This window comes from Kribbella sp. NPDC002412 (assembly GCF_053592935.1).
In genome coordinates, this window is record NZ_JBSFBL010000032.1 from 1 (window position 1) to 54689 (window position 54689).

The following is a 54689-nucleotide window of genomic DNA, read 5'->3' on the forward strand; positions in this document are numbered from 1 at the left end:
CGCCGGGTCCCTGCTGACCAGTGCACTGGCGGCGTACGCCTTCTCCCGGCCGCGCCGCCGCCAAGGCAGCCGCCGCGAAGAAGGCCGCCGCCCAGGCTCGGGCGCTGGCGGCCGCGAAGGCCGCCGCGATCGCCAAGGCCAAGGCCGCCGCGAAGGCGAACGTCAGCAAGGTCGTCCTGCCGACCACCGGCTACCGCCTGACCGCGCACTTCGGCCAGGCCGGCGGCCGCTGGGCCCGGAACCACACCGGCCTCGACTTCGCCGCCCCCATCGGCACGCCGGTCCGCTCGGTGATGGCCGGCGAGGTCATCCAGGCCTCGTACGCCGGCGCCTACGGCCGCCAGGTGAAGGTCCGGCACTCCGACGGCACGGTCACGTCGTACGGCCACATGTCCGAGTTCGACGTCTCGGTCGGCGACATGGTCTCCGCCGGCGAGCAGGTCGGCGCCATCGGCATGAGCGGCAACACCACCGGCCCGCACGTCCACTTCGAGGTCCTCCGCGGCGGCGACGTCCAGATCGACCCGGAGCCCTGGCTCCGCGACCACGGCGTCAACCCGTAAGGAACTGGGCAACCGCCGTAACGAAGGCCTCGGCGTCATCCAGCCACGGATGATGCGCGACGCCCCGCAGCACGACGTACTGCGCCTTGAGGAACGCCCTGGCGAACTCCTCTGCCGCGACCGTGTCAGTACTCCAGTCGAGCGCCCCGGCCACCACCAAGGCCGGGGCTTCGACCTTGCCCAGCGCGGCGCGAGTCGCGGCAGGATCAAACGCCTCCGGCGAGTTGAAGATCCCGAGCGCCTCGTAGTTGGCCAGCCCGTCCTCCAGCACCTGCTGGGCCTGCGCCTCGGCGTCCCACCGCGCGTACGCCATCGGATTCAACGCGGCCCAGTCGCTGCCCGCCCCGGTCTGAATCGCCTCGAACGCGGCCGACACCCGCGGATACCAGGCCTCACCCTTCCGCCGCTCGAGCACAGCCCGCCGCCGCTCCGCCGTCACCTCGATCCCCACCGACCGCGTCCCCGGCGTAGCCAGCACCAACTTCTCCACCCGCTCCGGGTAGGCCGCCGCATACAACGTCACCAAGCTCGCCCCGGCCGAATGCCCCAACAGCGTCACCTTCTCCACCCCGAGGTGCCCCCGCAACGCCTCCAAATCCCCCACCAACCGATCACACCGCCAGTACGCCCCACCCGACTCCCCAGTCCCCCGAAGATCCACCATCACCAACTGCCGGTGCTCCGACAGCCCACCCAACTCCCGCAGATAAGCGCTCCCCAACATCCCCCCAGGCACACAAACCAAGGGCTCCCCCTCCCCCACCCGGCGATAAGCCAACTCGATCCCGTCAGGCGCAGTAAACCTAGGCATAGGTGGATCCTCGCACCGGCTAGGGTTCCGAACCGGGTGGGTGGGAGCGTGCGTAGCGGGCGCGACGGGGGATCGGCTGCGTAGTACGCGTGGGAAGTTAGAGCAGTTTGGCCATGGTGAGTGCGTCTATGTAGGCGCCTTCGATGAGGAATTCGCGTGTGTGGGTGCCCTCCACCACGTAGCCGTGTCGTTCGTACAGGCGGCGTGCGACGGTGTTGGTGGCGTGGACGTGGAGGCTGATCTTGCGGGCGCCGCGGCGGCGGGCTTCGGCGGTGGCGGCTTCGAGGAGGGCGGTGGCTACGCCTTGGCCGCGGGCTTCCACGGCGACAGCGATGCCGTTGATCGCGAGCACGCCTTCGCCTTCCGGGAAGTTGTACTTGTCCTGCATCCGCACATACCCGACCACCTTGCCGTCGTACTCGGCCACCAGATGAGCCTCCGGACCACCGCGGGCGAAGAAGGTGTCCCGGATGATCTCCTGGTACGACGGGAAGCCCGACGAGGAACCAGGTCACCCATTAGCTCACCCCACCAGGTCAGCCTCCGGCAGGGTGACCGTGGCAGTGAGCCCGCCGTCCGGGTTCGCCAGCAACTCGAGCTTCCCGTGATGCGCCTCGACGATCCGCGCGACCAACGCCAGCCCCAGCCCGTGCCCAACGCCGTACCGATCCTTCGCGAACGGCTCCACAAACGTCGCCACCTGCGCCGCGTCCAGCACCACCCCGGTGTTGCGTACGACGAGCCGCCCAGCACCCACCGTGACCGCGACAACTCCCCCACGATCCACGTTGTGCCGAATCCCGTTCTGCACCAGATTCGTCACCACCTGGTGCAGCAGCACGTCGTTGCCCTCAACAACGGTCTCCTCAAGCGAAGACCGCAGTACGACGCCAGCCGCAGCAGCCTCCGTCTCGAGCACCGGCAGCGCCTGCCGAGCGACCGCGGCGAGATCGACCGGATCCAACTCCACCGTCCGGTTGCTCAACGCGGACAAACTGAGCAACGCCTCGACAATGTCGATCCCCCGCTGATTGGTCTCGGCAAGACGTTTCACCAGTTCAGGCACGTCCTGGTTGTCCGGATCGGCCTGCGCCACGTCGAGCATCGTCTTCATCACCGCATGCGGCGTCCGCAACTCATGAGACGCGTTCGCCGCAAACCGCCGATACTGGTCGAACGACGCCTGCAACCGGTCCAGCATCGCGTCGAACGTGTCGGACAGATCGGTGAACTCGTCCCGGATCCCGGTCAGCCCGATCCGATGATCCAGCGAACCCCGAGCAGCCTTCTGCGCCGCCGCCGTGATCTCCTGCAGCGGCCGAAGCATTCGCCCGGCCAGGAACCACCCGCCGGCCAGCCCGACGATCGCCAGGAAGAGCAACGCCCACCCCGACAGCTTCACGATCAGGTCGAGGATCTCGCCCCGGGTCGGCACCGCTCCTTGGTCGCGAGGGTTCGCCGCGGTCAGCGGATAGTTCGGCACGATCCGCATCACGGCCCACAGGATGCACGAGAGCACAGCACCGGAGACGACCAGCAGCCCCGCGTAGCTGAGCGTCAGCCGCAACCGCACCGTCAGGCGGGGTCGCCACGTGATCAGCGGCTCGCTCACGGTTCGCCGATCCGGTAACCGACCCCGGACACGGTGTGGATCACCCACGGATCACCCAGCCGCTTGCGCAGCGCGGAGATCGTGATCCGGACCGCGTTGCTGAACGGGTCCGCGTTCTCGTCCCATGCCTTCTCCAGCAGCGTTTCCGCGCTGATCACCCCGCCACGCGCGGCCATCAGCACCTCCAGCACGGCGAACTGCTTCCGGGTGAGCTTCACGTAGTGCCCGAACCGGTAGACCTCCCGCCGATACGGATCCAGCCGGACCCCGGCGTACTCGACGACCGTGGGGGTTGCCGCGGCAGGTCGCCGTACCAGGGCCCGCAGGCGTACGACGAGCTCGCGCAGCTCGAACGGTTTGGTCAGGTAGTCGTCGGCGCCGAGCTCGAACCCGGTCACCTTGTCGTCCAGGTCGCCGGCCGCGGTCAGCATCAGCACCCGGCTTCCGATGCCCTGCGCAACGATCTGCCGGCACACCTCGTCGCCGCTGGGCCCGGGGATGTCGCGGTCGAGCACCACCACGTCGTACGCGTTGACGGCGACCGCCTCCAGCGCGGCGTGACCGTCGAAGGCCAGGTCGGCCGCGATCGCCTCCAGGCGTAGCCCGGCCCGGATCGCCTCGGCGAGATACACCTCGTCCTCGACGACCAGCACCCGCATACACCCATTGAACCAGGCCGGACGTATCGAAAACGTATCCGCAAACGCAGACGCTCCGGCAACCTGCGCCCGGATGAACTGTTGCCATGCTCACCGATCACCTGGTCAAACGCGAACGCCGAATGACGGCACTGAGCGCCCTGGCGATCGTCGCCGCGGCAACCAGTTTCGCCGTCGCGGCCTGTACGTCGGTCAACGCAGAGAGCGAGCCGCCCCCGTCGGAGTACGCGTCGTCCTCGGGGCCGGCCGGCCCGGCGGACGGCGTACTCCCGGAGAAGACGTCGGCCTTCGACACCGAGCTGCCCGGCATCGCCAAGCTCGACCCGGATCTGCTGACGGCCGTCCAGCAGGCCGAGACGGCGATGCGGAAGGACGGCATCACGATGAACGTGAACACCGGCTGGCGGAGCAAGAAGTACCAGCAGGAGCTGCTCGACCGCGCGATCGTCAAGTACGGCAGCAAGAAGAAGGCGCTGGAATACGTCTCCACGCCTGAGGAGTCGCACCACGTGACCGGCGACGCGGTCGACATCGGCCCGACGGACGCCGACGACTGGCTGATCCGCAAGGGGGCCCGGTTCGGCCTGTGCCAGACCCTGGCCAACGAGATGTGGCACTTCGAGCTGGTCACCGAGCCGGGCGGCAAGTGCCCTCCGATGAGCTAGCGCGTCTCCTCCGGCGGGTCCGGCAGTACGGCGAGTGGACGCTGCCGCCAGTGCACGTCGTGCCAGGCGTCGAGCTTCCACCCGATCCGGCGGTACGTGCCGATCTCCTCGAAGCCGAGTGCGGTGTGCAGGCCCACGCTGGCGTCGTTCGGGAGCGTCATACCGGCGATCGCCGTACGGAAGCCGCGCTCGGCCAGCCGCTCGAACAACGCCTCGTAGAGGGCCCGCCCGCCACCGGTCCGGCGCCGGCCGGGCTCGAGGTAGACGCTCACCTCGCAGGACCAGCGGTACGCCGCCCGTGGCTTCATCTGACCCGCGTACGCGTAGCCGACCACTCGGCCGTCGTCGTCCTCGAGCACCAGCCAGGCGTGCGTGGCCTGGGCGTCGGCGATCCGCTGAGCCATCTCGGCAGCGGACGGCGGCTCGATCTCGAAGGTGATCGCGGTGTCGGTGACGTACGGCGCGTAGATCGCCGCGCAGGCCTCGCCGTCCAGCGGAGAGGCGTCTCTGACTTTTGCCATGCCACGATAGTAGCCACACTTGCCGCTATAGTGGCAACCATGTTGGATCAACTGTCCGCCTCGCTCGCGGCAACGGTGCAGGCTGCCCGGGTCGCGCAGGACCTGTCCGTGAACGCGCTCGCCGAGCGTTCCGGGGTGTCCCGGGCGATGATCGGCAAGATCGAGCGCGGTGAGGCGCAGCCGACCGCGGTCCTGCTCGGCCGGCTGTCCGGTGCGCTCGGGATGACCCTGTCCGAACTGGTCGCCCGCGCCGAGACGACCGGCGACCTCCTCCGCCGCCACGCCGACCAGCCGGTGTGGACCGACCCGGCCACGGGCTACCTGCGGCGCGCGGTCTCGCCGGTCACCGACGGCCCGCTGGAACTCGTCGAGGTCGAGCTCCCACCGGGCGCCTCGGTCTCGTACCCGGCCGACGCCTACATCTTCAAGTACCAGCAACTGTGGATCCTCGATGGTCACCTCCGCTTCCACGAAGGCCCCGTCGTCCACGACCTCCACACCGGCGACTGCCTCCAGCTCGGCCCACCGTCGCCCACCACGTTCCACAACCCTGCCGACACGCCCTGCCGCTACCTGGTCGCCCTGGTCAAGGGCCGTTCGTAGTTGCTGAGGGACAGCGGCGGGTCCGGCGTGATTGGGTGACTCCAATGCCCCGCGCCGTACGGAGGAACGATGACGGTGTCACCGCTGGTGTGGGTCCTGACGCTGGCCGGGATCCTCGCTCTGCTCGCGTTCGACTACTTCTTCCACGTCCGCTCCGCGCACGTGCCGACGCTGCGTGAGGCGGCGATCTGGTCCGCGGTGTACGTCGGGATCGCGCTGCTGTTCGGCCTCGGCTGCCTCGTCCTCGGCGGTACGGCGATGGGCTCGGAGTACTTCGCCGGGTACATCACCGAGAAGGCGTTGTCGGTCGACAACCTGTTCGTGTTCCTGATCATCATGACCAGCTTCCGGGTGCCGCGGGAGAACCAGCAGAAGGTGCTGCTGTTCGGCATCGTGTTCTCGCTGATCGCCCGGGCCGGGTTCATCTTCCTCGGCTCGGCGCTGCTGAACACGTTCTCGTGGGTGTTCTACCTGTTCGGCATCGCCCTGCTCCTGACCGCGGGCAACATGCTGAAACCCGAGACCGAGGAGTCGCACTCGGCGCAGAACATCGTCGTCCGGCTGGCCCGGCGGTTCTTCCGCACCAGCGAGGACTTCGACGGCGACCGGCTCGTCACCACGATCGACGGGCGCCGGCTGATGACGCCGATGGTGCTGGTGATGGCCGCGATCGGCGGCACCGACCTGATGTTCGCGCTGGACTCGATCCCGGCGATCTTCGGCCTGACCCAGAACGTGTTCATCGTGTTCACCGCGACCGCGTTCAGCCTGCTCGGCCTCCGTCAGCTGTACTTCCTCCTCGACGGCCTGCTGGACCGGCTGATCTACCTGTCCTTCGGCCTGGCCGCGATTCTCGCCTTCATCGGCGCCAAGCTGATCCTGCACGCCCTGCACGAGAACAACCTGCCGTTCGTCAACGGCGGCGAGCACGTCGACGTGGCCGAGATCAGCACCGGTCTCTCCCTCGTGGTGATCATGGCCGTCCTGGTGATCACCGTCCTGGCCTCGCTGCTCAGCACCCGCGGCCGAACCCAGACCGCCATGGCCCACATCCGCCGCGACGCCGCCGCCTACCTGGACGCCGAGTACACCCTGGACGCCGGCGAACGCGAACGAATCTTCCTCCGCCTCCTGGCCGCCCGCGACCACATCATCGCCCTGGGCCCCGAAGCCCGCCAGCAGGTCAAGAACGAGTCCGACCTCATGGACCTCTGCCGCCGAGCCGCCGAATCCCACGCCGCCGCCCACTCCGAACACGAAATCCGCCCCAGCCTGTAACAACAACTGCGGTCACCTGGGGCCAGCTGTCACTTGCCCGGCTCTCGGGAATCGCGCCCCCTGAGATTCATCCGTGGAGGTAGGCCACCTCCTGACGGAGCTACTAACCCAGGGCGTGCCGACAGAGCCCATCGACATCACCGACCCAAGCGCCCTGGTCACATGCTGAGGCGGGATCACCTGTCTGGCGATGTGCGGGAGTTCGACGACACCTTGGAGACGACATGCTCGTGCGGCTACCGAGCGCCGCGGAGTACGCGCTGGCCGTCGAGAAGGAGCAGTGCTGGCTTCCCGAGCTGGCCCAACAGCTGCCCGCCCCGTAGCCGAGCCCGTTTGGTCAAACGCGCCCTGCGCACTGAGGATCTCTGCATGAACGAGACGCCTGCCACGCTCAGGCTTAGACGTGCCGTCCGGGCGGTCATCCTGGCCGATGATGACCGTGTCCTGCTGTGCCGCTTCAGCTCTCCGCATCCAGCCGTACCGACGGGCGCAACGGGCGTCTGGGCGGCCCCCGGCGGCGGCATCGAACCCGGTGAACTGCCACTGGCGGCACTTCGCCGGGAGCTGCATGAGGAGACGGGGCTTGTCATTGACGCCGACCCGCCCCACGTCTGGCACCAGGAGGTCGTCGCTCCCAGCCGTGCGGACGGGTACGACGGGCTGGTCAACGACTACTTCCTCGTCCGCACCACGCGCTTTGACCCCCGCGGTGCGCTGTCCGATGACGACCTCGCCGCCGAGCACATCAGCGAGATGCGATGGTGGCGGCACGGAGACATCGCCGAGTACGGCGGAACCGACCTGTTCTCACCTCGTGACATCGCCACACCGCTGGCGGCTCTGATCGCCGGTGACATCCCAGGCACGCCAGTGCCGCTCGGCCTGTGATCTCTCTTCGGCTGACTGCCGCCGCAGCTCCTCTCGGAGCTACCGGCGGCGGACGCCAGCGGTACGGCGGGCGAGCCGCCGCCGTACCGGGGTGTAGTCGTCCTAGTCGGTGAACTTCTCGTGCGCGGCCATCGCCGCGCCGACGATGCCGGCGTTGTTGAGCAGCTGAGCCGGCTTCACCGGGGTGGAGATCTCGAGCAGCGGCACCCACTTGTCGGCGTGCTTGCTGACCCCGCCGCCGACCACGAACAGGTCGGGGGTGAACAGGTTCTCCACGTGCCGAAGGTATCGCTGCACTCGCTTGGCCCACTGTTTGTACGACAAGCCCTCGTTGTCCTTCGCCGCCGAGGATGCCTTCGTCTCCGCGTCGTACCCGTCCAGCTCGAGGTGACCGAGCTCGGTGTTGGGCACGAGCTGGCCGTCGAGCAGCAGCGCGCTGCCGATGCCGGTGCCGAAGGTGAGCATGATGACCACGCCGTCGACGCCTTGGGCCGCGCCGAACCGGGCCTCGGCGATCCCGGCCGCGTCGGCATCGTTGAGCACGGTCACGTCGCAGTGGGTGATGTCGGTGAGGACCTTGTCGACGTCGGTCCCGATCCAGCTCTTGTCGACGTTCGCGGCGCTCCTGGCCACGCCGTTCTTGATGACGGCCGGGAACGTCACACCCAGGTCACCGGTCCAGCCGGCCTCCTTGACCAGCCGGGCCACGACCGCGGCGACGGGCTCCGGGGTGGACGGGTTGGGCGTCAGGTACTTCACCCGCTCCGTGGCCAGGTCACCCTTCTCCAGGTCGACGATGGCGCCCTTGATCCCGCTGCCGCCGATGTCGACCCCGAAAGCGGTCGACGTCCTCATCCTGGGCACCTGATCTCTCCCCTCGTCCGCAGTTGCCGCACCGGGTCAGCGTCCGCTCCGGCGTCGAGCAGATCGGCACGGCCGGCCACCAACGCATATCGACCACACATGCACGCCAGCCTGCCACGCGCGTCGGACACCGTCAGCGATGCTCGCGGAATCATTCTCGTCCGGCGCCTCCGCGCTTTGGTACCACAAGCAGCGATTCGCTGGTCATCCGTCTGCGGCCTACAGCCCGGCTGAGCCTGGTCTTTCGGTTGCACATCGATGGCTGTCGGGGTCTTGTACGAGGTGATCGATGACAGCGTGCGAGTGTGGTCACCAGGGAGGGTGCCCAGCCCGCAGACCCCTCGGCTCCTAGAAGTCGATTCGCATGACGGCTCGGCGGTTGCCGGGGCGGCTTACCTCGGTGAAGCCGGCGGCTGTGAACATGGTGGGGGTGCCGACGGAGCCGCCGTCGACGAAGTCTGGGTAGCCTTCTACGGCGGTGGCGCCGTGATCGCGGGCGAAGGCGACGGTGGCTTGGGCCAGCGCGCGGCCGATGCCTCGGCGGCGGTAGCCGGCGCGGGTGACGAAGCAGGTCACAGCCCAGATCGTGGGGTCGGTCTTGTCCTCGTTACGGCCCAGCCAGGGGACGCGGTAGTCGCGGAGGAGTCTCGGGTGGTCCGGTCGCGGCGCGACGGCGCACCAGCCGCCGGGCTCGCCGTCGAGGTACGCCACCAGGCCGCTCGTCTGTTGTGCCTTGCGGTTTCCGCAGGCGGTCTGGTCGCGGAGCCGGGCGGCGAGCTCTTCGGGACCCTCGGACGCCCAGGACTCCTTGGGCAGCATCCGAAAGCGCTGGCACCAGCACCGCGCGGTGTCGCCGGCCGTCCCGAAGATCGCCTGCAGGTCCTCCCACGCCGCCTGATTGGCCGGAACGATCGTGAGCTGCTCGGCGGTGACCGGCTCCCGCGAACCCGCCGTACGAGGAACGGGCACGCGCTTGGCCGGCGGCCGCTTCTGCTTCCGCGGCAGCGCGTCGAAGGTGAGCCGGACGTCCACCGCGTCGCCCGCTTCCAGACCTGCAGGCTTGCGTACGGCGTCCTTCAACGGGAGCAGATACCTACCGTCCTTCGGCCAGAGCGAGGTCTTCCACTCGGTGCTGCCGATCCGAGCGCGGATCGGGAGCATCCCCCAGCCGTAGCTGGCGGCTGAGGCCGCGGCCCGCAGCGCGACACCTTCCTGCTCCGGCACGGAGACGAAGTAGTACGGCGCCGGACCGCGCCACTCGAAGACCTCTCCGCTGAACTCTTGATCCATGGCCAGATGCTAGGCCGCATTCCGGACGTACCACTTCCGGATTCACTCGGTGTTGAGGGTTTCACCTCGGCTGCTGCGCGGACGCCGACGGCAAGTCTTCATCGAATAGTTCAACGATACCGTTGAAGGTATGACTGCTGGGATCGAACAGGCCGCCAACATCGTCGACTCTGCCACCGTCATGGAGTTGCTGCCAGACAAGCCGCGGCTGCTGGGCTTGGGCGAGCCGACACATGGCGAGGAAGTTCTGCTTAACCTGCGGAACGAGCTGTTTCGGCAGCTCGTCGAACAGGAGGGCTATCGGACGTTCGCGCTCGAGAGCGACTGCCTGATGGGCCTGGTTGTGGACGACTACCTCAGCTCGGGTGAAGGCACGCTCGACGACGTTATGGCGCGGGGGTTCAGCCACGAGTGGGGCGCCTTCCCGGGGAACCGCGAGCTGGTGAAGTGGATGCGCGCGTACAACGACGGGCGGCCCGCGGCCGAGCAACTGCGGTTCGCCGGCTTCGATGGCCCGCTAGAGATCACCGCCGCAGCGAGCCCACGACAGTCACTCACCGCACTCCACGCCTACCTCGCCGCTTGGGGTGACGCCGACCTCCTCCCCTGTACGGCGGAAGCCTTCGACCACCTGCTCGGCGCCGACGACCAATGGACCAACCCTGGCGCGATGCTGGACCCCTCCCAGTCCATCGGGCAGACCCCCGAAGCCAAAGAGCTCCGGCTGCTCGCCGACGACCTGGCCGCGCTGCTCGACGCGCAGGCACCGCAGCTGATCGCGGTGTCCGCACCGGACGAATGGGAGCGGGCTCTCCTGTACGCGCGTACCGCCACAGGCCTGCTGCGCTACCACCACTGGATGGCCGACACGTCCCCGAGCCGCCTGGCGTGGCTGCTCGCCGTACGAGACTCGATGATGGCCGCCAACCTGCTCGCCATCGCGGACCGAGGCCCGGCCCTCGTCAGCGCCCACAACGGCCACCTCCAACGCAACAAGAGCTCGATGCGACTGGGCGACCAGATCCCGGAATGGTGGAGCGCCGGCGCAATCCTCAGCGCCCACCTCGGAACCGGCTACGCCTTTCTGGCCACAGCCTTAGGCACGATCCCCCACCAAGGCGTCGACACCCCACCCCCCAACACCATCGAAGGCCTCCTCTACCCCCTCCCGGAAGACACCTACCTCCTCGACCCCCACCAACTAGCCGACCTGACCCTCGTCCCACGCGTCTCCCCTTGGTACGGCTACTCCCCACTAGACCCCGCACACCTCACCAACACCGACGGCATCGTCTTCGTGAAGGAGACTCGCCGGAGCTAGGTGTGAGTGAGGACAGCAGCCGAAGTGCACGCAGAGCGCCGCGGTACGACGGTGCCGGTACGACGACGCCATGCGGACGCGCGCGTCTGCGGGTGCTCGCCTGCGTGCCCGCGCTAGACAGCGGCATGGCAGTGCCGGGCTTCTTGGCGGCCAGGATGCGCGTGGGTTTGCGTGGTCGGCCGAGCGCGCAATGAAGGTGTCGCCTGCCGGTCCGCGCGTCGCAGATCTCGCCGGCTGCCGTCGTACACTCGGCGCATGGTTGGGCTGCAGCACAGCGTGACTATCGCGGCGTCGCCCGAGCGGGTTTGGGCGGTGGTGGTCGACGTCGAGCGCTGGCCCGAGCGGATTCCGACGGTCGAGGCCGTAGAGCGTCTCGATGACGGACCGCTGACCGTCGGATCCCGAACTCGGTTGTCGCAACCGCGGCTGCCTACTGCGGTCTGGACGGTCACCGAGCTGGCGGAAGGGTCGTCGTATACCTGGGAGTCGCGCTCAACCGGTGTCACCGTCACCGCCGCGCACGTCGTCGAGCCGCATCCCGGCGGGAGCCGGCTGACCCTCGCGTTGACCGTGTCCGGTCCGCTGGCCCGAATCGGCTGGCTGATGACGCGATCCCTGACCAAGCAGTACGTCGAAACGGAAGCCACCTCGATCAAGAAAGCCGCCGAAGCCTCAACCACGTAGACCGAACTCGGGGCCCGTTGGACGGTTGGCTTTCCACCACGCCTCGGTCGAGGGCGCGGGAGACTAACCACAGCACCCCAACGCACAGGAGTCGTTCAAGGGCTCGCCGTCGCCCCCAACCCCGCCTCGGTCGAAGGCCCGCAAACGCGCGCGGCAGCGCGCAGACCAAGGGCGGGTGGGAGCGATCGGCGAGCACGCGACGAAGGAGCGGGCGTAGCGGGTGCGTGGGGAAAATCAACCCTTCACGGCGCCAGAGGCTAGGCCTGATACGTAGAAGCGTTGGAGGGCCACGTACAGGACCACGCACGGGATCATGGCTATGACCGAGCCCGCGACCAGCGAGCCGAAGTTCACCTCGCCGTAGGCGCCGGCCTGGACGTTTACCAGGGCGACCGGGAGGGTGTAGAGCTCGTCTTTGGTAAGGAAGGTGAGGGCGCCCAGGAACTCGGTCCACGCGGCCAGGAACGCATACAACGCGACGGTGGCAGCGCCGGGGGTTACCAAGGGTCGAAGGACAGAGCCGATCATCCGGAGGGTGCCGCAGCCGTCCACATGGGCGGAGTCCTCGAGCTCGACCGGGACCGACGCGAAGGAGTTTCGCATCACGAAGACGCCGAACGGGAGGTTGACCGTGGTGTAGAAGAGCACCAGCCCGAGCAGGCTGTCGGTCAGCCGGAGCACGTTCATCTCCAGGTACAGCGGCGTCAGGATCGCCTGGAACGGGATCATCATCGACACCACCACCAGCGCGAACAGCAACGGCCCACTCCGGAACCGGAACCGCGCGAAGCCATAACCCGCAAGAGTCGCCAGTACGGCGGTCAGCGCAGCCGTGCTCAAAGCGACAGCAAGACTGTTGCCAACGGCCCGGATCAGGTTGCCCGGCCCCTCGATCAGCGTCCGGAAGTTGTCCAGCGTCAGGTGGAAGAAGGTGGACCGGTCCGGCGCCGCGACGATCACGTCGTTCGGCTGCACCGAGCGGAAGAGTGCCCACAGCAACGGTACGGCGAACACGAGGAAGGCGCCGCCACCGCCGACGACGTACAGAACGTTCTTCAGCCTCATCGGTCAGTCCCTCTCGCGGAGCAGCCAGAACTGGAAGGCGGTCACAAGGCCGACCACCACCACCAGCACGATGGACAGCGCGGTCGCGGCGCCGAGCTGGAGCTGGACGAAGGCGCGGTTGTAGATGTACTGGACGACGGTCGTGGTGTCCGTGCCCGGACCGCCGCGGGTCAGGATGTAGAACTGGGTGAACGCGAGCAGCGAGCCGACCACCGAGATGATGACTGCCATCGCGATCGTCCGGCGCAGCACCGGGATGGTGATCTCCCGCTCCTGCTGCCACCAGGTGGCCCCGTCCAGCTCGGACGACTCGTAGAACTCGCGCGGGATCGCCTGCATGCCGGCCATCAGCAGCATCATGGTCAGCCCGGAGACACCCCAAATCACCAGCACGCAGATGAGTCCGGTCGCGAGCGGCCCGTCCACCAGCCAGGCCGTGGTGCCGTCGGTGATGCCGAGGGTGCGGAGCACGATGTTGATCGCGCCGCTGTCCGGCTGGGCCTCGAGGACGGTGACGAAGCTCAGCGTGGACAGGCCGACGACGAACGGCAAGAAGAAGATCGTCCGCAACAACGTGGAGCCGCGCCGCTTGCGCCGTACCAGGACCGCGAGCGCGTAGCCGAGCACCAGGATCGGACCGGTCACGATGACCGTGTACAGCAAGGTGTAGAGGACCGACTTCGCGAACGCGGCGTCGGAGACGATCGCGGTGTAGTTCTTCACGCCACTGAACTTCACCGTGCCGATCAGCGGCCAGTTCGTCAGCGAGATCACCAGCGCGAACCCGAGCGGGACCAGGACGAAGACAGCGACGAACAGTACGGCGGGCGCCACCAGCAGCAGCCCGGTCCGGGATGGATGAGTCAGCGACCCCTGCCCGACCCGCCGACGAGCGGCGGCGCTGGCTTTGCGGGCGCCGGGGTCGAGCCGATGCGAGCTCCGAAGTGCCGTACTCATGCCTGCCCCTGGGCCAAGATGCGATCGAAGTTGCTTTGGGCTTCCTTCATGGCGGCCTCCAGCTCGCCGTCGAACACTGCCCGGCGGAACATCTGCAGCCACGGGCCGTCCGGCTGGTTGTAGAGCAGGTTGTAGGACAGCGTGGTCGGCGCGTAGCCCTCCGAGATCCGCTCCAGCGGCAGCGTCGCGAGCGGGAACTTCTCCGCGAACTCGGGGGTCCGGGCGTCCGACCGGACCGGCGTGTAGCCGCCGGCCGGCAGCTCGACCTGCTGCGGCAGGTCCAGCGCGAACCGGACGAACTCCCAGGCGCCGGACGCGTTGCGGGCACCCCGCGGGATACACATGTTGTCGCCGCCGTCGAAGAACGCCGCCCCGCCGTCCGGGCCGGACAGCAATCGAGGAGCCACCTTCTTGTGGAAGGCCTCGTCGGACGCGGACACGACCACGCTGTAGTTGGACGGGAAGATGCCGATCTTGCCGGCCCGGAAGTCGCTGCCCCACCGGGACGCGTCGTCGGAGAAGTTCGCCCGCGGCACCAGCCCGTCCACCCACAGCTGCCGGTGCAGTTCGAGCATCTGCTGCACCACGTCGTTCCCGACGATGTCGCCGGACTGCTCGCCGATCGAGCCTTTGATCAGGTCGGTGTCGGCGGCCCAGATCATCGGCTGTACGACGAAGCCGAGAGCGCCCGGGCTGTTCGCCGGGAAGCTCCACGCGTAGATGTCGTCGCCCAGCTTCCGCAGCTTCCGCGCCGCGTCGAGCAGGTTGTCGAAGGACTTGATCGCCTCGTCCGGGTCGACATCCGCCTTGTCGCACAGCTCGGTGTTGAACCAGAACATCGAGTTGTCGGCCAGGTAAGGAACGCCGTACACCCGGTCGTCCTTCGTCGCCAGCCGCAGGTGGCCCGGGCTGAGCTTGTCCCGGTAGTCCAATGCCTGCAGGGGTTCGGTCAGGTCGGTGAACGCGTCGCGGTAGATGAACAGCATCGAGTTGATGTCGTCGATGTCGACCAGGTCCGGCACCTCCCGGCCGCGGATCGCGGTCGCCAGCTTGGTCACGTACTGGGCGTCGAGCACCGGGGTCAGCTCGACGGTGAGCCGGTCCTGGGACGCGTTGAACTTCTTCACCAGGTCGGTCAGACCGGTTTGGGTGGCGGCCCGGCACCAGACCTGCACGGTGCCGATGGCGTCCTGCCCGAAACCCGCCGCCTGGACGTCGGGTTCGGGCAGGACGGAGCTGCACCCCGGCACGGCGCCGGCCGCGGTCGCCGCGGCCGTGAGACCAAGGAACTTCCGCCGGGTCAGCATGATCAGGCCCTGGGCAGCCAGACGCGCATGGCGCCGATCTCGCGGTTCGCCCAGGCGTAGTACGGCACCGCGACCACGTCGACCTCGTCCCCGGTCGCGTCCTGAGCAGTCCCCGTGAACGGCCAGCCGGCCTGGTGACCGGTGCCGATCCGTCCACGGGTCGTCAGCACGGTCACGCCGTCCAGCAGACCGTCGTCGTGACGCGCGACAACCGATGCCTCGGGCAACAGGTGGAGATCGTCGACATCGGCCGCGTTGTCGACCTGCTCGACCGCATAGACCAGCGGCCCGCGTTCCAGCGCGACACACCCCCGTACGGCGTCGACGCGCGGATCCGCCCCGATCACCCGAGTTGCCAGCGGCAACTGCAGATCGATCTCCTGAGCTTCGACGCGAGCGTAGGTGCCCGCCTCGGCAGGCTTCCCGTTGACAGTCGCACCCTCGGCCCAGGCGGGGATGCGCAGCTCGACGACAGCAGGCGCGTTGGCCGTGATGCGGACAGCACCATCCCAGGGATAGGCCGTCTCCACCGTCAGAGTCACATCGCCCACAGTCAAAGTCCCGGCGGCGTACTGGTGGATCTGCACGACGCCGTCGCTGGTGCTGGCCAGGTAGCCGTCGAGGCTGGCCAGGGTGCGCATGATGTTCGGCGGGCAGCACGCGCAGTCGAACCAGCCGCGCCGGCCGTGCGCCGGGCTGCGGCTGTTGTCGGGATGCGCGCCGCCGCGCAGCTGCAGTGGGTTGACGTAGAAGTACTCGGTCCCCTTCAGCGAGACGCCGGCGAGGAAGCCGTTGTAGAGCATCCGCTCGATGGCATCGCCGTACGACGCCTCGCCTGTGGCGAGCAGCATCCGCCAGGCCCATTGGATGCCGCCGATCGCCGCGCAGGTCTCGGCGTACGCACGGTCCGTCGGCAGCTCGTACTCGTCGCCGAACGCCTCGCCCTCCCAGCGGGCGCCGAGGCCGCCGGTGACGTAGGTCTTCGTCGACCACATGTGCTCGAACTGCCGCTTCAGCGCGTCGAGCAGGTCGGTGTCACCGGTCTCGAGCGCCACGTCCGCGGCGCCGGCCGCGAGGTAGACGGCGCGGACCGCGTGCCCTTCCACCGTGGTCGCCTCGCGGACCGGGAGCCGGTCGGAGAAGTACGTCGGCTCGTGGCCGTGCTGCTTGATGATCCCGTGGCCGCGGGCCTCGACGAACCACTTGGCCAGGTCGAGGTAGGCCGCCGTACCGGTTTCTCGATACAACTCGACGAGCGCCATCTCGATCACCGGGTGACCGTCGACGTCGACGGTCTGCCCCTCCCCGTCGCCGAAGGTGGCGACCAGGTGGTCGGCGACCTTGGTCGCGACGTCGAGCAGCTCGCGGTCGCCGGTGCAGCGGACTTGCGCGACCGCTGCCTGGATCAGGTGACCGGCGCAGTAGTGCTCGTGGCTCCAGACGAGTTGCTTGTAGCGGCCCTCGTCGCCGTACCGGAGCTGGACGACGGAGTCGAGGTAACCGTCCTCGCGCTGGGCGGCGGCGACGATCGCGGTGAGCTCGCGCTGGCGCTTGAGCAGGTCCTCGCTCGGGTTGCGGCCGTACTCCCACGCGGCGGCCTCGAGCCACTTGTAGACGTCGGAGTCGGCGAATACCGGGCCGATCGCCTCGCCCTCGCCGATACCCGCGGCGAGCCGGAAGTTCTGCAGGTTGCCGGCCGTCTCGAGCTGGTCCTGGCCGCTCGGGATCGCGCTCTCGCCGTTGCGGGCCTGGCGCGGCGCCCAGAAGCCGCCGGTGATCGTGGCCTGGCCGAGGCCGAGCGGCTGCCAGCGGCCGCGCGTGCTCGCGGCGGGACTCCGGGAGGTGGTGACTGCGTCCGGGGAAGCACTCATAGGGGAAGCTCCTGAGGGGGTCACGGAAAGGAACGCGGAAAATCCAGAACACGTTTTCCTGACGAAGCTAGAGATGCGGGACGGCCTGGTCAACCCCTCGGGACTGGCGAAATCCGGACAAGCCGGGATTCGTGCTGTACTGTTTCCGGAAAGTTCGGAAAGGAGTTGCCGGATGGCGTCACGTGGCCCCTCGCTGCCCCGGATCACCGATGTGGCCGCGTTGGCAGGCGTGTCCACGAGCACCGCGTCCAAGGCGCTGAACGACACCGGCCAGCTCCGCGAAGAAACCAGAGAGCGGGTACGGCGAGCCGCCGAGCAGCTCGGATTCACGCCGGACAGCCGCGGCCGGGCGCTGTCGTCCGGGCGCAGCTTCACGGTCGGTCTGATCACCACCGACAGCTCCGGGCGGTTCAGCATCCCGATCATGCTCGGCGCCGAGGACGCGCTCAGCGCGGGCGAGATGGGCCTGCTGCTCTGCGACACCCGCGACGACCCGTTGCGCGAGCAGCACTACCTGCGCTCGCTGGTGTCCCGCAGGGTGGACGGCATCATCGTGACCGGGCGGCGGACCGAACCGCGCGTGCCGATCGACGTGCCGATTCCGGTCGTCTACGCCTTCAGCCCGTCCACCGATCCGGCCGACACGTCGGTGATCGTGGACGACGACGGCGGCGCCGCGTCGACTGTGCAGCACCTGCTCAGCCTCGGCCGGCGGCGGATCGCGCACATCACCGGGCCGTCGTCCCACCACAGCGCCGAGGTCCGGGCCGCGGCAACCGTCAAGACCGCGGGAGACGCGCTGGTCGGCGAGCCGCTGCACGGCGAGTGGAGCGAACGCTGGGGCCGGCACGCCGTCGATGTTCTGCTGCGTACGTCGGCCGACGTGGACGCGATCTCGTGCGGTAGCGACCAGATCGCCCGCGGGGTGTGCGACCGGCTCCGCGAGCTCGGCCGGTCCGTTCCCGACGACATCGCGGTCACGGGCTACGACAACTGGTCGGTGATGGCGCTCGCCAGCCGGCCGCCGCTGACGACTGTCGATCTCGAGTTGGAGGAGCTCGGCCGCCGTACCGCCAATCTCCTGCTGGACGCGATCGCGGGCTCGGCGCATCCCGGGGTGATGGCGCTGCCGACCCGACTGGTGACCCGGGAGTCGACGCTCGGCACCTGAGTCACCAGATGGTCGCTCGGCGGACCGCCATTGTCCGCCTGGCATCGGTAGATTCACCGGGTGCTGCGCAAGCTCCTGATCGGCCTCGCGGTGATCGCCACGCTGGTGGCGGGGGTGGGCACCGCGCGCCTGGTGCTGCCCCGGACCGATCCCACCGGCGGAGTGGTCAAGCAGCTCGCGTTCCTGCGGGCCGAGATCGAGGGCGGCGCCGACCATGCCGCGCAACAGCAGTTCCCGGAGGGCTACTTCTTCCTCAACGCGCTCTACGGGCTGACCTGGGTCCAAGTCGGCCTCGCCGATCCTGCACGGTCGGTCGACGCGGCGAGCGAGGCCCGCTGGGCTCTCGAACGGCTGGAATCCCCGGACGGGACCGCCGTCTTCGACGCCTCGCTGCGACCGAAGTACGGCGTCTTCCACGCCGGCTGGACGAACTACCTGCGCGCCGGCGTCATCGCGCTCAGGCACGCCGACGCAGCCGAGATCGACGAGTTCACCCGCGCCTCGGTGGAGCTCGCGACCGCGTTCCGGACCGCGAAGACACCGTTCCTGCCGGCCTACCCGGGCCAGGCCTGGCCGGTCGACTCGACGGTCGCGATCGCGTCGCTGAGCGCGTACGACGTACTCGTCGCACCGCGGTTCGGCTCGACCATCGAACGCTGGCTCGCCGCGGCGAAGACCGAACTCGACCCGGCGACCGGGCTGCTGCCGCACCAGGTCGAGCCATCGATGGTCGGTGCGCGAGCCACGTCGCAGAGCATGATCCAGCGGTTCCTGGTCGAGATCGATCCGGCGTTCGCGCGGGCGCAGTACGAGATCTTCCGGGACAGGTTCGTCACCGGCCTCGGGGTTCGCGAGTACCCGAAGGGCGTCGGTGGGCCGGGCGATGTGGACTCCGGCCCGCTGATTCTCGGGATCAGCCTGTCCGCGACCGTGGTCACGATGGCCGCGGCCCGGGTTGCGCACGATCCACTCGCCGACCGGCTCGCCCGGAAAGGCGACCTGCTGGGCCTCCCGATCAGCGGCCTGAAGACCAAGCGTTACGCCTTCGGCCAACTGCCGATCGGCGACGCGTTCCTGGCCTGGTCCCTCTCCGCACGCCCACTGGTGGGCGGCGACCAACCCGAGCTGACCGGCGGCTCCAGCTGGTGGCGGGTTCCCTGGTTGCTGCTGATCTGGTTGCCGGCGCTGCTCCTGTGGGCCGCCGCCTGGCTGCGGCGCCGCCGGCGACGGCGGCACTGACCTCTAGGGTGGTGACGTGCAACGGATCTCGGCTCGGAACGCTCGGTTTCAGGTGTGGCAGTCCTACCTGACCAACCGGACCAAGCGGCACCGGGCCGGTGAGTTCCTGGTGCAGGGGGTGCGCCCGATTTCCGTTGCCGTTGACAACGGATGGCCGGTGCGGACGGTCATTCACGACGCGTCCCGGCCGTTGTCGCGCTGGGCCCAGGAGCTGTACCAGCGGCTGCCCGGGGTCGAGCGGGTGGCGATGGAGCCGGAGTTGCTGGCCGAGCTCGGCGAGAAGGACGCCGAGGTGGTCGCGGTGCTCGAGATGCCGCCGGACGACCTGGACCGGATCCCGGTCCGGCCGGACTTTCTCGGCGTGGTGTTCGACCGGCCGACCGGGCCAGGCAACATCGGGTCGATCATCCGGTCCGCGGACGCCTTCGGCGCGCACGGCGTGATCGTCACCGGGCACGCCGCCGACATCTACGACCCCAAGGCAGTGCGGGCGACGACCGGGTCCCTCTTCGGCGTCCCCGCCGTACGCGTGCCGTCGCATCGTGAAGTGATCGACTGGGTACGGCGCTCCGCCGACGTGCCGATCGTGATCGTGGGGACCGACGAGCACGGGTCCGTTGACGTCTTCGACTACGACCTCACCCAGCCGGCCCTGCTGCTGATCGGCAACGAGACAGCCGGCCTCAGCGCCGCGTGGAAAGACGCCGCCGACGCCTTGGTCCGGATCCCGATCACCGGCTCGGCGAGCTCGCTCAATGCCGCCAACGCGGCGACGGCCGTGCTCTACGAGGTCTCGCGCCAACGCATCAGCTCACGCGGTGCAGAGCAGCTCGCCGTGGAGGATGGAGATCCAGCCGTCGGGGCGAGCGGCCCAGGCACGCCAGGCGGCTGAGATGCGCTCCAGCGTTTCCTCAGGTACGCCGGCCCGGCGCGCCTGATCGGCCATCGCCGACTGCAGGATGCGGTCCGCCCACATGCCACCCCAGAACGCCCGCGAGTCCTCGTCGGCGAACGCCCAGTTGCTCGCGGTCGCGTCGACCTTCTCGAAGCCGGCTTCGAGCGCCCACGAGAGCAGCCGTCGGCCCGCGTCCGGCTCGCCCTGGTTGGCGCGGGCCATCCGCTGGTAGAGGTCCATCCACTCGTCCAGCTCGGGAAGCTGCGGGTACCAGGTGAAGCCGTGGTAGTCGGAGTCCCGGACCGCGACGATCCCGCCCGGTTTGCAGACCCGCCGCATCTCGCGCAGCGCCTGCACCGGATCCGCCACGTGCTGCAGGACCTGGTGCGCATGCACGACGTCGTACGTGTCGTCGGGAAGATCCAGCTGGTGTACGTCGCCGACGACGAACTGCACCCGGATGTCGAGCTCGGCGAACGTCGCCTTGGTGATGTCGAGCGCGGACTCGGTCGCTTCGAGAGCGGTCACCTTCCCGGGATCGACCAGCCGGGCCAGGTCCGCCGTGATGGTGCCCGGGCCGGCGCCGACGTCGAGCAGCGACATCCCGGGCCGCAGGTGCGGAAGCAGGTAGCCGGCCGAGTTCTCCGCGGTCCGCCAGGTGTGCGACCGCAGCACCGACTCGTGGTGGCCGTGCGTGTACACGTTGCTCATCAAAGGCTCCCTTGCCCTCGGCGACGACTCTCACGCTACTCCGCGATCTTGTTTCGTGAGACATATCATCTCGTATATTGACACAAGATGGTTGACGCGGAAGGTCGCCTGAACGCGGGTCTTACGTGGGGTGGCGACCGGGCCGAACGGGTGGCTAGGGTTCGGCGGTGCAGTCGAAGCCGATGGTGGTTGTGGTGAGCGGCCCGCCGGGGACCGGGAAGACGACGCTGGCGCACCGGGTGGCGGCCGCGATCGGTTGCCCGGCCATCTGCCGGGACGAGATCAAGGAGGGGATGGCGCACGCGACCCCAGGCTTCGTTCCCGGGCCGGGCGACCCGCTGACGATGCGGACGCTGTCGACGTTCTTCGACGTGATCGGCCTGCTGGTCGGCCGCGGTACGTCGGTCGTCGCCGAGGCCGCGTTCCAGGACCGGCTGTGGAGCCCCGGCCTGACGCCGCTGCTCAACCGGGCCGACATCCGGATCATCCACTGCGTGGTTCCGGCCGACCTCGCGCTGGCCCGGATCCACGCCCGGACCGCCTCCGACGCCAACCGGCGCGCGCACGAGGACGCCCAGATCGACGACGACGCTCGGCTCCGTACGCACAACGCGTTCCAGTCCGTCGACCTCCCGGTGCCGGCCCTCACCGTCGACACGTCGACCGACGTCTACTACCCGGCACTGCCAGAAATCCTCAACTTTCTGTCGCGGTGACTGCTGCGACGCGGGGCCTGCCTAAAGTCAAGGCATGAAGCGATTCGAGGAGCTCACCACCGCGCATGTGGCGGACGCCTGCATCCGGGCCGGCGTGCCGGTTCGCACCGTTTCACTGACCGCCGTCGCCGGCGGTCGAGTCGCCGGCCGGGTACTGCCGGCTCAGCACGTGGGCAGCGTCGACGTCTTCCTCGAGGCGTTCGAGTCGGCTGCGGAGGGCGACGTACTGGTCGTCGACAACGGCGGGCGTCGGGACGAGGCCTGCGTGGGCGACCTGGTCACACTCGAGGCGAAGGCCGCCGGCATCGCGGGGCTCGTCGTGTGGGGGCTGCATCGCGACACCGTCGACATCACGGCGATCGGGCTGCCGGTGTTCAGCCTCGGCGCGTTGCCGACCGGGCCGCTGCGCCTCGACCCGCAACCGGCCGACGCGTTGTCCACGGCAACCATCGGCGACTGGACGGTCACCCGCGACGACGTCGTGCTCGGTGACGAGGACGGGATCGTGTTCGTCCCGGCCGACCGCCTCGACGAGATCTTCGACCTGGCCGAATCCATCCGCGACACCGAACACACCCAGGCCACCGCGATCCGGTCCGGGCGGTCTCTGCGCGAGCAGGTCCAGTTCGCGGACTACCTCGCCGCCCGCGCGACCAACCCCGACCTCACCTTCCGCCAACACCTCCGCTCAGTCCGCGGCGCCATCGAGGAGTGATTGCGCTCAACTGACCGCGGCGCGGACGGCTGGGGCTATTTCTTGGGACCAGCGGGCTAGTTGGACGTCGTACGGGTCCGGGCCGGTGGGGAAGAGGGTGAAGCCGGCGGCGCCGTGGTTGAGGACGGCGTCGGTGAGTTCCTCGACCCATTGGGCCGGGGAGCCGCCGATCCAGCGGCCGTCGTCGTCGCGGGTACGGCGTACCGGCGTCGCGGTGATCGCGCCCGGGAAGTTGTAAACGGTGGCGACGTCGGACGGTTTGCGGCCGGCCGCGAGCGCTGCCTCGTCGATGATCGGGCGGGACCAGCGGTAGCGGTCGCTCAGCCAGTCCGCCGCGTGGCCGGGAATCCAGCCGTCGGCCTGCCGGCCGGTCGCGGCGAGAGACTTCGGGCCGTTCGACCCGGTCCAGACCAGCGGTGCGGCGACGTTCGCCGGTCTGAGGTGCCCGATCGGGTAGTGCTTGGTCGGCGTCGGCCGGCCGCCGTCGGACATGGACCGGACCAGCTGCATCGCCTCCTCGAACGCCTGGACCGCCTGCGCGGGCCGCAGCTCGGGCACACCCATGGTGGTGATGTGGTTCCACGCGCCGCCGGCGCCGAGGCCGAGGATGAACCGGCCGCCGGACAGTGCCGACAGCGCGGACGCCGTACGCGCGAGCACCGGGGCCGGGCGCAGCGGCAGGTTGGTCACGTTGACGAACGCCGACAGCCGCTCGGTCCGGCCGAGGATGAAGGCGATGGTCGCGTAGCCGTCGAGCAGGTCGGCGACGTACGGGTGGTCCGACAGGCTGACGTGGTCGAGGCCGTCCCGGTCGGCCTGCGCGGCCAGCCGGAGGATCCGGTCGACGTCGCGAACCTTGTCGGGTGAGCCGTAGCCGAAACGTACGTTCATGGTCCGATCTCCTCTCAGATGCTTCGTACACCTAAATAGTAGCCCTACGAACTATCAGGCACGCAAACTGTCCGTGCTGCGGACTACAGTGGAGGTATGGCGACCACGACAGCGCAGGCGACCGACACCGGGCTGGCGGGCGCGCTCGTCCAGACGATGCACGTCCTGCAGGATCTGTACGCCGAGACGAGCCGGCCGCTCGGCCTCACCCCGCAGCAGGCGCACCTGCTCTGCGTCCTCCTGGCCGGACCGCTCGGGATGACCGAGCTGAGCCGGATCCTGAGCATCGAGCGCTCCAGCCTGACCAGCATGGTCGACCGCCTCGAACGCCGCGACCTGGTCGCCCGGATCCCCCATCCCACCGACCGCCGCGCCTGCCACATCGAGCTCACCGGCCCAGGTCTGAGCTTGGCCCACGACGCCCACAACGCCTTCACCACCCGCATCGAGGCCCTCACCGCGGGCCTGTCGGCGACAGCTCGCCGTACTCTCACCAGCAACTTGACGAGCATCTTCGGCTGATGGTGAAACCGACGCCGAGTTGCGCCGACTGGCTCGATCAGGGACAGGTCTTCTCGTACGGTCGGTCGCCGAAGGCTTGGGTCCACTCGGCTGGGGTGAGGTTGCGGCCGGCCATGGTGCAGGCTCGGGTGATGGCGTTGGTGAGGCGCGTGTCCCAGTGGTAGATCTGACCGTCGTGCGACGCGATGCGTACGACGTCGTTCCCGTCGACGAAGGTGGGGATCGCGGCGACCGGCGGGTGGACGCCGTCGGCGATCGAGACCGTGCCGAGGAGCTCGAGGGTTCGGGCGTCCCAGAGGCTGACGGTGCCGTCCTCGGCGCCGGAGACCACCTTCGAGCCGTCCGGGGAGAAGCGGATGTACAGGCCGCGGGCGGCGTGGCTGATCGTCGGCGCGATCGTCTCCTCGCTCTTCGCCAGGTCGATGGTCATCACCTCGCCGCTCCCGCCGGTAACGGCGACCACGTTGCGGTCCGGTGCGTAGGCCGCGTGGTTGACGGCGAGCGGAAGACCACCCTGCGAGAGGATCTCGCCGGTGGCGACCCGGATCTGCCACCACTGCTCGCTGGCGTAGTCGACGGTGTCCAGGAAGATCACGGCGTTCTGCCGGTCGGGCGCCGGCGCCGTACAGCAGTCCGCGAACCGGCTGAAGGCGACCCCTTCGTCCACGAGTCCCGCGCCGTACAACCGATATCCCACGTCACTACCGGCCATCACCTGATCCCCGACGTACGCGATCGACGTGATCCTCGGAGTCGTGGCCTGCTCGAGCACCTTCCCGGTGCTGGTGTCGAGCACCGCGATCGCGGTCGTGTTGGCGACCGCGAGGCGGCCGCCGTCCGGATGCCAGGCGGCAGGTAGCCGGTAGAGGCCTGTGATCAGGGTGAACCCGAGGTTCGCCGGCGGCGTCGTACGACCGGTGGCCGTGTCGGAGAAGCTCACCCACGAGCCGCGGGCGTCTCGCCAGAGATAAGCAGTCCGCCGGCCGTCGTCGGACGGAATGACGTGCAAGTAGTCGCGTGCAGGCACGGACGGCATGCGGCGGAGGTACTGCCGCTGGCCGGTGAGATCGTAGGACCGTAGGACCCCTTCGTCCCCACCGGTGTACAGCGTGCGGCCGTCGGGGCTGAAGTCGACGGCCCAGGACACCTCGGCGGTCTTGATCCGTTCGAGTAGCTTGCCGGTGGCCACGTCCCACACCACGACCTGCCCGCTGAGCTCCGCCGCCGCGAATCCTCGACCCGTCGGCAGAGAAGGCGGACCCCCTGGCCGAATCGTCCTCGGTGTGCAGTGCCCGGACCGTCTCGCCGGTTCCGGCGTCGAACAGAACGGTTGGGGCCTGGCTCACGTGGGTGGGGGAGAACTGCTGAGCAGCGAGGAGACTGCCGGTCGAGTTGACCTCGATCCCGGCCTCGCCGACAACGTCCGCACGTTGCCACAGTTTCCGTCCACTCGGTACGTCGTACGCCGTGAGCGGCCAGGAACTGTAGACGACCTGGCCGTTCGGGTTGAGCGCGATCTCCTGCGCTCCACTCGGCAACGACACCTGACGCGGGGGGTCGGCGGTCCGGAGGTTCCAGACCAGGGCGAAGGCGGCGTCACCGGGCTGTCCGGTGCCTTGGGTCACGCCGGCCGCGAGATGGTTGCCGTCGGCACTGAAGGCGAGGCTGTGGAAGAACAGCCCGCCGGGTTCCTGCAGCACAGGTTGCCGATCGACGGGCGCCAGCGTGTCGGCCCGGAACAGGCGGATCGGCCATTGCGGGTCGAGAGGTTCCCCGAAGCGGCTCGTCGAGATCGCAGCGACCAGCTGACCGTTCGGGCTGAACCGCGGCGTGGTGAGTTTCGCTTCGTCTACGTGGATTGCACCGAAGGTGTACGACCTGAGCACCCGGCCCGAGGTTGCGTCGTACAGGTGGAAGGTGGCTTTGTCGTCGCCGGAAACGATGCGGGTGCCGTCCGGGGAGACCTCGATGTTTTCGATGCGGCCGTGGGGGGCCGGCCAGGAGCGGAGTAGGCCGGGGCGCTTGTTGATGGCGGCTACCAGGTTGGCTTGGGTTTCGGGGGTGAGTTGGAGGCGGGCGCCGTGGGTGGCGAGCAGGAGGGAGTGGCTGATCCCTTCGGTGAGTTGGGCTCGGGCGCCTACCCGGCGAGCGAGTTCGCTGGTGGCGGCCTGGTCGGCTCGGTTGGCCTGGCCGGCGGCGATGAAGCCGGCGATGAGGGCTCCGACGAGGAGCAGCGCGCCGGTGCCGAGGGCGATGCGGAGGCGGCGGTTGATGCTGAGTTGGCGGCGGGCCTGTTCTTCGGCGGCCCGGAGCTCGGCCTGTGACGCTCGCCGGCTCGCGGCCAGGAACTCCTGCTCGGTCGCGGTCAGGGTCGAGCTCGTGTGCTCCTGCCAATCGGTCGCCTTGGCGAGGCGACTGCCGCGGTAGAGCTCGCTGTCCGGGCGACCGAGGTCGTCCCAGGCATCGGCGGCGACCGCGAGATGGTGCAGGATGCGTTGGCCTTCGAGGTCGTCGTCGAGCCAGTCCCGCAACCGCGGCCAGGCCCGGGCGAGCGACTCATGGGCCAGGCCGACGACACCGTCGTCGCTGGTGACGAGGCGCGAGGCCACGAGCCGGTCGACCATGGCGTCGTCGGCGGTTCCGGTGATGACGAGGCGTCGCGGCAGTCGGCTGCGGATCGGTTCGCCGTCCGGTCCTGGCGTGACCAGTCGGAGCAGGAGATCCCGCAGTACCGTGCGCTGCTCGGCAGCCGTCTGCTCGTAGATCTGCTCGGCCGACTGCGCGACCGCCCCGCGGATCCCGCCGGAGGCGTTGTAGCCCGCGACCGTGAGCGTCCGGCCCTCGCGCCGTTTCCAGGTTTCCGCCAACGCGTGCGACATCAACGGCAACGCGCCGGGCTGGTCGGCCACCTCGTTGACCACGAGGTCGGTGAGGCCGGGCTCCACGGTCAGCGCAGCCATCCGGGCCGGCCGCTCGATCGCCGAGCGCAGGTCGTCCCGCGTCATCCCGGACAACAGGTAGAGGCCGCGCTCGACCGTACGCGCGAACGCGGGATGCGCGGAGATGTCGGCGATCCGGTCGGCGCGCAACGACACGATGAGAATGCCTTGGTGCGCACTCAGCGCCGACAAGAACGTCTCGCGCTCCGCAGCGTCCCGGCACAGCGAGAAGACCTCCTCGCACTGATCCACCACGAGCACCGGCGGCGCCCCGATCCCAGGCATCGCAGCGGCCAAGGCGGCGACCGGATGGGCACCCGGGGTCAGGATGACGACCCGCTTGCCATCGGCCTTGTACGACGCTGCCACGCCGGCCCGGACCAGCGACGACTTGCCACATCCCGACGGCCCGACAACGGCCAGTACGCCGGTATCGGCCAGCTTGCGTAGACACGCAGCGATGTCGGCGCTGCGACCGAAGAAGCCGTCTGCGTCCCCCACGTCGTACGACTCGAGGCCGCGGTACGGACAGACCGCGTCGGGCTCGGGGAGCGCGCTCTCGGCGACGAGCGCGGGGTCCTGGCGCAGGATCGCCTGCTCCAGCGCGTCGATGTCAGGGCTCGGGTCGAGACCGAGTTCGCGGTCCAGTACGGCGCGCAATCGTCGGATGGTCCGCAACGCCTCGGCCTGCTGGCCGGTCTGGTACTGCGAGATCGCCAGCAGCGCCCATCGCCGTTCCCGCATCGGCGCTTCGCTGACCAGGGCACGCGCCTTCGCCAGCACATTGTCGTGCTGCCCGGATCGCAGGGCTGCTTCGACGTACAGCTCCTCGGCTGCTTGGCGCAGCTCGCTCAAGCGCTCGACCTCGATGCGTGCGACGTCCCAGCCGTCCAGCTCGCTGTGCGGTCTGCCTCGCCACAGTGTCAGCGCATCCGCCAGCACCACAGCGGACCGTTCCGCCTCGTCGGAGGCGAGCAGACTGCGAGCCCGGCTCACCGCGTGCTCGAACCGCTGGGCGTCGATCTCCTCGAGGGACAGCGTCAGCCGGTAGCCGAGCTGCACGGTCTCGATCGCGCCGGCGCCGAGCACCTTGCGCAGCCGGACGACGCAGCCCTGGATCACTTTCTGCCAGGACGCCGGCAAGTGTTCGCCCCACACCACGTCGGCCAGCTCCTCGGCGCTGACGGCCTGACCAGGATGCACAGACAGGGCTGCAAGGACGACGCGATCGCGTCGTCCCAGCAACTTCGGTCTCCCCTGGTCCCCCTCGATCGTGAGCGGGCCGAGAACGGCAATACCCACCCCTCGACTGTCGGCCGCCCGCAGCCGTCCGTCAACGGCGGCGATACCGATCCGATACCGCCTCCAGCCGATCCGATACCGCCTGGGCCGACAACAGGTACGACGAACCGCCACCAGCGGCGGTCGCGAAGTCGAGGAGCAGGAACCATGTCCAAGCGATTGATGATGACGAGCGCAGCCGCCCTTCTCACCCTGGCGGCAACCGCCGTCCCGGCCGCGGCCGTCGACGTACCCGAGCGGCCCAACACCCCGGCGATCGTGGAGCAGGGACCGCCCAGCTACCCGGCGTACGACCCGCAGTACGAGCTCGCGCCGGTTGCCACACCGGGCAGCGGCGACACCAGCTCGGCCGTCCTCGGTGCGCTGGCCGGGTTCGCCCTCACCGGCGCAGCCTTCGGCACCGCCTTCGCCGTCGCCCGCCACCGCGACCGCCCGCAGCGCCCGCAGCCGGCGTGATCAGCGCCGGACCGATCGCCAGGCCAACGCCAGGCCGGCGGCCGCGATCAGCGCCGCAGCCAGGAAGCCGCCGTTGCGGGTGGTGGCGGCTGCGGCCAGGCCGAAGGTGGTGGGGCCCAGGCCCTGGGCCAGGTCGATGCTCATGCTGACGACGCCCATGACCGCGCCGCGTTCGGCGGCCGGGGCGCGGTTCAGGGCCAGCGTCATGATCGCGGGAGTGCCGAGGGCGACGCCGATGCCGAGTACGACGGTGCCCACAACGAGACCGGGCACGGATCGCCAGAGACCGATGGTCGCCAGCGCGATCGTGGTGCACAGCAACGACATCCGGACGCTCCGGGCCGCGCCCAACCGGTCCGGAAGGCGCGCTCCGGCGCTCCGGATCACCACCACGATCGCCGCGAACCCGAACAGCAGGAACCCGGCCCCCGGCAACCCGAGATCAAGCGCGTACAACGGAACGAAGGCAAGGAACCCAGCCATCCCCCACACCAACGCCAGCAGCAGCAACGCAGGTACGACGGCCGCCGGCGGAATCAACCGCCCACGAACAGCCTCCACCGAATCCACCGTCGGCTCACGGGTGTCCCCCACCCGCAGAGCAAGAAGTACGGCGACCAGCGCACACCCGGCCGAGGCCAGCCAAACCGTGGTGAAGCCGGTACCGACCAGCGCCTCCCCGATCGGCGGTCCGAGCGCCAGACCGACGTACAGGGACAGCGAGAACAGGCTGATCGCCTCACCGCGGCGTTCGGCCGGAGCCAAATCGCTCATCGCGGTGACGACACCGACGAAGAAGAACGCGTCACCCACGCCCGTGAGCAACCGGAGCGCCGCCAGCACACCAACCGAGTCGGCCAAGCCGTAGCCGGCGACCGACGCGGCGAAGATGATGCCGCCGCCAACCATCGCGATCGAGCGACCGCGCAGATCCGCCAGCCGGCCGGCCCACGGACGCAGGACCAGCGCGGACAGGCTGAACACCGCCACCGCCAGCCCGACCGCGATGTTACCGCCGGTAAGTTCGTCCGCCACGTACCGCGGCACCGCGGGCACGAGCATCCCGTCGGCGAGGAAGTAGGCCAGTGCGGCCGAGCCCAGCAGCACGAACTGCGGGGTCACCAGACGGGGCTTGGACGTTGCCGTTGTGCTCATGAGGCCCACAATGGCCGTAGGGGGAGGTATGGGCATCGGTAGATCTGCCCATCTGCGGGGAGGTGCGATGGCACAGCAGGAGGTGCGGCTCGCCGAGCTGCTCTGCGCGCTGTCGGTGACGCTCGACCTCGCCATGGCGCAGCCGCCGGAGAAGTCGATCCGCAGCTGTCTGGTCGCGATGCGCCTCGCCGATCGGCTGGGCGTCAATGACAAGCGCACGGTCTACTACGCCACCCTGCTGCGCCATCTGGGCTGTACGGCGACCACCCACGAGGAGGTCCATCTCGCCGGACCCCGTGCCGCCGAGCTGCGCCCACTGGCCGAGCGCACCGACATCAACAGCCACCGGGAGGCCCTCAACTACTTGATGCACGTCGGCAGAGGCGCCGGCCTCAGACGTCTGCAGTACGTCGCGCGCACCATGACGACAAGTGAGGACAAGCTCCTGCTGGCCGTCTGCGAAGTGGGCAGCATGCTGGCCACGCACCTGGGCCTGGGACACGCCACCGCCGAAGCGCTCTACCAGAACCTGGAGCGCTGGGACGGCAAGGGAACGCCGAAAGGCCTGGCCGGCAAGGAGATCCACGTCGCCACCCGCATCGCCGAGGTCGCCACCCAAGCGGTCATCGGCGGACAGAAGACACTGATCAAGCGCCGCGGCACCTGGCTCGACCCGTTCGTGGTCGCCGAGTACGACGACAGCCTGGTCGCCGACCTGGACGACATCGACGTGTGGCAAGCGGTTCTGGACGCCGAGCCGCGCCCGTGGGGCACTACCCACGATCTGGATGAGCTGGCCCGGACCTTCGCGTACTTCGTCGACCTGAAGTCGCCGTACCTCTTCGGCCACTCCACAGGCGTTGCGACGCTCGCAGACGAGGCTGCGCGACTACTGCACTTCGAAGACACCGAGCGGGCGACACTACGACGTGCTGCCCTGCTGCACGACCTCGGGCGGGTCGCAGTGCCGACAGCGGTGTGGGAACGGCCGGGACTGCTGAGGCGAGCGGACTGGGAGAAGGTGCGCCTGCACCCGTACCAGTCCGAGCGGATCCTTGCCCGATCCCGAGTACTCGAGCCCATCGCCGTACTGGCGGCTCTGCACCACGAGCGGCTCGACGGGAGTGGCTATCCGCGGCAGGCGAAGGGTGGTGAGCTCTCCACGGCCGCACGGATCCTTGCTGCGGCGGACTGCTATCAAGCGCTCAGGCAGGACCGTCCGCACCGGTCCGCACACTCGGCCGAGGGTGCAGCGGAGATCATCCTGGCGCAGGTCGCGGCCGGCCGACTCGACGGTCGCTGCGTCAAGGCTGTGCTCGCGGCGGCCGGGCAACAGGTGCCCGGCCGCCGGATGAGCCGTCCCGCCGGTCTCACCGAACGGGAGATCGACGTACTGCGTTTGCTCGCTCGCGGCACGTCCAACGCCGGCATAGCGCGCGAGCTGGTGGTGTCACGCCGTACTGCGGAGCATCACGTCCAGCACATCTACGCCAAGATCGGTGTCTCGACCAGAGCCGCCGCTGCGCTCTACGCGATGCAGCACGGGCTGTTTACACAGTGACGAGCTTCTCGAAGAAGAACTCGTGCTTCAGGAACGACACGTCGTACTCGTGCCCCGGGAACGGCGGCAGCAGCTGCGCGGCCTGGAACAGCCGCCAGCCGTCCTTCAGCGCGTCCAGACCGGTCGCGTACGGCGGGACGTCGCTGTCCCCTGTCGTCGGCGACGTCGCGCCGGTGCCGTCGTACGTCGACCAGCCGACGACCCGAGCGTCCAGCGCCGAGGAGGCCAGGTAGAGCACCAGCACCTGCTGGCGGACGGTGGTCTGCTGAGCGGCTTCGCTGGCGGTCGTGGTCATACCATCTCCCTCTTCGCGTGCGGGTTGAGACTGCGCTGGGCGACGACCCGCTGCGGGCGGTTCGAGACCCGGGTGACCCAGTAGTCCGGGTCGATGGTGTCGTCACCGGTGATGGCCTGCCACAGCTTGACCCGGTTGTAGATCTCCAGCCGGCCTGTGGCGTTCTCGTACCACGGGAAGGTCTGCTTCAGCTCGCGCGCGACCTCGTCGTCGTACAGGTCCTCGGTGTTCCACAGCCGGACCTGGCGGACGGTCGGGTTGAACCGGATCTTGAACATGTAGCGGTCGATGGCGCTGTCGTTCCTCCGGCCGCCGTGCCAGATGCCGTGGTGCAGGAACTGCACGGTGCCGGCCGGGCAGGTCAGCCGGGTCTGGCCGAGCAGGTTCTGGTACCGGCCGGTGTCGGACTCGTTGGTCCGGCGCAGGTGGCTGCCGGGCACGCTCAGGGTGCCGCCCATCTCGAGCGTCACGTCCTGCGGGTAGTACATCAGCTGGACGTCGAACGCGTCCGGGCGGACGTCGATGATCGCGTCACCGTGCAGGTTCTGCGCCTCACCCTCGTTCGCCTTGCGGATGTGCACGGCGTGATGGTCGACGGTCGGCTCCGGCCCGACCAGGCTGTGGATGGCGCCGGCGACCTCGGGCAGCTGCACCAGCCGCTGCACGAACTCGCTGTCCGTGAACGCCTCGGACAGCGGGGTGCCGTACGGGACGCCGGGAATGCCGGCCTTCAGGACCTCGATCGCCTGCTGGTTCATGTCGTCCGGAACGACGGCGTCCATCCGGAGCGACCCGGTGGCCACGAAATGCGCCATCTGAACCGAGGTGAGCAGGTTCTTGCGATGCGGATGGGGCATGAGTCTCCCTCTCGGGGGGAAGTGGTAACTACTCCACCAGGCTAGGGCGAGACAGCGTTGTCGCGCGTGGGATGTGATCACCACTGGTGGTAATTTCTCCCCATGATCGAGCTGCACTTGGCCGCGCCGCCGGAGGTGGTGAGCGTCGGCGCCGGGATCCACGGCGTGCGCAGCCTGCGCGACGTGTTCCGGCTGCCGGACCTGTGGCAGCTGCACCTCTACAGCTACTCCGCCGAGCTGAGCGTCGACGGTACGGCGTACGCGGTGGCGCCGGGGTACGTGAGCCTCACGCCCGCCGGGACGCTGGTGCAGTTCGACTACCGTGGCCGGTCGGAGCACCTGTACGCACACTTCCGGCCGACGCTTGCCGGCGAGCCGTCGTACCTGCCCGTCGTCCAGGACGCGGGGTCGGCGGCGCCGGTGCTGGCCGAGCTGCTGCGCTCGGCCCTGGAGGCGTCGCCGTCGGGGTCCGCGCGGGTGACGGCCGAGGTGTGGACGGCGTTGTGGCGGATCGCGGAGCTCCGGTCGTCGGCCGGCGCCGAGGACGCGACCCACCCGGCGGTGTCGGCGGCGATCGCCCACATCGAGGCGAACCTCGCGCAGCCGCTCACGGTCCCGGCGCTGGCCCGGATGGCCGGCGTCTCGCACAACCACCTGACCCGGCTCTTCCACGCCGAGACCGGGCTGACCGTGATCGCCTACATCCGCCGGCGCCGGATGGCCCGCGCGCGGCACCTGCTGGTCTCGTCGACGCTCTCCATCCCCGCGGTCGCCGCCTCGGTCGGCATCCCGGACCTGCAGGCCTTCAACAAGACCTGCCGCCGCGAGCTCGGCGGGTCGCCGCGCGCGGTGCGAAACGCAGTGGCCGGGGCGGTCTCTGGCGTCTAGCGTTCTGCGCATGTACGAGCTGATCCCGGTCGCGGACGCGCCCGAGCTGGATGCCGAGGCGGGCGAGCGGTTCGCCGAGGAGTGGCCGGAGTTCATCTTCCACGACCTGGAGGTGCGGAAGTACGCCGGACGGCGGGAGAAGTACTTCCGGGACTGGGAGTTCTACCTGGTCACCGAGGAGCGGCGGCTGGTCGCGGGGTGCTGGGGCGTGCCGATCGCGTGGGACGGGACGGTCGAGGACCTGCCCGGCGGTTTCACCGACGCGATGGTGCGGGCGGTGACGTCGTACGAGGAAGGCGTCGTACCGGACACGTTCGTGCTGATGGCGGCCGCCGTACGGTCCGACGAGCAGGGGCGCGGGCACGCGGGCCGGGTGATCACGGCGGTCCGGGAGCGCGCGGCGGCCGGTGGGCTGCCGAAGGTGATCGCGCCGGTCCGGCCGACCCTCAAGTCCAGCTACCCGCTGACGCCGATCGAGACCTTCATGACCTGGACCCGCGAGGACGGCCTGCCGCTCGACCCGTGGGTCCGCACGCACGTCCGCCTCGGCGCGACGATCGTCGCGGCCGCGCCGTACTCACAGAACATGACCGGGAGCGTCGCCGACTGGGAGAAGTGGACCGGCCTGGCTCTCCCGGCCTCCGGCCCCTACGTCATCCCCGACGGCCTCACGCTGCTCGAGATCGACCGGCAGGCCGACACCGGCGTCTACCGCGAACCGAACATCTGGATGCGCCACGCCTAATCAGGCCGACAGCGGGAAGGCGGTCGCCACGGCGGCGGTGCGGCTGGTGACGCCCAGGCGTTCGTAGATGTTCTCGAGGTGTTTGCGGACGGTGCCTTCGGCAACGAAGAGGCGGCGGGCGATCTGGGTGTTGCTGTGGCCGGCCGCGACCAGCCGGAGGAGTTCCAACTGGCGGTTGGTCAGGTCCGGGATGCCGGCCCGGTGGCGTTCCAGGGCGCGGTGGACCTCGATGAAGTGCGGCCGGAGCATCCGGAGCAGCAGCCGTTCGCGTTCGCTGAAGTCGCGGCCGGTGCCGCGGAACAGCAGTAGCCGGCGGTCCTCGGAGCCGCTCGGTGGGAACGGCACGGTGATCTCGCTGCGGATGCCGTTCAGCCGGAACCACTCCCCGATCGGCGTCCGCGCCAGCTGCCCCGCGGACAGGTAGTCCGAGACCTTCCAGACGCTCTCGTAGTCGCCGGTGCGTTGCGGCCGGCTGCACGCGTCGGCGAACCAGTAGGACTGCCAGAACAGCTCCTCCCAGCCGTCCTCGATGACGACCTCCTCCTCGGTCACCTCCTCCAGCGCGACGAACTCGCGCTCCAGCGGACGGCTCACCTGGAACGTGATGTCGTCGGCCGGGATCAGCTCGGCGAGCGCCCGCATCAACTCCCGCGGGTACACCTCGTCCGGCCCGGCCTCCCGCCCCCGGTCGATCACGTCGAACATCCTGCGCAGGTCGCGTTCGGTGACGGTCAGCTGCTCCACCATGACGTACCCCTCCCTGCAGCCAGGCTAAGCCCGGAACGGCGGTGGGCGAATACGTCGAACTGCGTATGGCTGCGACCGGCCGGCCGCGGCGACGGTTGGTGACAGGAAGTTCCACGAATTGGGTCGTGGGAAGTTCCACGATTGGGGAGGAAACTCATGAAACCGCTGTCCCGCCTGGCCGCACTGGCGGCCACGCTGCTCGTCACCATCGTCGCTCTGTCCGGTACGGCGTACGCGAAGCTGCCGCCGGAAGACCCGGACACGGCGATCCCGCCGTCGTACGACGGTGGGGTCGCCGCCCAGCCGGCCGTCGTGGTCGAGACCGGCCTGTCGCTGCTGCAGGTGATCGGCCTGATGCTGCTCGCAGCCATCGCGGCGACCGTCGTCACCGCGATCGCCGGTCGCCGGGTGCCGCGCATCGCTGCCGTGGGGTCCCGGTGAGGGCACGACACAGGTGGAGGTGGCCGGCATTGCTGGCCACCTTCGCGCTCAGCGCGGTCGGGCTGTCGCCCGCTGCTACCGCCAAGGCCCCGTCTGCCGCACCGGTGCTCGACTGGAGCCGGGTGGCCACGCAGGCGATCGTCACCGGTCGGCCGCCTGCCAGCTCCGAGGTGCTGATGGGGATCGTGCACATCGCGATCGCCGACACCGTCGCCGGGCTGGGACACGGCCGGCCGTACGTGGCCGCCGTACGCCCGGACCGGCACGCGTCGGCCGCGGCTGCGGTCGCCACTGCGACGTACGACGTACTGAAGGCTCGCGTGCCGGCTGTGTCGTTGGAGACGACGTACGCCGACTACCTGGCCGGTGTGCCGGACGGGAAGGCCAAGACCCGTGGGATCGCGCTCGGGCGTGCGGTGGCGGACGCCGTACTGGCTTGGCGGGCGGGGGACGGTCTGAACAACCAGGTGACGTACGTGCAGCGCAAGCCGGGGCCTGGGGTGTGGGAGCCGACTGCGGCGACGCCACCGGTCGACCTCGTGCTGACGCAGGTCAGGCCGCTGACGCTGCGGTCCCGGTCGCAGTTCCGGCCGGACGGTCCGGATCCGGTGACCAGCAAGCGGTACGCGCGTGACGTGGCTGAGGTCGCTTCGGTTGGGCGCAAGGACAGTACGACGCGTAGCGCCTGGGGGACCGAGACGGCGATGTTTTGGTCGGAGCAGGCTGCCCAGCAGTGGAGTCGTACCCTCCTGCGGCTGGCAAGTGATCGCCAGCTGTCGCTGTCTGAGGCTGCACGGATGCTGGCGCTCGTCCACGTGAGCAGTGGGGACGCGCTGACGGCCTGCTGGGAGGCGAAGTTCCACTACCGCTTCTGGCGGCCGGTCCACGCCATCCAGCGTGCGGACACCGACGGCAACCCGCGTACGACGGCCGATCCGACCTGGCAGCCGCTGCTCGGCGCCAACCACCCGGACTACCCGTCCGGCCACGCCTGCTTCACCGCATCGGCCACGCGGGCGCTGCAGGCCTACTTCCACACCGACAAGGTCTCGCTGACGGTCGACAGCCAGGTCACGGGGGCGACCCGGACCTACAACCGGCTCTCTGCGGTCCGTGCCGAGGTGACGGAAGCCCGGATCCTGTCCGGCCTGCACTTCCGGCACGCCATGGCGGACGGCGAGGCTCTGGGCACGGACGTCGCCGACTGGGTCAGCCGTCGCTTCCGCTAGTTGCTAGGTGGGCTAGTCCGCCGGGCCCGAGGACTCCGCTGAGGATGCTCAGGGAGTCCTCGCGGTCTGGTCCGGTGATCGCCTGCTCGGCCCACAGCACGACGTCTTCCACGGCTCTGGCGTGGCGGTAGTAGGTGACCGCGTCCGGGTCGGGCTCGTGGTCGCCGTACCCGCTGAAGAAGGCTGCCCGCTGCTCGGCGGTGGTGGGACCGAGGGGGCCCATGCCGCCGAGCATGAACATGAGGTCTTGCTCAGGTGGCGCGAGGACGACGTCGTCCCAGTCGATCAGGTGGACGCGGTCGTTGACGAGGACGTTGCCCAGGTGCGGGTCGGCGTGGCACACGACTCTTCGGCCGCTGGGCTCGGGCGGCCGTCCGTTGAGCAGTGTGGCGATGGTGTCCTCGTGCTCCTTCCAGACCGCCGCCAGCTCCTCTTCCAGCTCGTCCTCCGGCGGTTCTGTGGTCAGGCGCGCGTCGATCTGCTCGGCCAGCTGCGGGATGCGGGCGTCGACCGGGCTGCGCGTCGGCAGCGCGTTGCGGAGCCGTTCGGGCGGCTCTGCGTCGTGGACCCGCCTGAGGAGTACGCCGTACTGCGTCCACTGCTCGGTGGTGAGCCCGGTCTCCGCGGCCCGCGCCCCGTCGATCCACGGCGTCACGGTCAGCCGCTTCTTCCCGTGAAAGCTCCAGAGCCCGCTGTCGACCGTCCGGACCAGCTCCGGCACGCCGTCGACCCCACTGTCCGCCAGATACGCAGCCGCCTGATGCCCGGTGTTGGTCCCGGCCGCACTCCACTTCACCGCATACGTGTTGGCGACCGTCGGGGCTCGCCACACCTGCGCCGCGACATCGGCGCCGTGGGCGATCGGTGCGAGTTCGATCACATCCAGCCCGAAGTCCTCGAGCAACCACCGCCGCATCAACGTCTCCCGCACGCCCGCCAGCATGCCCGCTCGAACCCAGGTCAAGCGAGAGGTTTCCCCGGGGCCCGGCGTCGGGTGCCGCCGGGCCGCCGTACCGGGGTCAGCGGTAGTTGACGAACTGGACGGCGAAGTCGAGGTCCTGGGCCTTGATCAGGGCCTGTACGGCCTGCAGGTCGTCGCGGCTCTTGCTGGAGACGCGGAGCTCCTCGCCCTGGATCTGGGCCTTGACGCCCTTCGGGCCCTCGTCGCGGATCAGCTTGGACAGCTTCTTCGCGTTCTCCTGGGTGATGCCGGCGCTGATCGAGGCGTTGATCTTGTAGATCTTGCCGGACAGCTTCGGCTCGTCCGCCTCCAGGCCCTTGAGCGAGATCTGCCGCTTGACCAGCTTGTCCTTGAAGACGTCCAGGACGGCGTTCACCCGCTCCTCGGTGTTCGCCTGCATGTCGATCGCCTCACCGGACCACTTGATCCCGGCGTCCACGTTCTTGAAGTCGAACCGCTGGCTGATCTCCTTCGCCGCCTGGTTCACGGCGTTGTCCACCTCCTGACGGTCGACCTTGTTCACGATGTCGAAGGAGGACTCCGATGCCATGGGCAGTTCCTTTCCGATTTGCTGTCAGGGGCACTGTCTGTTGTATCGTCTCCCACGCCGGTTCACGAACCGGCAGCACCCTGGCGGGTTGCCCGAGCGGCCAAAGGGAGCAGACTGTAAATCTGTCGGCGTATGCCTACGCAGGTTCGAACCCTGCACCCGCCACCAGCACGCAGCGAGCCGAGAAGTGGCCCCTGACCTGCGGAAACGCAGGTCAGGGGCCACTCTCGTGTGCGCCGTCAGTGTCCGACCGCGTCCGGCTGACGACGGTGATCTACGGCTGTCCGTGCGGAATGCGTGCGGAAGTTGCTGCGAACTCGCGCCTCCAGCGCGGCCTGGGAGAGTCAACACTCCACGGGTGCCGAGCTGGGGTGACTAGGACTCGAAGTCCTGCCTCGGCTGACCGTAGGTGCGGCCTTCGACGAGCATCACGACCTGCACCTGGTCGAAGCCGTTGATCACGAGTGGCGCGCTGAGGTTCTCGACCATGGTCAGCTCGCCACCTTTGAGCGTCCCGAACCGGCGGATCGGGCTGAGGCTCTGGTGCACGGTCGGGGCGCTTTCGACGCCCATCACGCCGCGACACCAGTCCGTGGACATGTCCTCGGACGCTGCAGTCGGCAGCTCAACCCAAGCTCCTCCGGCCGGCGCAATCTGATACTGACCGGAGGGTTCGTCATCGACCTTCGTTGGGTCGTCGCTGACGAAGACCCGGGTATCGCTCAGAACGGTCTCCCACGCAGTCTCCCAGGCGGCCTGCACGAATCCTCCGCTTGGATAGCGCATGCCGAGGTACTCCGCCGCCAGGGTCCGAAACATTCTGGCGTAGCGAATCCTGGCCTCTACAACCACCGCACGCGAGGACCAAGCCTGCGGTGTCCACGTTGCACGACCCTTTTTCGAGTTGAAGATCGCGGTTCGTAGGCTCCTGTACAGCTCGCGATGGATTGCATTGTGCGCTGCCTGCTGTGATGGCGGCGCATAGGGCCTCAGATCGACCGCTAGCCCGACGACTTGTAGCGCTCGCTTAAGCCAGGCGCTGTCACCCTCGGGCTGACCGTTAGGTTTCGGCACAGGCGGAACCACGTCACTCAGCAGCGACTCAACTGCGAGGTACAGAGACCTAAATGAGTCGAACAGATCGGTCGCACTTTCGGAGACCCGGTAGTAGCGCAAGCATTCATGCCAGGCCTGCGGAGGCGGCAGCTCAGCCGGAATCACCAGGGTTCCGTCAGCGTGACGAACCTCCCCCTTTGCTCTGACCCGTGTGCTGACTTGAATGCGGCCAACGAGACGTAACGTATGGCCAGTTTGGGACTGCCACGCGACCAAGTAGGCGCTGTCCTTATGCGCTAGCACCAGAGGTCGGCCACGTAGACCGAGATAGACGTCGATCGCCCGGTTTGCCGCCTCGCGGGCGTTGCCATGAACCTCATCGAAGGTCGCTCCCGGACATTGGCGCACCACGACGTACCTACTACTCGCGGGAACGACGACCGCTGAGCCATCGGGGAGCGGGTAGATGAAATCCTCATCGTCTGTCTGCGAGGTCAGTTCGAAGACTGCCGCACCATCTGCCCCGAGGTCGATCCCGCCGAAGCTAGCCATGAGAAATGATTACCGACAACACCGGCGGCAGGTCACCGCCTCGCCGATGCGAGGATGGTCGCCTTGCGCCGGCAGCCGTGGCAAGCAGGTGTATCGATCGCATGGCCCTCAACCGCATCGGTGTCCATTCCGCCTGACTCAGGCTACCGACTCGGAGATCTGGGTCTGCGTCCCTTCGGCCGTCACCGCCTTCGACCTGGCGCAGAACACCGGCTCTGATCGGCTGACTCGGGCGGACCTGGCGCGTAGCATGCTTGATCAGGGGGATTTCTGCTATGCCGACTTCTTCGACGGATGAGGCCTGGAGCGCGGTCGCTAGGAAGCGCGTAGCTCAGTGGCAGGAACGGGCGTACGGTGAGTTGGCCGTGCGCTCCGGTCTCGGCTGGAAGCCTGTCGAGATGTTCGAGCGATTCGCAGCGGGCATCCAGCGCCCAGATATCAGCACGCTCCACGGCACTCTTCCTGACGGGGCGATTAGCCGGACCGAGTGGGATGAGGCGGAACAGGCCGTCGACGACTATCTCACGTCGCACTTCGACCCTGAGCCTGTAACACCATTCACGGACCCGTGGCTGCAGAGCTCGTACAATTATTACCTTCACGTTGCCGAGACACTTATTGCTGAGACTCCTTGGCAGCTTCCTTACAGAGCCCGCATCGCGACTCTGCCCAGCGGCGACTTCAACGCGAGAACTCGCAAAATCGCAGGCACCGACGAGGCCGCGGTGATGTTCGATCACACCCTGCTCTCGTTCGTTCAAGAATACGCGCTCATCGTCGCCGCTGACATTCCGGACGATTGGTGGGGAATCCCATGGCCGGAGAATCTGGCGAACCGCGAAGTTGGTGCCGACACCGAATGTGCAGCAGAATACTTCGCGGATCTGCTCGTATCATACGTTCTGCATGGGACGACCGAGGCGGTTGTCCGTCCTCAGTTGACGTGGCGGACACGCGTTATTGCCTCGATGATCGCAGCGCCGATGCGCCTGTTCCTCGTCTGTCATGAGCTCTCCCACCTGCTATTGGGGCACCTAAACGCACCGACTCGAAATCTGTCACCTGGAGAATGGCAACATCGCGAGTACGCCGCCGACCAGGTGGGTTCGAGTCTTGTCGCCGGTACAGAACCGCAGGAGCGGCAGGTCATAAGTTTGTGGATTACCGACCTCGCGCTGGCTGGATTTCAATATGTCGAGCGAGGCCTGTGGTACATGACCACCGGGCTGCAGCAGGAGCTTCCCGCGAGCTCAAGCCATCCGATGCCTCAATGGCGCCGAAAGAGACTGCTGGAAGAGAACACCACGATGCTCTGGGAGTCCGGCCGGTGCGCAGAATCGAACCAGCTAGGGCACTTGACCATTAATGGCATGGGCAGGCTCGAGAACCTGTGGCTTGCAGCCGAAACCCGATTCTTGACTCTTCACAATCAGGGTGCACAACCGGCGCCACTGTGGTTGCCGCGGATGCCAGCTAAGGAGTGAGCATGGAGAAACAAGACGTCGAGTTCGTATTCAGGGACGAAGACATCGACACGGTACGCGCGATACTTGAAAACGAGGGCGCCGAGCACGTTGACGAGGTAGAGGAAGCTGACCTGCTGCCCGCCGTCGTGATTGTGATCGCAGCCTCCATCGCGCTCGTCGCCCTGTCTAACGCTGTAATCAAACTTCTGCGGGTATGGAAGTGCGGGCTTCTCATCGATGCGCGTGGGTCACTCATCCACACCGAGAAGAACTGCGACCTGCCTCGCGGCACTATCCTGGTCTTCGACAAGGAAGGAACTCAGCACACGTTGCACGAGCCTAGCGAGTCCGACTTGGCAGGTCTCATTGCAGGAGCTGTCGGCGCCTGACGACGCTCGCTCCACGCCGGACGGTCCGACCTGCATCCATCGGACCCGCCGCTCCTGTCAAGCAGCAAAGCCTCTGACCTGCAGGAGCGCAGGTCAGAGGCAGCCGCGTTGCAGGTTGCCAAATGGGACTTCGTGAGGCTCGTTTCCGAAATTCAGGCAGCCTGTTGGTAGTCGGCCGAGAGCGCCGCATCGATCCGGCGGCGTGCTGCCTCGTCCTGTCCGTCGAGGCATTTGGCGTAGACCTTGAGTAGGACGTTGACGCTGTGACCAGCCCACCCGGCTACCTGTGTAGCGGGCACGCCCGCGTTGAGCCACAGTGACACGGCTGCGTGGCGAAGGTCGTATGGCCGTCTTGCGAGCGGCGAGGCAGCCTGGGCTTCGCTGAGTGCCTTCTCCCGAGCCTTGCTCCAGACGCGGGCGTAGGTGTTCGAGGACACCGGGTTGCTGTATGGCGGGGGCAACGGGATGCCCGCCTTCCCGGTGCGGCTCACGAACAATCGTCCGCCCGGACCGGGGCGGAATTCGGCAATATGCCGGCGCAGCAGCTCGACCAGCTCCGGGCACGCCGGGACGGGACGAGTCGCCTTGTCCGGCCGGTGCTTCAGACTCCGGTCCTCGCTTGCCTCGCCGTTGTCGGTCCACTCGGCGCCGGCGTGCTGTGTCGAGCCCGTCAGCAGCAATTCGCCCCAGCCTTCCTCCGGGAGATTGCAGTCCGTGACGCGCAGATGTTTCGCCTCGGACGGCCTCAGTCCGGCGAAGTAGAGACACCCGAAGAATGCCTCCAGTGCGGGGGAGATCTCTCGGACCGCTTGGAGGAGTGCCCGCGCTTGCTGCGGATTGGCGACAACACGGCGGTCAACAATGTCGGTGGTCTCCGGCTTCGTCCACTGCACCTTGTCGATCGGGTTTGCCTCGAAAATCTCCAGCTCTACGGCGTACTCCAGCGCGCTGTAGAACGCGGACCGCTTCCGCGTGACCGTGGCGGGTGCCGCCGATTTGCCATCGAGCTTCACCGCAAGCGCATCGAGGACTCGACGCATCACGAGAGCCTCGCGCAGCTTGGACAGATCCGGTGAACTCTCCGCGATCCACCGCAGCCGCGCGGTGTCCTTGCTCGGTGGCGTCGCCTCTGCAACCGGGTCACCACCGCGGGCGGCCTTATTGAAGGACCAATTCCGGAGAACCGAGCGAATCCGCTGCATCTCATCAGCGGTCCGCTTCGGCAGCAACGCAACGGTCACCGTCGCGAGCGCCTCAGCGATGTTCTTGCGGTGACGCGGTGATGCGTGCGGCCACTTAATATCGACGAACTCTGCCGCGTGTTCGTACCACGTGCGTCGGCTCAACTCTCGGAGCATCGTCTGTGGGAGACCGCTCTCGATGTCGAACGGAACACCTTCGCGGGCAGCCGTTGTCAGCTTCGATCGGAAGCTGTCGGCAAGCTTGCTAGTGGCAAACGTCTCCTGCGATCGCTTGCCAGCCACCTCCCACCGGACGGTGTAGGTCTTCCCCCGCTTTCCGGCGTACGTAGTGATCTTGAAGATGCGCACGTCGTAGGACAAGTTGTCGGTGCTCACGCAGCATCCTCCAGGCTTTCGAGCCAGCGTTCGTAGTCGGTGAGGCGGATTCGGATATCGCCGTTCGGGAGCTTGATGCAGCGGGGTGCCTTCTTCGCCGCTCGCCAGTCGTAGAAGGTCGAGCGGGCTACGCCCAGGTCAGCGCACACGTCAGCGATCGTGAGGTGCGCCCGTCGCCGGGCAGGGGTTGCCATGCTCACGCGGTTTTCTCCTTCGAGGTCGTGCGGCCCGACAAAATTGACAAAATTGACAAAGATGGAGGTTTTGTCGTTTTTGTCATTTCTGTCAGGGGGTGGCGAGGACTGCGGGGTGGACTTCGTAGGCGGTTGACGGACGGCCGCGCTTGCCGGTCGTCTCGGGTGTCTTGGGTCGGATGTGGCCGTGGTCGGTGAGGATGGTCAGTGCGGGGTCGAGGTCGGCCGCGGTGGCGAATCGGGTGCGGCCTTGGAGCGAGCGGAGGGCATCTCGCCGGGTGAAGGTGGTGTGGCCGTGTTTGGTGATCCAGGCGAGGACTTCGCGGGCGTCGTCTAGGTCGGGGTCGGATCGGCCCATGAGGTCGTAGACGGCTAGGGCGTGATCGAGGTAGTAGCGGCCGACCTGTTCGGCAGCGCGCATGGTGTCGGCGGTGATGGGTCGGGCGTAGCCGTGGTGGAAGTTGTGGGCCACGTGCAGCAGTGCGGCCAGCCGGACAACGGCACCGGCGAGCTTGGATGCCCAGTCGGTGATTCCGGCGAGCTGGCCGGTCTGCGGGTGCAGCCGAGGTTCCAGCCAGTTCTGGAAGTCCAACAGCACCTGTCCCGCTTCGGGGTCGAGGTCGAGCTGGTGCGGGGTGTCGTGGTCGGCCAGGACCAGGACGAGGGTCTTGAGCGCGTCGCGGTACGTCGTCTCCAGGTGCTCCGGGACCGGTTCGGCTTCGTTGTTGCGGCTGCCCACGGTGTTGGGCGGCAGGCTGTACAGGATCCGTGCGAGAACACCGCGATCCCGGAACCCGGCCTGTGCCGCGAGCCCGGCAAGCGTTCCCGGCTGCGTGGTGACGCCCAGCGTCAACGCTGGCCGTTCGACGGTTTCGGACTCGCGGCCCTTGCGGTCGACCTGGAGCTTGTCGCCCGCATGGCCCTTCAGGAACACCCCGAGGTTGGGCTGTGCGGAGTAGCGGGTGCCGGTTAGGGTGGCGAACACGTCACCTTCGGCCGACAGGACGGCCATCCGGCCGCCGTGGGTCGCGAGCAGGGAGATGCACGACTCCGGGGTCACGTCGTCGGTCATCAGCCGGGGCAGCTCCGGTACGACGATCTCCGCGGCTTCCTTGGCCGCTGCGGTCGCGTCGGCCAACGCCTCGTGCGGGTTCGCGGTGGCGCGTTCTGCCTTCTTGGCAAGGTCTTCGGCGCGTGCCCACGCCACACGGGCAGCCAGCTCGGCTTCCACCCGCCGTTCTGCCGCGATCTCCCGCAGGGCCTCTTCAGCGTCGGACAGGGGCGTGGTCATGGCGCGGAAGACAGGCGACTTCCGCGACCCTGGCGGCAGGGCGGTGACGGTATAGAGATTGACCTGTTCGACCCATGACCGGGTGACCCGAACGAGGATCTTGCCCCCGGCCGCCGTGGACAGGCACGCCAGCGCCACGGACCCGGCCAGATCGACCGGGGTCTGTGTGGCTTCCGCGACGGCCCCGACCTGATCGGCCAGCCATCCGGGGAACACCTGCACCGGGAACGGCCGGACGAGTCGCTTGGTCTTCAGCGGCACTGGAGGCCCATCCCACCACTGTGCGGCGGGCGGTCCCGGAAAATCGCGTTGTGGATCCCGAGCACGATTTTCAGGGAGCGCCGGCCGGATCGGCGTCGGCGGTACGGGGTCCCACGGGTCGTCGGGTGGCTCGGTGATCGGTGGTAGGGGCGGCAGCCAGTCCGGCAGTTCAGCGGCGCTCATGCGGCACCTTCGCTTCCGAAGTCGAGGACGAGCTGTCCGTGCGGTTCGAGCGGTCGGCCCTCAGCTGCTGCGAGGACTCGACCGAAGACGCCTGTGCCAGGGAACAGGTCGTCTACCTGGTCACCGCGCTTCCAGCCGAGCAGGTCCATCACATGGCGGCAGACCTTCTCCGGTTTCGCTCCGGTGAGGCCCCTGCGCATGGTGATCGGCTCAGCGATGTGGTCACGGCCGACCGGCGCTCCGGCCTTGGAGGACAGGCGTCCGCCACGCCAGATGATCGGCTCCCAGGTGTAGGCGATTCGGACATTGCGCTTGAACGCGGCGAACGGCTTCGTCCAAGCGGCGACCCGATGGTCAGCCGGTATGAGCGGCAGTAGGTCTTGCAGGGATGTGCTGGTCAGAGAGAGCGCCCAACCGTCGGGATAGTCGCGACACAGGCGTTCGATCAGAAGGCGGTGGGTTTCGAGGTCGTCCCAGCAGCGGCCGTCCGGGTGGTAGTGGTCGTAGAGCTTGCAGCAGCCGAGGTACGGCGGATCGGCGTAAGCGAATCTCATGCGGCGATCCCTTCGGCACGGAAGCCACCGGTGATGGCGGCTCGGATTTCGCGGGCGGTCTGTTCTGCTTGCTGTCCCGCGTCGGTCAGGGCGGCTACGGCATCGGTGTGGGAGATCGCACCAGCCGCGACCATCCGCGCTACGCCTCTCGCAGCGCCGTAGAGCGTCGTTCGGCGCTTGCCCTCGGGTGCGTGCCGTACGGCGTCCAGATGTGCGCTCAGCAGCCTCTCCGGGTGGGAGATGCCCCCCGCTTCGGTGGTTCGAGTCGGCCCGGTCGGGTGGGTAGTGGAAATGGCCGGCGCACTGGGCAGGCACGCGGCGGTCAGCGCGGGGGGCATCTCCACCGGATCGACCAGACCCTGACCCCAGCGGTACGGCTGGTGGGTGCGGTGGTGGATCGATGGCGGAAGGACGACGTACCCGCCGTCAGCCTTCACATCGATCCCGGCCCGGTCCGGCATCGGCCGTGACGGGATGTCGCGGCCGGGGTGGCGGTAGTACAGGTGGGCGCCACCCGAGCCGGTGCGGACCCAGAGAGTGCGCGGCACGAGCTGGCGTGCCACCAGCTCGCCCAGGCTGACGCTGCCGCCATGCGCGGGGTCGACGTCGACCACCAGCAGCCCGGAAACGGCACCGGTCCGGACTGCGAGCTGTCCGCGCGGTACGGCGGCGACGATCTGCGCTACGCGGTCGGGGTCGGTGCTGGCGGCGTAGAACCCGTGGCAGGTCAGGTGCCCGCAGGTGGCCGGGTCGTGTGGGTTGTCGCGGCAGGTGTCGCAGTTGGCGACCGGCCGTTTGGAGCGACCGAGCATGAACACCGGCCAGCCACGCTCGGCGGCAGCGACGGCGGCGGTCAGCAGGTCGTTCATCGGAGATCTCCTCTCGAGTGCTTGGTCAGGCGGCGTAGGCGCCGGTGACGTGGTCGTACGCGTACATGCACAGGTCGCAGAGCGGGTCGTGAGTGGGCACGCAGTAGGTCACGACCCGGCCGCATTTGCGGCAGGTGCGGCGGGCCTGCATCGCCTTGTCCAGGGCGTTGAGCTGCGCGGGTGACGGGACGCGGGAGGGCTTGGCGAGGTCGAGCCGGTACAGCCACGCCCACCGCTTGCCGCCTCGCCAGACCAGCAGCGCGTACGGCTCCTGCCCGCCCGGAGACATCCGCATCGCGCGGAGCTGGCGGCGGGTGGCGAGCCCTGCGGGTGCCCACCGAAACCGGAACACCGGCGTGCCGTGGTAGTCCCAACCGAGAGCCTGTTGGCCGTTCCACAGCTCGATCCAGCGCGACGCTGCCGGGTGCAGCGTGGCGCGGTCGATCGGCGTGGCCATCAGCGACGCCACCAGCGACGCTTGCGGTCGGCGCGGTCGAACCGATCCTGCGCGGCGAGGGCGTCGGCGGTCTCGTTGTTGGTCGAGTACCGGTTCAGCTCGTCCAGCGCGGCGCGGTACTCCTCGCGCGGCGTCAGCGGCCGGTCAGTCTCGTCGCGGTCGTTGTGGCCGGTGTCGTCGGGCTTGGTGCGGCGGAGGTTGGTGAGCTGGCCGCGGAACTCGTCGCGAGACTCGCTGGTGGTCTTGCGGCGTGGCTTGCGTGCGGTGGCCATGGCAGTGTCCTTCGGTCAGCGGTTGCTGTGGTGGTCGAGCAGGCGGCGGCCGAGCCGGGTACGGCGGCCGGTGCCTTTGCAGCGTGGGCAGTTGCGGAACGCCTTGCGGTTCAGGGATCCCGACTTCCCGGACCCGTTGCAGCGGGGGCAGTTGGCGTAGGGCCAGATCGCGCAGGCCAGCAGGTAGAGCGCGAGGATCACGAGTCCGGCAGTGATCAGGACGGCCACCTGCACGACGTCCAGCGGCTGCTGGGCGAGGGTCGACGCAGAAATGATCAGTCCGAGGCTGGCGAGGAGCACCGAGTAGGCGGAGTCAGACACGTTCATTACTTTCTGTAGTCGAGTGAGGGTGTGACGGGCCAGGGCGGGCACCTGGTGGTGGCCGTCCGGGTGTGATGCTTCGGGGTCAGTTAGCTGCCGGTGATCGGGTTAGGTCTGTAACTCACCCGCCCACATGGGCCTAATGTGGCTCTGACCTGCGGAAAGTTAGCGAGTGAGGCGAGTTAACCCAGGGTCGGAAGCCGCTGGTCAGAGCCACATTTCGGCGGTCTCCAGCCCTGGGAGTAGAGCTAACTCGCGAGCTGTCCGGCGTCGTCTCCGTTGTCGTCGGCATCGCTCGTGTCCTGCTCTCGCCGCACGATCGCGTCACGGACGGTAGCGGGATCGAGAGGGTAGCGGTTCCCGGTCGACGGGACCCGGATGCCGTGCTCGGTGTCGAGCAGCTCCCGCAGCGCCTTGCCGGTGAGGTTCTGGTACGGCGTCCAGGTCGGCGCGAGCCGCTTGAGCAGCGCGGGCACGTCCGCACTCGGCACCGGCTCGTCTCCAAGGACCTCGTCCAGATCGGCCAGCAGGTCGCGGGTCTCGATTTGGACCGGCCGGGAGTCCGGCACGGCCTTGCCGAGCTTGGCGATCGCGTCCAGAGACCGCTTGATCAGCGGCGTCACCTGGTCATTGCCCTTGGCAACGTCGAGGTAGTACCACTGCACGATCTCGGACCGCTCCCCAGTAAAGCCCTTCACGATGGCCGTTCCGCGATCCGTGCCGGGAATCAGCTCGGTCGCCCGGTGGCCGGCAGCGTAGGCACCCTGACCGAGCAGCGCGTCGTTGGCGTGGTGGTCACCGACCGCGAACGCGATCCCGTTCGAGCAGTTCCGGGTCACGTCACGCGGCATCGAGTCCTTGGTCGGTGCCTGAGTCGAGATGATCATGTGGATGCCGCGCTTGCGCCCAAGCTTCACGATGTCGATCACCAGCTTGGAGATCTCCTTGCCGTGAGCGTCGTCCTGCATCGCGACGTGCGCCTCTTCCAGCAGGCACACCAGCGGGTGCAGCCCGACCCCAGCGGAGGCGAGTTCACGAGTCACTGACGGCTGTTCGTAGCGGACCAGCAGCTCGCCCCGGCGCTGAACTTCTTCATGAACGTTCACGAGCTGGTCGCGGATCGCTTTCATGGAATCGTCGTCCGCGCCCATCACGTACGACGAGCACCGCGGCTTGAACACCTCGAAGTCGAAGTTCGTGTCCGGCACCCAGATCCGCAGCTCGGCAGTCGGGTCGAGCGCGCACCCGGCCATGATCGCCCGCGCCGCGCTGGACTTTCCCTGACCCGGCATGCCACCGGTCATCGTGTTGCGTTCCATGATCGGCGCGAGCATCGCGTCACCGCGCAGCGTCTTCCCGGCTGGGACACCCTTGAACACGTCCACCAGACCGCTGCCCAGCAGCGGGTACTCACCCGCACCCTCAGCCAGCGCGCCCTTGTCCGCGATCCAAACGTCCAAGATGCCGGCCTCGCTGCCCGTGGTCGGCCACACCTCCTTCGCCGCCCGGTGCAGCCCGGTCGCGAGGTCACCACGGCGGCGCGCGATCTTCTCCGCCGTGACACCAGCAGGCAGCCGTACGACGGCGTGGGTGCCGCGCCCGTCGACGCGCGCCGGGGTGATGAACTGCAGCTTCAGACCGGCCTTCAGGTACTGCGTGATGGCCGGGATGCGCAGCGCCTCCAAAGCCTTCGCGATCGTGGTTTCATCGATCGCCGCATCCCACTCCGCCTCGGACGTGGTGACCAGCCACGCGGGCGGCTCGGCACGGCGCTTGCCCTCGCGCCACGCGGCCAGCACGACCAGAAGCGGCGCGGTCACAGACACCCCACTCCACACGAGCGCACCGGCCGCGATCAGGAACCCGATCAGCGCGAAGAACCCCAGCCACACACCCGTGAACGAACCGTTGCCGGTGGCCTTGGTCAGGATCGCGATCAGCAGCACCAGGAACGGCACCCCGACCGTCATCGCGACGGTGACCTTCAAGACACCCCACGCGAGCTTGGGCAGGTCCATCAGACGGCGGTGACGGCGTTCGGTGGCCATCTCCTTGCGGTCGGTCCACTCCTTCAGCTCCTCCCGGTCGCCGACCGCCTCAGCGGCCTTGATCTGGCGCCGGTAAGTGCCCATGGTCGACGCGTCCCACGCGCGCTTGGCCCAGGACTCGACACCCTGCACGACGGTGAAACTCTCGCGCAGCAGAACCTTTCCGGCCGTTTTCGTCTTGTCGTGCGTGGACACCTTCACCACTGCGCGCGTGGCGACCTGCGTCCCGGTCACCGCACGCCGGACCAGCGCCCCGCGGTTCGCGAGTCGCCGGTCCAGCTCGGCCGACTCCTCATCGGTCAGGATCTCGGCTTCGGTGCCGTCACCGGCCGACGTGATGTCGTGGACATCGTCAGAGTCGATCCGTTCGGCGGGCACGCGGATGATGCCCTGAGCAACGTCCTGCTCGGTCTCGTCTGGCGTGTTGTCGTCGTGAAGCTGGTGCACGTTGTCCATGCCTGCTCGCTCCTATCGGTCAGGCCGCGACGCGGGCGATCTCGCCCGGTGCGTCCGTTTCGTCGGTGCTCGTGTGAGGGGTGGTGCTCAGCTCGTCGCGGACAGCCGCCGCAACCTTCGAGGACAGGCCGGTTGAGCAACCGGTCTTGTGCCGCGCCCACGCTGGGGTGATGTCGTCGGCCGCCGTACCCGGCTCGACCGCCGCCAGGGCTTCGGCCACGTAGTCGGCCAGCAGCTTCCGGCCCGGCTTCGTCGGCTTCCTGCGCGTCCGTGACGACTTGGGCTTGGCCGGGGCGCCCGGTGCCGCCTCGATCGCCTCAGTAGCCGTCTGCGGCGTCTCGGTAGCGGTGGGCAGCTCGGCAGCGGCCGGGGCGGTGTCGAGCCGCTGAGATGGCCCCTCGGGGGCGGCCAGCGCGGCGGCCCGCTCTGCCCGTAGCACGGCCTCGGTCAGCCGGTCCCGCAGGACAGGAGCGGTCTCGGCAGCGCAGAACACCAGCAGCGGCGGCACCGAGTGCAGCACGATCCCGGCCACGTCGCCGTGCCGGAATGATGCCCATGTGTTCATCGCGTACGTCGCGGCGAATGCGAACCTCTTCGTCCGCCCGATCCACTTCGTGTGGTCGCTCACCTGGTACCGCGCGGTGATCTGCTCCGCGCGCAGTACCGCGATCAGGACCAGCGACACCATCGGGTCCAGCAGCCAGGCAGCGAACCACGGCAGCGACCACAACACGGCGCCCTGCGCGGCGAACGCCTGAACGTTGACCATCGTGAATGCCAGACCGAGCACGATCCCGGCCCACATGCACCGGTCAACCTGCGTACGCACCGACTCCACACGCAGCGCAACCACATCCGGGTGAGTGGACAGCGCCCGGACCTGCGACGCCTCCGCAGCCGTCGACCGCAGCCGGTCTACCGCGCTGGGCTTGGCCGATGCCGGCGCCTTTTCCGGGGTGCGTTCGAGGGTGCTCAACGGTCGCCCTCCTTCTCTAGCTGGAAGCCCTGCCAGGCGATCGCGGATTGTGCTGCACTCGCGCGCTCAGCGGCCCGCCGCGCATGCGTCGCGGCCTCTACCAGCGCGGCCTCAGCGATGCGGACGCTCTCGACCGGGTCGCGGGCGTCGTCGTACACGTCGAAGTCGAAAAGCGATCTGCCAAGCCCGGTCGCGATCTGCCGTGCGAGCTGGGAGACGGCGTCTTCGAGCTGGCTCAGCGAGCCCAGCAGCGCGTACGCGACCGGGGCAGGGACGGTCGCTGTGATGGTGGCGTGGTTCAGGGTCCGGATCGCCTCATAGGCGTCGTCAGCGGACTTGATCATGGCGTCCATGCGTTCGGGGTTCACCACTCCACCCCCTGACCGGCCATCGCCTTGCGGGCGTCGGCCAGAAACCCGGCCAGCACCCACAACTCGCCGTACGCCGTCGCGGCCTCAGCCGACACCGGCTTACCGGCCGGGGGCATCTCGCCGGTCAGCACGAACCGCGACAGGTGCTCGAAACGCGCCTGCAGCTCGTCGCGCAGCTGGTCGGTGCTGTCGATGCCGAGCCGATCGGCCCAGCTCTGCTCCAGGGTCACGGCCCGTCGGCGGCTCACGCGGCACCGTCCTCGACGGTCTCCCGGTCGGCCAGCTCGCGACCAATCTCCAGGACCCGATGCTCAGCGCGGCGGATCCGGCGACGCTCCAGAACCGAAGCGTACGGACCCGCGTTGATGAATGCGATCTGCGCGTCCAAGAGGTCCAGCTCTGCCGCAATCAGCGGCCATTCCTGCTCGATACCAGCCAGATCCGCAGCGGTGGGCTCCTCGCCACCGGCAGCCGCAAGGTAGATGATGCTCATTGGGTTGTGCTCCTGTTCGTGAAGGGACTGGACCGGCCCGGACGCCTCGGCGGTTGCACCCGCCGGGGCGTCGCTCTTTGGTGCCTGACCAGAACATGAAGCGAAACTAAGGTGCGCACCACGGTAGCGCTTCGCCGGAAGTTGCGCAAGCGAGGTGCGATACTCTGGATGGGTGACCGATCTACGCGAAGAGTTGAAGTCAGCGACACTGCGGTATCGCGAGACCGAAACGGCCCACGAGCAATCCCGGACGGAGATGCTGGCGGCCGTCCTGGCTGCGCTCCGTGGCGGTGTGCCTCCTACTGAGGTTGAGCGGCTGTCACCGTTCACAGCGGCGTACATCCGCAGGGTTGCCAGGGCGGAGGGCGTCCCGCCAGCGGCGCCAGGTCCTAAGCGGGTGAGCTCCTGAGTGGTCGGCTCGTTCATGCGTCCAGCGTCGAGGCGAAACGATCGATTGATGTGCACTCGACGGGCTGCGCACTTTTTTGCGCATTACTCGGGCATACAGACGCTTGACTAGAGAGATCACATCAACGAGGGGAAGTGCAGATGCACGTAGGTGAGCGCATCGGGGCGTACCGCAAGCGGCGCGGTATGTCGCAAGACGCCCTGGCTGGACTCATCGGAATGTCGCGCTCCTGGCTCTCGCAGGTCGAGCGCGGCATTCGTGGTGTCGATCGACTGTCCACCCTGAACGACCTAGCAACCGTCCTGCGCGTCGACGTGGCCGACCTGATCGGCCGGGATTGGATCCTTGCGCCAGATGCGCCCGAGCAGGTCACGGCCGTCGACGCCGTACGCAGCCAGCTCGCGAGCTACCACCATCTGCTTGGTGAAGAGACGATGCCGTGGCCCCTTCCACAGCTCCGGAACGGCGCTGTGCAGGTGAACCAGGCCTACCAGGCGGCGCAGTACCACCGGGCGACCGCGATGTTGCCCGACCTGATCCAGGCCGCCGATGCGTACGACGGCTACCAAGGGCGCGACGGCCGGGAGACCCACCTTGCCCGCTGCTTGGTCTACGCGGCCGCCGCAAAGCTGTTGACGAAGGTCGGAGAACATCAACTCGGCTGGCTCGCAGCCGACAGAGCGACACACGCAGCTCTGGCGGCGGATTCAAAGGCCGCACAGGGCATGGCCGCCTACCAGGTCGTCTGCGCCCTGCTGCGAACTGAGCGCCTAGACGACGCTGAGCGAGTTGCCGTTCGATCGGCCGAAGGGCTGATGTCCCTCACCGGCTCCGATGCTCCGGACGCTGTCTCGCTCGCCGGTTCCCTCTGGCTCATCTCGTCCGTCATTGCCGCACGCCGCACCGATCGTGCAACGGCCAATGAGCGGCTAGCCACCGCAGGACAACTCGGAGACCTCCTGGCACACGAAGGCAATCACTGGTGGACCGCCTTCGGACCCACCAACGTCCAGATCCACCGCGCCTCAGTCGCAGCCGAGTTCGGAGACCCGTACGACGTCCTGCGGGCCGCAACCGAGATCGACTCTGAGGCTATGCCGGCCGGTCTCCAAGGCCGCCGCTCCCGCCTGCACATCGACCTCGCTTGGGCACAAACCCAAGCCAAGAACGACATGGAAGCGATCCTGCATCTCCAGCAAGCCGAACGAGTCGCCCCCGAGCTGATCCGCTACCACACCATCGCCCGCGAGCTGGTCCGCGAACTCCTCAGACGCTCCCGCAAACCCACCCCAGCCCTAACCGCCATCGCCACCCGCGCAGGAGTCCTCGCGTGACCGACCGAACCCTCTACATCGTCACGTGCGGTGCCCCTCTCGCCTCTCGCATCGGTGACGGCGTACGTGCTTCCCGAGAGCAAGGCTGGACCCCCTACGTCATCCCCACAGACGCGGCCATGCCGTGGCTCGAAGACCAAGACCTGTCGGATGCCCCCGTTCTAACCGGCAACCGCAAGCCAGGCGAACCGAAGCGCACCCCTAAGGCCGACGCCGTAGCCGTAGTGCCGGCTACGTTCAACACACTCAACGCCTGGGCCAACGGCAATGCTCACACTTACCCACTGACGACCCTCTGCGCTGCTCTGGGTTCGCGGACCCCGACAGTCGCAGTACCGTTTGCAAAGTCTGATCTGACCGGCCATCCCGCTTGGCTCGCATCCCTTGCAGTTCTCCGCTACGCGGGAGTGGGTATCACCGATCCACACAGTGGCTCGACCACCTCGGTTCAGCCACTCGAATCCGGCACCGGAGAGCAGGTCGCAAGAGACTTTCGCTGGGAGTGGGTTCTCGCTCAGCTTGAAGCCCTACCCACTCGTCACTGATCCAACCTATGACGGGTCCTGCGGCGAGGATCGGACCGGCCGTCCCTTAGCCTGAGCGGATGACAGACCCGGTTCCCGAGCGGAAATCACTGATCGATCGTGTGCGGAGCGGTCTGGAAGCCGGTGGCTATCCACTTGAGATGCGCGTGGCGCGAATGATGCGGCAGCACCACGCACAAAGCGTTGAGCAATCCCGTTACTACGTCGACCGCAAGACTGGTGCTATCCGTGAAACCGATGTGATCGCGATGTGGAGCACCAGCACCGGACCTGACGACCCAGAGATCATCGAACCTGACGCAGTGGCCGGTCATGTCGGCTGCACCTATCTCTATCTCGTAATGGAATGCAAGTCAGCGCCGTCACCGTGGGTCATCTTTGACGACGGCGGTCAGCCTAGACGTGACCCAGGCGAATCACTCCAAATGACTATCTCCCAGGAGAGACCTGTCGATGGCATTCATCTTGGACGCTTCCTAGGAGGTGAGAAGCACGACGCTGAGGGAACTCTCTTCGGCCCAAGTCGCGTTGGGTCGGGCATTGTGGAGGTTCGCCTCAAGGGCCAAGAAGCAGGGAATAGGCCGAATAAAGCATGGGAGGCGGTTCAGGCCGCAATCTCGGCAGCTTACGGAGTTCTAGCCGACATGGACCTCGACACTCCGCTCGATGT

The 54689-nt window shown here is 68.2% G+C and carries 58 protein-coding genes, 1 tRNA gene and 2 pseudogenes (1 of these 61 running past the window's edge); 25 read left to right on the top strand and 36 right to left on the bottom strand.

Annotated elements, in window-relative coordinates:
- Positions 1 to 20 precede the first annotated feature (20 nt).
- Entirely contained in the window at positions 21 to 563 is a 543-nt protein-coding gene (locus ACWCOV_RS24380; RefSeq protein ID WP_449831600.1) for a M23 family metallopeptidase, read from the top strand.
- Here the strand turns inward: ACWCOV_RS24380 and ACWCOV_RS24385 are convergent.
- From ACWCOV_RS24385 to ACWCOV_RS24400, 4 genes are all read right to left on the bottom strand, one after another.
- Positions 553 to 1374: an alpha/beta fold hydrolase gene (locus tag ACWCOV_RS24385; RefSeq protein WP_449831601.1), complete on the bottom strand. Its 822-nt coding sequence runs from the start codon at positions 1372 to 1374 to the stop codon at positions 553 to 555. The two genes, ACWCOV_RS24380 and ACWCOV_RS24385, sit on opposite strands and share 11 nt — an antisense overlap.
- 97 nt (positions 1375 to 1471) lie before the next feature.
- Positions 1472 to 1849, bottom strand: coding sequence for an N-acetyltransferase family protein (locus ACWCOV_RS24390; protein WP_449831698.1), 378 nt, complete (start codon positions 1847 to 1849; stop codon positions 1472 to 1474).
- Positions 1850 to 1897: 48 nt separating this feature from the next.
- Positions 1898 to 2986, bottom strand: a complete 1089-nt coding sequence (locus ACWCOV_RS24395) for a sensor histidine kinase (RefSeq protein WP_449831602.1) — start codon at positions 2984 to 2986, stop codon at positions 1898 to 1900.
- A complete protein-coding gene (locus ACWCOV_RS24400; RefSeq protein WP_449831603.1) occupies positions 2983 to 3645 on the bottom strand; it encodes a response regulator transcription factor in 663 nt (220 codons plus the stop codon). Before ACWCOV_RS24400 ends, ACWCOV_RS24395 begins: the two co-directional genes overlap by 4 nt.
- Before the next feature lie 86 nt (positions 3646 to 3731).
- Here ACWCOV_RS24400 and ACWCOV_RS24405 point away from each other — a divergent pair, with 86 nt between their 5' ends.
- Positions 3732 to 4310 carry a M15 family metallopeptidase gene (locus tag ACWCOV_RS24405; protein WP_449831604.1) on the top strand — a complete coding sequence of 193 codons (579 nt, stop codon included), beginning with the start codon at positions 3732 to 3734 and terminating at the stop codon, positions 4308 to 4310.
- Here the strand turns inward: ACWCOV_RS24405 and ACWCOV_RS24410 are convergent.
- Entirely contained in the window at positions 4307 to 4831 is a 525-nt protein-coding gene (locus ACWCOV_RS24410; protein WP_449831605.1) for an arsinothricin resistance N-acetyltransferase ArsN1 family B, read from the bottom strand. The two genes, ACWCOV_RS24405 and ACWCOV_RS24410, sit on opposite strands and share 4 nt — an antisense overlap.
- Positions 4832 to 4870: 39 nt before the next feature.
- Here ACWCOV_RS24410 and ACWCOV_RS24415 point away from each other — a divergent pair, with 39 nt between their 5' ends.
- From ACWCOV_RS24415 to ACWCOV_RS24425, 3 genes are all read left to right on the top strand, one after another.
- Complete coding sequence (locus tag ACWCOV_RS24415) at positions 4871 to 5434, top strand: helix-turn-helix domain-containing protein (protein WP_449831606.1); 564 nt, start codon at positions 4871 to 4873, stop codon at positions 5432 to 5434.
- A 69-nt stretch (positions 5435 to 5503) separates the two neighbouring features.
- Complete coding sequence (locus tag ACWCOV_RS24420) at positions 5504 to 6712, top strand: TerC family protein (protein ID WP_449831607.1); 1209 nt, start codon at positions 5504 to 5506, stop codon at positions 6710 to 6712.
- A gap of 369 nt (positions 6713 to 7081) precedes the next feature.
- Positions 7082 to 7600 (top strand): NUDIX domain-containing protein, encoded by a 519-nt coding sequence (locus ACWCOV_RS24425; RefSeq protein ID WP_449831608.1) that lies wholly within the window; start codon positions 7082 to 7084, stop codon positions 7598 to 7600.
- Positions 7601 to 7702: 102 nt separating this feature from the next.
- Here the strand turns inward: ACWCOV_RS24425 and ppgK are convergent, their stop codons facing one another.
- A complete protein-coding gene (gene ppgK / locus ACWCOV_RS24430) occupies positions 7703 to 8455 on the bottom strand; it encodes a polyphosphate--glucose phosphotransferase (RefSeq protein ID WP_449831609.1) in 753 nt (250 codons plus the stop codon).
- Between the two features lie 357 nt (positions 8456 to 8812).
- Entirely contained in the window at positions 8813 to 9754 is a 942-nt protein-coding gene (locus ACWCOV_RS24435) for a GNAT family N-acetyltransferase (RefSeq protein ID WP_449831610.1), read from the bottom strand.
- A gap of 130 nt (positions 9755 to 9884) precedes the next feature.
- On the opposite strand from ACWCOV_RS24435, the gene ACWCOV_RS24440 reads away from it, so the two are divergent.
- Positions 9885 to 11075 (top strand): erythromycin esterase family protein, encoded by a 1191-nt coding sequence (locus tag ACWCOV_RS24440; RefSeq protein ID WP_449831611.1) that lies wholly within the window; start codon positions 9885 to 9887, stop codon positions 11073 to 11075.
- Between the two features lie 255 nt (positions 11076 to 11330).
- On the top strand, positions 11331 to 11759 hold the full coding sequence (locus tag ACWCOV_RS24445) for an SRPBCC family protein (RefSeq protein WP_449831612.1): 429 nt from the start codon (positions 11331 to 11333) through the stop codon (positions 11757 to 11759).
- A gap of 234 nt (positions 11760 to 11993) precedes the next feature.
- Here ACWCOV_RS24445 and ACWCOV_RS24450 read toward each other — a convergent pair whose 3' ends face one another.
- The 4 genes from ACWCOV_RS24450 to ACWCOV_RS24465 are packed head-to-tail and all read right to left on the bottom strand — an operon-like array spanning position 11994 to position 16959.
- Positions 11994 to 12824 (bottom strand): carbohydrate ABC transporter permease, encoded by an 831-nt coding sequence (locus ACWCOV_RS24450; protein WP_449831613.1) that lies wholly within the window; start codon positions 12822 to 12824, stop codon positions 11994 to 11996.
- A gap of 3 nt (positions 12825 to 12827) precedes the next feature.
- Positions 12828 to 13781 (bottom strand): carbohydrate ABC transporter permease, encoded by a 954-nt coding sequence (locus ACWCOV_RS24455; protein WP_449831614.1) that lies wholly within the window; start codon positions 13779 to 13781, stop codon positions 12828 to 12830.
- Positions 13778 to 15088, bottom strand: a complete 1311-nt coding sequence (locus ACWCOV_RS24460; RefSeq protein ID WP_449831615.1) for an extracellular solute-binding protein — start codon at positions 15086 to 15088, stop codon at positions 13778 to 13780. Before ACWCOV_RS24460 ends, ACWCOV_RS24455 begins: the two co-directional genes overlap by 4 nt.
- Positions 15089 to 15090: 2 nt before the next feature.
- The gene (locus tag ACWCOV_RS24465) at positions 15091 to 16959 is read right to left on the bottom strand and encodes a glycoside hydrolase family 127 protein (protein WP_449831616.1); all 1869 of its coding nucleotides are present in this window, start codon (positions 16957 to 16959) and stop codon (positions 15091 to 15093) included.
- A 172-nt stretch (positions 16960 to 17131) separates the two neighbouring features.
- On the opposite strand from ACWCOV_RS24465, the gene ACWCOV_RS24470 reads away from it, so the two are divergent.
- From ACWCOV_RS24470 to ACWCOV_RS24480, 3 genes are read left to right on the top strand one after another with little or no spacing between them, the layout of a single operon-like run.
- Positions 17132 to 18130 carry a LacI family DNA-binding transcriptional regulator gene (locus tag ACWCOV_RS24470; RefSeq protein WP_449831617.1) on the top strand — a complete coding sequence of 333 codons (999 nt, stop codon included), beginning with the start codon at positions 17132 to 17134 and terminating at the stop codon, positions 18128 to 18130.
- 60 nt (positions 18131 to 18190) lie between these two features.
- Complete coding sequence (locus ACWCOV_RS24475) at positions 18191 to 19369, top strand: hypothetical protein (protein WP_449831618.1); 1179 nt, start codon at positions 18191 to 18193, stop codon at positions 19367 to 19369.
- 16 nt (positions 19370 to 19385) lie between these two features.
- A complete protein-coding gene (locus tag ACWCOV_RS24480) occupies positions 19386 to 20261 on the top strand; it encodes a TrmH family RNA methyltransferase (protein WP_449831619.1) in 876 nt (291 codons plus the stop codon).
- Here ACWCOV_RS24480 and ACWCOV_RS24485 read toward each other — a convergent pair.
- The gene (locus ACWCOV_RS24485) at positions 20181 to 20975 is read right to left on the bottom strand and encodes a class I SAM-dependent methyltransferase (RefSeq protein ID WP_449831620.1); all 795 of its coding nucleotides are present in this window, start codon (positions 20973 to 20975) and stop codon (positions 20181 to 20183) included. The genes ACWCOV_RS24480 and ACWCOV_RS24485 overlap by 81 nt on opposite strands.
- 167 nt (positions 20976 to 21142) lie before the next feature.
- Between ACWCOV_RS24485 and ACWCOV_RS24490 the strand changes: the two genes are divergently transcribed.
- Both ACWCOV_RS24490 and ACWCOV_RS24495 read left to right on the top strand, forming a co-directional pair.
- Complete coding sequence (locus ACWCOV_RS24490) at positions 21143 to 21691, top strand: AAA family ATPase (protein ID WP_449831621.1); 549 nt, start codon at positions 21143 to 21145, stop codon at positions 21689 to 21691.
- 34 nt (positions 21692 to 21725) lie between these two features.
- Complete coding sequence (locus ACWCOV_RS24495) at positions 21726 to 22406, top strand: RraA family protein (RefSeq protein WP_449831622.1); 681 nt, start codon at positions 21726 to 21728, stop codon at positions 22404 to 22406.
- Between the two features lie 6 nt (positions 22407 to 22412).
- Here ACWCOV_RS24495 and ACWCOV_RS24500 read toward each other — a convergent pair whose 3' ends face one another.
- The gene (locus tag ACWCOV_RS24500; RefSeq protein ID WP_449831623.1) at positions 22413 to 23297 is read right to left on the bottom strand and encodes an LLM class flavin-dependent oxidoreductase; all 885 of its coding nucleotides are present in this window, start codon (positions 23295 to 23297) and stop codon (positions 22413 to 22415) included.
- Positions 23298 to 23393: 96 nt separating this feature from the next.
- Here ACWCOV_RS24500 and ACWCOV_RS24505 point away from each other — a divergent pair, with 96 nt between their 5' ends.
- Entirely contained in the window at positions 23394 to 23819 is a 426-nt protein-coding gene (locus ACWCOV_RS24505; RefSeq protein WP_449831624.1) for a MarR family winged helix-turn-helix transcriptional regulator, read from the top strand.
- A gap of 37 nt (positions 23820 to 23856) precedes the next feature.
- Here ACWCOV_RS24505 and ACWCOV_RS24510 read toward each other — a convergent pair whose 3' ends face one another.
- The 3 genes and pseudogenes from ACWCOV_RS24510 to ACWCOV_RS24520 all read right to left on the bottom strand — a co-directional run.
- On the bottom strand, positions 23857 to 24531 hold the full coding sequence (locus ACWCOV_RS24510; protein WP_449831699.1) for a WD40 repeat domain-containing protein: 675 nt from the start codon (positions 24529 to 24531) through the stop codon (positions 23857 to 23859).
- 387 nt (positions 24532 to 24918) lie between these two features.
- Positions 24919 to 25020: pseudogene (locus ACWCOV_RS24515) on the bottom strand (hypothetical protein); the annotation flags it as partial.
- Positions 25021 to 26266: 1246 nt separating this feature from the next.
- Positions 26267 to 28174 (bottom strand): annotated as a pseudogene (locus ACWCOV_RS24520) (nSTAND1 domain-containing NTPase); the annotation flags it as partial.
- Between the two features lie 33 nt (positions 28175 to 28207).
- Between ACWCOV_RS24520 and ACWCOV_RS24525 the strand changes: the two are divergent.
- Positions 28208 to 28516, top strand: a complete 309-nt coding sequence (locus tag ACWCOV_RS24525; RefSeq protein ID WP_449831625.1) for a hypothetical protein — start codon at positions 28208 to 28210, stop codon at positions 28514 to 28516.
- Here ACWCOV_RS24525 and ACWCOV_RS24530 read toward each other — a convergent pair whose 3' ends face one another.
- Positions 28517 to 29671, bottom strand: a complete 1155-nt coding sequence (locus ACWCOV_RS24530; RefSeq protein ID WP_449831626.1) for an MFS transporter — start codon at positions 29669 to 29671, stop codon at positions 28517 to 28519.
- Positions 29672 to 29738: 67 nt separating this feature from the next.
- Here ACWCOV_RS24530 and ACWCOV_RS24535 point away from each other — a divergent pair, with 67 nt between their 5' ends.
- Positions 29739 to 31232: an HD domain-containing phosphohydrolase gene (locus tag ACWCOV_RS24535; protein WP_449831627.1), complete on the top strand. Its 1494-nt coding sequence runs from the start codon at positions 29739 to 29741 to the stop codon at positions 31230 to 31232.
- Here ACWCOV_RS24535 and ACWCOV_RS24540 read toward each other — a convergent pair.
- On the bottom strand, positions 31222 to 31527 hold the full coding sequence (locus ACWCOV_RS24540) for a hypothetical protein (RefSeq protein WP_449831628.1): 306 nt from the start codon (positions 31525 to 31527) through the stop codon (positions 31222 to 31224). The genes ACWCOV_RS24535 and ACWCOV_RS24540 overlap by 11 nt on opposite strands.
- Positions 31524 to 32384 carry a phytanoyl-CoA dioxygenase family protein gene (locus ACWCOV_RS24545; RefSeq protein ID WP_449831629.1) on the bottom strand — a complete coding sequence of 287 codons (861 nt, stop codon included), beginning with the start codon at positions 32382 to 32384 and terminating at the stop codon, positions 31524 to 31526. Before ACWCOV_RS24545 ends, ACWCOV_RS24540 begins: the two co-directional genes overlap by 4 nt.
- A gap of 102 nt (positions 32385 to 32486) precedes the next feature.
- Here ACWCOV_RS24545 and ACWCOV_RS24550 point away from each other — a divergent pair, with 102 nt between their 5' ends.
- Together ACWCOV_RS24550 and ACWCOV_RS24555 are read left to right on the top strand one after the other, a co-directional pair.
- The gene (locus ACWCOV_RS24550; protein ID WP_449831630.1) at positions 32487 to 33272 is read left to right on the top strand and encodes a helix-turn-helix domain-containing protein; all 786 of its coding nucleotides are present in this window, start codon (positions 32487 to 32489) and stop codon (positions 33270 to 33272) included.
- A gap of 10 nt (positions 33273 to 33282) precedes the next feature.
- Positions 33283 to 34017 carry a hypothetical protein gene (locus ACWCOV_RS24555; RefSeq protein ID WP_449831631.1) on the top strand — a complete coding sequence of 245 codons (735 nt, stop codon included), beginning with the start codon at positions 33283 to 33285 and terminating at the stop codon, positions 34015 to 34017.
- Here the strand turns inward: ACWCOV_RS24555 and ACWCOV_RS24560 are convergent, their stop codons facing one another.
- A complete protein-coding gene (locus tag ACWCOV_RS24560) occupies positions 34018 to 34764 on the bottom strand; it encodes a response regulator transcription factor (RefSeq protein WP_449831632.1) in 747 nt (248 codons plus the stop codon).
- 156 nt (positions 34765 to 34920) lie between these two features.
- On the opposite strand from ACWCOV_RS24560, the gene ACWCOV_RS24565 reads away from it, so the two are divergent.
- Both ACWCOV_RS24565 and ACWCOV_RS24570 read left to right on the top strand, forming a co-directional pair.
- Positions 34921 to 35205, top strand: a complete 285-nt coding sequence (locus ACWCOV_RS24565) for a hypothetical protein (protein WP_449831633.1) — start codon at positions 34921 to 34923, stop codon at positions 35203 to 35205.
- Positions 35206 to 35234: 29 nt separating this feature from the next.
- Entirely contained in the window at positions 35235 to 36434 is a 1200-nt protein-coding gene (locus tag ACWCOV_RS24570) for a vanadium-dependent haloperoxidase (protein WP_449831634.1), read from the top strand.
- Here ACWCOV_RS24570 and ACWCOV_RS24575 read toward each other — a convergent pair.
- On the bottom strand, positions 36415 to 37365 hold the full coding sequence (locus ACWCOV_RS24575) for a phosphotransferase enzyme family protein (RefSeq protein WP_449831635.1): 951 nt from the start codon (positions 37363 to 37365) through the stop codon (positions 36415 to 36417). The two genes, ACWCOV_RS24570 and ACWCOV_RS24575, sit on opposite strands and share 20 nt — an antisense overlap.
- 88 nt (positions 37366 to 37453) lie before the next feature.
- Entirely contained in the window at positions 37454 to 37945 is a 492-nt protein-coding gene (locus ACWCOV_RS24580; protein WP_449831636.1) for a YajQ family cyclic di-GMP-binding protein, read from the bottom strand.
- 82 nt (positions 37946 to 38027) lie between these two features.
- Here ACWCOV_RS24580 and ACWCOV_RS24585 point away from each other — a divergent pair.
- Positions 38028 to 38113 (top strand) — tRNA-Tyr (locus ACWCOV_RS24585).
- 207 nt (positions 38114 to 38320) lie between these two features.
- Here ACWCOV_RS24585 and ACWCOV_RS24590 read toward each other — a convergent pair.
- Positions 38321 to 39553, bottom strand: coding sequence for a hypothetical protein (locus ACWCOV_RS24590; RefSeq protein ID WP_449831637.1), 1233 nt, complete (start codon positions 39551 to 39553; stop codon positions 38321 to 38323).
- A 398-nt stretch (positions 39554 to 39951) separates the two neighbouring features.
- Here ACWCOV_RS24590 and ACWCOV_RS24595 point away from each other — a divergent pair, with 398 nt between their 5' ends.
- Positions 39952 to 41037 carry a hypothetical protein gene (locus ACWCOV_RS24595; RefSeq protein WP_449831638.1) on the top strand — a complete coding sequence of 362 codons (1086 nt, stop codon included), beginning with the start codon at positions 39952 to 39954 and terminating at the stop codon, positions 41035 to 41037.
- 2 nt (positions 41038 to 41039) lie between these two features.
- A complete protein-coding gene (locus ACWCOV_RS24600; protein WP_449831639.1) occupies positions 41040 to 41408 on the top strand; it encodes a hypothetical protein in 369 nt (122 codons plus the stop codon).
- A gap of 152 nt (positions 41409 to 41560) precedes the next feature.
- Here ACWCOV_RS24600 and ACWCOV_RS24605 read toward each other — a convergent pair whose 3' ends face one another.
- From ACWCOV_RS24605 to ACWCOV_RS24665, 13 genes are all read right to left on the bottom strand, one after another.
- On the bottom strand, positions 41561 to 42985 hold the full coding sequence (locus ACWCOV_RS24605; protein WP_449831640.1) for a tyrosine-type recombinase/integrase: 1425 nt from the start codon (positions 42983 to 42985) through the stop codon (positions 41561 to 41563).
- Positions 42982 to 43179: a helix-turn-helix transcriptional regulator gene (locus ACWCOV_RS24610; protein ID WP_449831700.1), complete on the bottom strand. Its 198-nt coding sequence runs from the start codon at positions 43177 to 43179 to the stop codon at positions 42982 to 42984. Before ACWCOV_RS24610 ends, ACWCOV_RS24605 begins: the two co-directional genes overlap by 4 nt.
- 91 nt (positions 43180 to 43270) lie before the next feature.
- On the bottom strand, positions 43271 to 44731 hold the full coding sequence (locus ACWCOV_RS24615; RefSeq protein WP_449831641.1) for a YfjI family protein: 1461 nt from the start codon (positions 44729 to 44731) through the stop codon (positions 43271 to 43273).
- A gap of 179 nt (positions 44732 to 44910) precedes the next feature.
- Positions 44911 to 45468, bottom strand: a complete 558-nt coding sequence (locus ACWCOV_RS24620) for a hypothetical protein (RefSeq protein WP_449831642.1) — start codon at positions 45466 to 45468, stop codon at positions 44911 to 44913.
- Positions 45465 to 46337 (bottom strand): bifunctional DNA primase/polymerase, encoded by an 873-nt coding sequence (locus ACWCOV_RS24625; RefSeq protein ID WP_449831643.1) that lies wholly within the window; start codon positions 46335 to 46337, stop codon positions 45465 to 45467. Before ACWCOV_RS24625 ends, ACWCOV_RS24620 begins: the two co-directional genes overlap by 4 nt.
- 25 nt (positions 46338 to 46362) lie before the next feature.
- Entirely contained in the window at positions 46363 to 46794 is a 432-nt protein-coding gene (locus ACWCOV_RS24630; RefSeq protein WP_449831644.1) for an RRQRL motif-containing zinc-binding protein, read from the bottom strand.
- Entirely contained in the window at positions 46794 to 47066 is a 273-nt protein-coding gene (locus ACWCOV_RS24635) for a hypothetical protein (RefSeq protein WP_449831645.1), read from the bottom strand. The genes ACWCOV_RS24630 and ACWCOV_RS24635 overlap by 1 nt, the downstream gene beginning before the upstream one ends.
- Positions 47067 to 47081: 15 nt before the next feature.
- A complete protein-coding gene (locus ACWCOV_RS24640) occupies positions 47082 to 47387 on the bottom strand; it encodes a hypothetical protein (RefSeq protein WP_449831646.1) in 306 nt (101 codons plus the stop codon).
- A 248-nt stretch (positions 47388 to 47635) separates the two neighbouring features.
- Positions 47636 to 49891 (bottom strand): cell division protein FtsK, encoded by a 2256-nt coding sequence (locus tag ACWCOV_RS24645; protein ID WP_449831647.1) that lies wholly within the window; start codon positions 49889 to 49891, stop codon positions 47636 to 47638.
- A 19-nt stretch (positions 49892 to 49910) separates the two neighbouring features.
- Entirely contained in the window at positions 49911 to 50867 is a 957-nt protein-coding gene (locus ACWCOV_RS24650) for a hypothetical protein (protein WP_449831648.1), read from the bottom strand.
- Positions 50864 to 51235 carry a hypothetical protein gene (locus ACWCOV_RS24655; RefSeq protein WP_449831649.1) on the bottom strand — a complete coding sequence of 124 codons (372 nt, stop codon included), beginning with the start codon at positions 51233 to 51235 and terminating at the stop codon, positions 50864 to 50866. The genes ACWCOV_RS24650 and ACWCOV_RS24655 overlap by 4 nt, the downstream gene beginning before the upstream one ends.
- Entirely contained in the window at positions 51232 to 51486 is a 255-nt protein-coding gene (locus ACWCOV_RS24660) for a hypothetical protein (protein ID WP_449831650.1), read from the bottom strand. Before ACWCOV_RS24660 ends, ACWCOV_RS24655 begins: the two co-directional genes overlap by 4 nt.
- Entirely contained in the window at positions 51483 to 51731 is a 249-nt protein-coding gene (locus ACWCOV_RS24665; RefSeq protein ID WP_449831651.1) for a DUF6284 family protein, read from the bottom strand. The genes ACWCOV_RS24660 and ACWCOV_RS24665 overlap by 4 nt, the downstream gene beginning before the upstream one ends.
- Before the next feature lie 549 nt (positions 51732 to 52280).
- On the opposite strand from ACWCOV_RS24665, the gene ACWCOV_RS24670 reads away from it, so the two are divergent.
- The 3 genes in view from ACWCOV_RS24670 to ACWCOV_RS24680 are tightly spaced (at most 59 nt apart) and all read left to right on the top strand, a layout consistent with a single transcriptional unit that may run on beyond the window.
- On the top strand, positions 52281 to 53474 hold the full coding sequence (locus ACWCOV_RS24670; RefSeq protein WP_449831701.1) for a helix-turn-helix domain-containing protein: 1194 nt from the start codon (positions 52281 to 52283) through the stop codon (positions 53472 to 53474).
- Positions 53471 to 54019 (top strand): flavoprotein, encoded by a 549-nt coding sequence (locus ACWCOV_RS24675; protein ID WP_449831652.1) that lies wholly within the window; start codon positions 53471 to 53473, stop codon positions 54017 to 54019. The genes ACWCOV_RS24670 and ACWCOV_RS24675 overlap by 4 nt, the downstream gene beginning before the upstream one ends.
- Positions 54020 to 54078: 59 nt before the next feature.
- On the top strand, positions 54079 to 54689 hold the 5' portion of the coding sequence (locus ACWCOV_RS24680) for a hypothetical protein (protein ID WP_449831653.1). Its footprint extends 238 nt past the window's final position; the window shows 611 of its 849 coding nt (coding positions 1-611); it begins with the start codon at positions 54079 to 54081; its stop codon lies off the right edge, out of view.

Bases quoted from the DNA above. Each gene is read 5' to 3' on its own strand.
- ACWCOV_RS24385 (WP_449831601.1), bottom strand. From the start codon at position 1,374: ATGCCTAGGTTTACTGCGCCTGACGGGATCGAGTTGGCTTATCGCCGG.
- ACWCOV_RS24400 (WP_449831603.1), bottom strand. From the start codon at position 3,645: ATGCGGGTGCTGGTCGTCGAGGACGAGGTGTATCTCGCCGAGGCGATC.
- ACWCOV_RS24405 (WP_449831604.1), top strand. From the start codon at position 3,732: ATGCTCACCGATCACCTGGTCAAACGCGAACGCCGAATGACGGCACTG.
- ACWCOV_RS24410 (WP_449831605.1), bottom strand. From the start codon at position 4,831: ATGGCAAAAGTCAGAGACGCCTCTCCGCTGGACGGCGAGGCCTGCGCG.
- ACWCOV_RS24415 (WP_449831606.1), top strand. From the start codon at position 4,871: ATGTTGGATCAACTGTCCGCCTCGCTCGCGGCAACGGTGCAGGCTGCC.
- ACWCOV_RS24420 (WP_449831607.1), top strand. From the start codon at position 5,504: ATGACGGTGTCACCGCTGGTGTGGGTCCTGACGCTGGCCGGGATCCTC.
- ACWCOV_RS24425 (WP_449831608.1), top strand. From the start codon at position 7,082: ATGAACGAGACGCCTGCCACGCTCAGGCTTAGACGTGCCGTCCGGGCG.
- ppgK (WP_449831609.1), bottom strand. From the start codon at position 8,455: ATGAGGACGTCGACCGCTTTCGGGGTCGACATCGGCGGCAGCGGGATC.
- ACWCOV_RS24435 (WP_449831610.1), bottom strand. From the start codon at position 9,754: ATGGATCAAGAGTTCAGCGGAGAGGTCTTCGAGTGGCGCGGTCCGGCG.
- ACWCOV_RS24440 (WP_449831611.1), top strand. From the start codon at position 9,885: ATGACTGCTGGGATCGAACAGGCCGCCAACATCGTCGACTCTGCCACC.
- ACWCOV_RS24445 (WP_449831612.1), top strand. From the start codon at position 11,331: ATGGTTGGGCTGCAGCACAGCGTGACTATCGCGGCGTCGCCCGAGCGG.
- ACWCOV_RS24450 (WP_449831613.1), bottom strand. From the start codon at position 12,824: ATGAGGCTGAAGAACGTTCTGTACGTCGTCGGCGGTGGCGGCGCCTTC.
- ACWCOV_RS24455 (WP_449831614.1), bottom strand. From the start codon at position 13,781: ATGAGTACGGCACTTCGGAGCTCGCATCGGCTCGACCCCGGCGCCCGC.
- ACWCOV_RS24460 (WP_449831615.1), bottom strand. From the start codon at position 15,088: ATGCTGACCCGGCGGAAGTTCCTTGGTCTCACGGCCGCGGCGACCGCG.
- ACWCOV_RS24465 (WP_449831616.1), bottom strand. From the start codon at position 16,959: ATGAGTGCTTCCCCGGACGCAGTCACCACCTCCCGGAGTCCCGCCGCG.
- ACWCOV_RS24470 (WP_449831617.1), top strand. From the start codon at position 17,132: ATGGCGTCACGTGGCCCCTCGCTGCCCCGGATCACCGATGTGGCCGCG.
- ACWCOV_RS24485 (WP_449831620.1), bottom strand. From the start codon at position 20,975: ATGAGCAACGTGTACACGCACGGCCACCACGAGTCGGTGCTGCGGTCG.
- ACWCOV_RS24495 (WP_449831622.1), top strand. From the start codon at position 21,726: ATGAAGCGATTCGAGGAGCTCACCACCGCGCATGTGGCGGACGCCTGC.
- ACWCOV_RS24500 (WP_449831623.1), bottom strand. From the start codon at position 23,297: ATGAACGTACGTTTCGGCTACGGCTCACCCGACAAGGTTCGCGACGTC.
- ACWCOV_RS24505 (WP_449831624.1), top strand. From the start codon at position 23,394: ATGGCGACCACGACAGCGCAGGCGACCGACACCGGGCTGGCGGGCGCG.
- ACWCOV_RS24510 (WP_449831699.1), bottom strand. From the start codon at position 24,531: ATGGCCGGTAGTGACGTGGGATATCGGTTGTACGGCGCGGGACTCGTG.
- ACWCOV_RS24525 (WP_449831625.1), top strand. From the start codon at position 28,208: ATGTCCAAGCGATTGATGATGACGAGCGCAGCCGCCCTTCTCACCCTG.
- ACWCOV_RS24530 (WP_449831626.1), bottom strand. From the start codon at position 29,671: ATGAGCACAACGGCAACGTCCAAGCCCCGTCTGGTGACCCCGCAGTTC.
- ACWCOV_RS24535 (WP_449831627.1), top strand. From the start codon at position 29,739: ATGGCACAGCAGGAGGTGCGGCTCGCCGAGCTGCTCTGCGCGCTGTCG.
- ACWCOV_RS24540 (WP_449831628.1), bottom strand. From the start codon at position 31,527: ATGACCACGACCGCCAGCGAAGCCGCTCAGCAGACCACCGTCCGCCAG.
- ACWCOV_RS24545 (WP_449831629.1), bottom strand. From the start codon at position 32,384: ATGCCCCATCCGCATCGCAAGAACCTGCTCACCTCGGTTCAGATGGCG.
- ACWCOV_RS24550 (WP_449831630.1), top strand. From the start codon at position 32,487: ATGATCGAGCTGCACTTGGCCGCGCCGCCGGAGGTGGTGAGCGTCGGC.
- ACWCOV_RS24555 (WP_449831631.1), top strand. From the start codon at position 33,283: ATGTACGAGCTGATCCCGGTCGCGGACGCGCCCGAGCTGGATGCCGAG.
- ACWCOV_RS24560 (WP_449831632.1), bottom strand. From the start codon at position 34,764: ATGGTGGAGCAGCTGACCGTCACCGAACGCGACCTGCGCAGGATGTTC.
- ACWCOV_RS24565 (WP_449831633.1), top strand. From the start codon at position 34,921: ATGAAACCGCTGTCCCGCCTGGCCGCACTGGCGGCCACGCTGCTCGTC.
- ACWCOV_RS24580 (WP_449831636.1), bottom strand. From the start codon at position 37,945: ATGGCATCGGAGTCCTCCTTCGACATCGTGAACAAGGTCGACCGTCAG.
- ACWCOV_RS24590 (WP_449831637.1), bottom strand. From the start codon at position 39,553: ATGGCTAGCTTCGGCGGGATCGACCTCGGGGCAGATGGTGCGGCAGTC.
- ACWCOV_RS24595 (WP_449831638.1), top strand. From the start codon at position 39,952: ATGTTCGAGCGATTCGCAGCGGGCATCCAGCGCCCAGATATCAGCACG.
- ACWCOV_RS24600 (WP_449831639.1), top strand. From the start codon at position 41,040: ATGGAGAAACAAGACGTCGAGTTCGTATTCAGGGACGAAGACATCGAC.
- ACWCOV_RS24610 (WP_449831700.1), bottom strand. From the start codon at position 43,179: ATGGCAACCCCTGCCCGGCGACGGGCGCACCTCACGATCGCTGACGTG.
- ACWCOV_RS24620 (WP_449831642.1), bottom strand. From the start codon at position 45,468: ATGAGATTCGCTTACGCCGATCCGCCGTACCTCGGCTGCTGCAAGCTC.
- ACWCOV_RS24625 (WP_449831643.1), bottom strand. From the start codon at position 46,337: ATGAACGACCTGCTGACCGCCGCCGTCGCTGCCGCCGAGCGTGGCTGG.
- ACWCOV_RS24630 (WP_449831644.1), bottom strand. From the start codon at position 46,794: ATGGCCACGCCGATCGACCGCGCCACGCTGCACCCGGCAGCGTCGCGC.
- ACWCOV_RS24635 (WP_449831645.1), bottom strand. From the start codon at position 47,066: ATGGCCACCGCACGCAAGCCACGCCGCAAGACCACCAGCGAGTCTCGC.
- ACWCOV_RS24645 (WP_449831647.1), bottom strand. From the start codon at position 49,891: ATGGACAACGTGCACCAGCTTCACGACGACAACACGCCAGACGAGACC.
- ACWCOV_RS24665 (WP_449831651.1), bottom strand. From the start codon at position 51,731: ATGAGCATCATCTACCTTGCGGCTGCCGGTGGCGAGGAGCCCACCGCT.
- ACWCOV_RS24670 (WP_449831701.1), top strand. From the start codon at position 52,281: ATGCACGTAGGTGAGCGCATCGGGGCGTACCGCAAGCGGCGCGGTATG.